This window comes from Streptomyces sp. NPDC107654, from assembly GCF_055639035.1.
On sequence record NZ_JBVKBI010000005.1, the window covers coordinates 228,481 to 284,633 of the forward strand.

The following is a 56,153-nucleotide window of genomic DNA, read 5'->3' on the forward strand; positions in this document are numbered from 1 at the left end:
ACACACCAGCCCGGCTGCTCCAGCTCCTCTCCCTCCTCCAGACGCCTCGCGAGTGGCCCGGCGGTGAGCTGGCCGACCGGCTGGGGGTCTCGCGGCGCACCGTGCGGCGGGACATCGACCGGCTGCGGGAGCTGGGCTATCCGGTGCAGGCGACGAAGGGCGCGGACGGGGGATACCGGCTGGTCGCCGGAAAGGCCATGCCGCCCCTGGTGCTGGACGACGAGGAGGCGGTCGCCATCGCGGTGGGCCTGCGGGCCGGCGCCGGGCACGCCGTCGAGGGGGTGGACGAGGCGTCCGTACGGGCGCTGGCCAAACTGGAGCAGGTGCTGCCGTCCAGGCTGCGCCACCGGGTGTCCACGCTCCAGGCCGCGACCACACCATTGACCAGCGGGGACGGGCCGAGCATCGCTCCGGAGACGCTGACCGTGATGGCGTCGACGGTGGCGGGACACGAGCGGCTGCGGTTCGCCTACCGCGACAAGGACGGCAGCGCCTCCCGCCGGCTGACCGAGCCGCACCGGCTGGTGTCGACGGGCCGGCGCTGGTACCTGGTCGCGTACGACCTCGACCGGGCCGACTGGCGCACCTTCCGCGTCGACCGCGTCAGCGAGCCGTTCGCTACGGGAGTCCGGTTCGCGCCACGGGAGTTGCCGACGGGGAGCGCCGCCGAATACCTGCGCCAGTCGATCCACCGGCGACAGGAGACGTACGCGTTCGAGGTGCGGTTCGCCGCACCGGCGGAAGCCGTCTCCGCGCGGGTCGCGCAGTGGCTCGGGACGCCCGAGGACGACGGCACGGGCGGCTGCGTCCTGCGGGGCACCACCGGCGACCCCACGGAGTGGCTGGCGGTGCGGCTGGCGATGGCGGGATACGAGTTCTCGGTGCGGGCGCCGGAGGAACTGGTGGAGGCGGCACGGGAGTTGGGGGGACGGCTGATCAGAGCGGCAAGGAAGGGGGGTGGGGCGTGAAGGGAGGGGTCACGCCTCCTGCTCCCGCCGTCCGCCCCACGCGAAGTCCCGCAGGGCGCGGAGGTTGCGCAGGGCGAGGGCCGCCGGGCTTTCGGGGCCGGTGGGCCGGGTCGTGGTGGTCGCCCAGGACTCCACGGCCACGCGGACGGCGGCAGCGGCCACGGCGGCGGCGAAGCGCAGGTCCGGGCTGGGCGGTACCGACCGGGCCCCCGCGGCTTCCGGGTCGACCGAAGTCGCCGAGTCCCCGGCCCCCTCCCCCTGCCGTTCCCCCTCCCGCTCCCGCTCCACCAGGATCTCCGCCAGTGCCGCCTCCGACGCCTGGCACACCTCCGCCCAGACCTTGCGCAGGGCCGGGCTGCTGTCGGCGAGGCGGATCAGGGTGCGGAGCCACTCCCAGGAGGCGACCGAGACGCCGATGCCCGGGGTGAGGGTGTGGCGGACGGCGTGTTCCAGCGCCTCGGGGAGGGACAGGTGGGCCGGGGCCGTACGGACCGCCTCGGTCCAGCGTTGGGCGCCGGCGGCGTAGAGCGGGGCGACCGCCTCTTCCTTGGTGGCGAAATAGCGGTAGAACGTGCGTGGTGCGATGCCCGCGGCCTGGGCGATGTCCTCGGCGCGGGTCGCCCGCAGGCCCTGCTGGACGAAAAGGGCCGCCGCCGCCCGGGCGATCTCCATCCGGGTCTCGGCCTTCCGGCGTTCGGTGAGGGACACCGGTGCGGAGGCGGAAAACGGCTGGTGGGCGGCGCTGGGGGTGGTGCTCATCCCGGCAGGCTATGCCCGTGTGGCAGAATCTGCCATCCGGCGGTCCACCCCGGGGTTCAGGTACGGGGTGGGCCGCCATTCCACCATGTCGGCACGCTGAGACGCAGGCCGCGCAAGCCGCGCGGGGCCAGACCAGGCTGGACCGCGACTCCGGAGGCCGGACCGCGACCCCCGCGAGAGAAGGCCGGACTCCGGCGCCCGGGGGGGATGGGCGCCGAAGCCCGGCTCGGGAAGTCCCGGCGCCGGGGGGGGATTGCGTCGGGACGTGGTTCACGTGGGGTCGGCCGAGGGGGATCGGCCGGGGGCGGTGCGAGTGGGGAGTGCGGTACCCAGGGCCCGTTCCCGGGCCCGCAAGGGTTGTTCCCTCGGGCCCCGGGGTTGAAGCGACAGGACAGCGCCATGTTTGCGCCGTCTTTCGCCACCAGGCGTACGCCCCGTACACCCCCTGCGTCACGCCGCCGCGTCGAAGCCGGTCTGGTGGGCCAGCTTCTTCAGCTCCAGCAGGGCGTGCTTCTCGATCTGCCGGATCCGCTCGCGGGTGAGTCCGTGCTCCTTGCCGACCTCGGTGAGGGTGCGCTCGCGGCCGTCCTCGATGCCGTACCGCATCTTGATGATGGAGGCCGTGCGCTGGTCCAGGCGGCCGATCAGGTCGTCCAGTTCCTCGCTGCGCAGCAGGGTCAGGACCGACTGCTCGGGGCTGACCGCCGAGGTGTCCTCCAGCAGGTCGCCGAACTGGGTCTCGCCCTCGTCGTCCACCGACATGTTCAGCGAGACCGGGTCGCGGGCCCAGTCGAGGACGTCGATGACGCGCTCCGGGGTCGCGCCCAGTTCCGCGGCGATCTCCGCGGGCTCCGGGTCGCGGCCGTGCTCGCGGTTGAACTCGCGCTGGACGCGGCGGATACGGCCCAGCTCCTCCACCAGGTGGACGGGGAGGCGGATCGTGCGGGACTGGTCGGCGATGGAGCGGGTGATGGCCTGACGGATCCACCAGGTGGCGTACGTCGAGAACTTGAAGCCCTTGCGGTAGTCGAACTTCTCGACGGCGCGTACCAGGCCGGCGTTGCCCTCCTGGATCAGGTCGAGGAGGGGCAGGCCGCTGCGCGGGTAACGCCGGGCGACCGCGACGACCAGGCGGAGGTTGGAGCGGATGAAGACGTCCTTGGCCCGCTCGCCGGCGGCGACCAGGGCCTCCAGTTCCTCGCGGGTGGCGTCCGACGCGGACTCCTCCTCGCCGTCGAGGACCTGCCGCGCGAACACACCCGCCTCGATGGTCTGGGACAGCTCGACCTCCTTGGCGGCATCGAGCAGCGGCGTACGCGCGATCTCGTCGAGGTACATGCCGACCAGGTCGCGGTCTGCGATCTCGCCGCCATGAGCGCGAACACTGCTTGCCGAGTCGGCCGTCTCGCCGGTGGCGGACTGACGACGGGCGACGGCACGGGTTGCCATGCGTGCTCCCTTGCGATGGTGGGCTGGCGGGTGGTCCTGGCGAACGCCCGGCACGGACGGGGACCGTCTCGGGGACTGGCTCACTCGTTCCGCGGCCTTCGTTCCGAGACTTTCTCCGAGTGCCCGGCATCCGTGGGAAACAACGACTGGAATCCGGACAGAATTCCCAACCCACCCCTCGATTTTTCTGATCATGCAGTACCCTGTTCCGCCACGCGAGGAGGCGAGATGCCGTCGGATCATGCCGAGGTGCAGGTCAGGCCGGGGTTGGAGGGCGATCTCGAAGCCCTTACGGCCATCTACAACCACTATGTGCGTGAGACGGCCATCACATTCGACACCGTCGGTTTCACTCCGGAAGAGCGCCGCCCTTGGCTGCTCTCCCACCCGGAAGACGGCCCGCACCGTCTGATGGTTGCCACGGACCCGGGGTCACGGCGGATTCTGGGGTACGCCACGTCCAGCCCTTACCGTCCGAAGCCGGCGTACGTGACGTCGGTGGAGACCTCGGTGTACGTCGCTCCGGACGCCGGACGGCGCGGGATCGGCACCCTGCTGTACGGAGCCCTGTTCAGGGCGCTGGCCGGAGAGGACGTGCACCGCGCGTACGCCGGGATCGCCCAGCCCAACGAGGCGTCGACCCGGCTCCACGAGCGGTTCGGCTTCCGGCACGTCGGTACGTACGGCGAGGTGGGCCGCAAGTTCGGCCGCTACTGGGACGTGGCCTGGTACGAGAAGCGCCTGTAGCCCCCCGCCCTCACCCGAACTGCACGGACCGCTTCGCCATTCCCATCCAGAACCCGTCGATCACCGACTTCTGCGTGTCCAGCTCGCCGCCGGCCTCCGCCGCGCCCATGGTGACGAAGAGCGGGGCGAAGTGTTCGGTGCGGGGGTGGGCGTAGCGGCCGGCCGGGGCCTTGTCCAGGAAGGCGAGCAGGGCGTCCCAGTCACGGGCCTCCAGGGCCCGCCGGCCCCAGTCGTCGAACTCGGAGGACCAGCTCGGCACGCCGCCGGAGTGGCGCAGGGCGGCGAGGTTGTGGGTGAAGAAGCCGGAACCGACGATCAGCACGCCCTCGTCGCGCAGGGGGGCGAGCCTGCGGCCGATGTCCATCAGGCGGACGGGGTCGAGGGTGGGCATGGAGATCTGCAGGACGGGGATGTCGGCGGCGGGGAACATCTCGACGAGGGGGACGTAGGCGCCGTGGTCGAGGCCCCGGTCGGGGATGTCCTGGACGGGGGTGCCGGGGGCGCGCAGCAGCTTGCGGACGGCCTCGGCGAGCGCCGGTGCGCCGGGGGCCGGGTACCGGACCCGGTAGTAGTGCTCGGGGAAGCCCCAGAAGTCGTAGACCAGCGGGACGGTCTCGACCGCGCCGAGGGCCAGCGGGGCCTCCTCCCAGTGCGCGGAGACCATGAGGATCGCCTTGGGGCGGGGCAGGCCGGCGGACCAGGCGGCGAGCTGGCCGGGCCAGACGGGGTCGTCGGCGAGCGGCGGGGCGCCGTGGCTGAGGTACAGGGCGGGCATGCGCTCCTGGGCGGTGGCGGACATCGCGGCGGCTCCCAGTGGTCCACTTGCTTTAAGTCTCAAGCTCTCACTCGAGACCCTACGCCCGACTTGTTCAAACTTCAAGGAGCTCCCTCGTACAGTGGATGCATGAACACGGCACCGGACTCCGCCGACGCACGGCACCGCTGGCTCAGCGACGAGGAACAACGCGTCTGGCGCGCCTACCGGCACGCCACCACCCTGCTGGAGGACCACCTCGACCGGCAGCTGCAGCGCGACGCGGGCATGCCGCACATCTACTACGGCCTCCTCGTCGGCCTCGCCGAGGCACCCCGCCGCCGGCTGCGGATGACGGAACTGGCGATGCAGGCCAAGATCACCCGCTCCCGGCTCTCCCACGCGATCGCCCGGCTGGAGAGGAACGGCTGGGTCCGCCGCGAGGACTGCCCCTCCGACAAGCGCGGCCAGTTCGCCGTACTCACCGACGAAGGCCACGAGGTCCTGCGGCGCACCGCGCCCGGCCATGTGACCGCCGTACGGCAGGCCCTGTTCGACCGGCTCACCCCGGAACAGCAGAAGGCCCTCGGCGAGATCATGGAGATCGTCGCCGAGGGCCTCCAGCCCAACGAAGCGGGTGCGGACCTTCCCTGGCTCCGTTAGATCACCGTACGGCTGCCCGCGGTCCGGTCGCCGTACGGCCGTTCACCGCCCGCCGGTCAGTGGGCCACCACCGGCACCGGCAGCTCGTCCTCGATGCCGTCGCCGGAGCCGGAGGCCGCCGGGGCGGCGCCGGGCCGGCCGGCGTTGACGAAGGTGAAGGCGATCAGGGAGGCGACGGCGAGGATGCCGACGGCGAACCAGATCGCGCTGCTGTAGCCGTGCACCATGCCCTGGAGCTTCACCAGGTCCTGCTGCGGCTTGCCGGCGGCACCGGCGATGTGGTCCTTGACGTACGACGTGGTCGCCGAGGAGGCGATGGTGTTCAGCAGGGCGGTGCCGATCGCGCCGCCCACCTGCTGCGAGGTGTTCACCATCGCGGAGGCGACACCGGCGTCCCGGGGCTGCACGCCCTGAGTGGCCAGGGACATCGCCGGCATGAACGCCGTACCCATGCCGAGGCCGAGCAGCACCATCGCGGGCAGCAGCAGGGCGCCGTACGAGGAGTCGATCTTCAGCTGGGTCAGCAGCAGCATGCCGACCGCGGCGACCAGGAAGCCCGGGCCCATCAGCAGGCGGGCCGGGACGCGGGTCATCAGCCGGGTGCCGATCTGGGTCGAGCCGGTGATCATGCCGGCCACCATCGGCAGGAAGGCGAAGCCGGTCTTGACCGGCGAGAAGCCCTTCACGACCTGCAGGTAGTAGGTCAGGAAGAGGAACAGGCCGAACATGCCGATGATCGCGAGGCCGAGGGAGAGGTAGATACCGCCGCGGTTGCGGTCGGTCACCACGCGCAGCGGCAGCAGCGGGGCCTTGACCTTGGCCTCGACGACCACGAACGCGAGCAGCAGCACCACGGACGCGACGAACATCGACACGGTCACCGCGTCGCCCCAGCCGTCGGACTCGGCGCGCGTGAAACCGTAGACCAGCGCGACCAGGCCGAGGGTGGACAGCAGGACGCCGGGGATGTCCAGCGGGTTGCGGTTGCGGCCGCCCTCCGGCTCCCGGACCACGAAGTAGGCGCCGGCCGCGGCGACCACGGCGAACGGGACGTTCACGAAGAAGGTCCAGCGCCAGTCCAGGTACTCGGTGAGGAAGCCGCCGAGGATCAGGCCGACGGCACCGCCGCCGCCCGCGATCGCGCCGTAGATGCCGAACGCCTTGGCGCGCTCCTTGGCGTCCGTGAACATGACGGCCAGCAGGGACAGCGCGGCCGGGGCGAGCAGCGCGCCGAAGACGCCCTGGAGGGCGCGCGCACCGAACATCATCGCGCCGCTGGTGGCGGCACCGCCGAGCGCGGAGGCGGCGGCGAAGCCGCCGAGGCCGAGCACGAAGGTGCGCTTGCGGCCCCACAGGTCGGCGATCCGGCCGCCGAACAGCAGCAGACCGCCGAAGGCGAGGGCGTAGGCCGTGATCACCCACTGCTTGTTGCCGTCGGATATGCCCAGGTCCCGCTGGGCGGCGGGCAGGGCGATGTTCACGATGGTGGCGTCCAGGACGACCATCAGCTGGGCGAGCGCGATGAAGACGAGCGCTTTCCAGCGGTTGGCGTCACCGCTCGGAGCGGTGACGCCGGGAGCCTTGAGGGCTGTTTCGGACATGGAGATACCCACTTCGGGACTACGAGGCTTCGTGACAGCGGACGTGACGAAAAATGACGAGAAAACGGAGTAAGGCGGAAAGATGAGGGGGAGCCACGGCGGCCGGAGGAACTGCCGTGCCGTGCCCAAGTGGTGGACTGGATGCGGGACCTGAACTAATCGGTCGACGGATCGGTCAGCAGTCGCGCAGCTCCCTGATCGTGACGGCCTGCCCGGGCAGGGCGGAGCGGGCCGGGGCCCGCAGACCGTCGAGGAAGAGTTGCAGATGACGGTGGACGAAGCGGTCGGCGCGCATGCAGTCCGTGCCGGCCGGGGGCCGGCTCAGCTGGGCCACGACGATCAGCAGGTCGCCGACGCCGACGTCCGGCCGGAGCTGTCCGGCCGCCTTGGCCCGGCCCATGATCTCCTCCACGAGCCGCTCGACGCTCTCGCGGGAGGCCTCCAGGTCGGGGTGGTGCTTGTCGAACGTGCTGGACACCATGGGGCACAGCGCGCTGATCCGCTCGTCGGCGGCGGCGTGCACGAAGCGCTCCAGGGCGGCGAACGCGTCCCCGGTCTCGGCGAGGGCCAGCTCGGCGGCCTCGACCGTGCGGTCCATGACCGAGCAGACGACCTCGCGGACGAGGGCGTCGCGGTCGGGGAAGTTGCGGTACACCGTGGCGTTGCCGACACCCGCCCGGCGGGCGATCTCGTCCAGCGGCACGTCGGGGCCGTGCTCGACGAACATCTCCCGGGCGGCGGTGACGATCCGCTCCCGGTTGCGCAGGGCGTCGGCGCGCGGCCGGGGCGCCTTGCGCGCTGCGGGTGCGGTCATGGCGGGCACGGCGTACTCCTCGGGTCGATGGGAGGCGGCGATGCGGGCGGTTCCCGTATCACCAGGCGTGTCACTGGCTGCGTCAGTGACACGGCCAGTGACTGTGTCAGTCGGCGTCTCACTGAACGTGCCACCGACCGGGCCACTGGCTACGACACTGGCGTCGCGGACGATCCGGGGACCGGTTCCCCGTTTCGCTCGGACACAGGGCTAAACGGGGAACCGGTCCCCGCTTATTTCCCGCCCACGGAAAGAAATCCTGTGACCTGAGACACAATCAGCCGCTGCCGGGATTCACCCCCGTGCGGCCCCGCTTTCCCACGATCGGCTCCTCCAGCGCGCGCCCGCGGCGGCCCCGACACAGGGTGAGCGCAAGGGTGCAGCCGGAGACCGGCGGCTGCCGTGGCGCGAAAGGTCCCTGCATGCAGCCGCCGCAGTCGCCGTCTCGCCGCCGCATACGCCCGCGCCGGTTCGCCGCCCTGTCCGTGGTGACCGCACTGACCCTCGCGGTCAGCACCTCGGCCGGGGCCGGCAACCTGACGGCGCCCACCACCACCGCCGGGCCGGTGAACCTGGCCCGCGCCTCCGCACTCATACCCTGCATGATCCGTGGCGGCCTGGACGTGCAGATGACCGAGGGCCTGCCCACTCCGCCGGGCTACTCCCGGGCCACGGGCACCGTACGCGCCCTGACCGTGATGGTCGACTTCCCCGACGCCCCCGGCCAGGGCAACGCGATGGACCGCTTCCACGAGTTCTTCCCGCAGACCCAGGAGTGGTTCCGCACGGCGTCGTACGGCCGGCTCGACTACCACCCCGAGACCCCGGTCACCGGCTGGCTGCGCATGCCGAAGTCCTTCCGGTCCTACGGCATAGAGCGCGGCGCCCCCTTCGACCCCGGCTACCGGAACCTGGTCCAGGACCTGGTGGCCGCCGCCGACCCGATGGTGGACTTCCGCGACTACGACCTGCTGAACGTGCTCGTCACCCCGAACGCCGGCCCCTCCGCCCTGGACACCGTGCTGTCCGTGACCTTCGCCGGCAACGACGACGCCCCGGTCGCCGACGGCGTCCGCATATCCAACGCCTCCTTCGTCTACTCCCGCCAGGACGACGGCTCCGGCACCTACTCCCGTACCGGCTACCGCGTACTGCCGCACGAGAACGGCCACATCTTCGGCCTGCCCGACCTGTACACGCAGGAGGGCGGGGGCGCGGTCGGGCACTGGGACATCATGAGCGAGGACTGGGGGGCCAACAACGACCTGCTCGGCTGGCACAAGTGGAAGCTGGGCTGGCTGGACGGCAGCCAGGTCGGCTGCGCGGCGGGGCGGGGCGCCGTCGACTACACCCTGTCCCCGCTGTACAGGCCGGGCGGCGGCAAGCTGATCCTCGTCCCGGTCACCACCCGCACCACCTACGCGCTGGAGGTCCGCGCGCAAGGCGGCAACGACGAGGCGGTGTGCCGCCCCGGCGTCCTCATCTACAAGGTCGACGCCGCCGTCGACACCGGCCGCGGCCCCGTCACCGTCTTCGACAGCCACCGCCACAGCGGAGGCTGCACGCGCAGCCCCAACGTCCACACCGAACTCTCCGACGCCCCGTTCACCCCCGGCGAGAGCTTCCGCGACCCGCGCCACGCCATCACCGTCCAGGTCGTGAGCACGGACGAGGACGGGAACTACCGGGTGCGGATCACACGGGGGACATGAGCCGGAACGGCCACGGGCCGGATCCTGACGACGCCCATCCCGGTGGGCACCCGGCCCGCCGGCAACCGCCACCTCCTGGGCCGACTCCTCCTGGCCACCACGGCCGCGCCCCTCCCCCGACCTCGCCGACGTCCGCGCCCAGGGCTACACCCCTGGTGGACGAGGCCCTGGCATCAGGCCCGCGTTGCCCAGCCATACCCGAACGGGCCGCCCGATCGCCCCCTGAGCATGGCCACACACCCAACCCGCCGCACCCCGGAGGACTGCCTCCCCACCCTCCACTAAACGGCCGACCCCCTCCGCACCGACCTCCACGCCCCCCTCCCGCTCCACCCCCGTCCCCTCGACCTGCCCCCCATTCCCACCACCCCGCCCCACCGTGATCCGGTACCCTGTCCACCAAGCGCCCACCAGGACGCCCACCCATGCCTTCGTAGCTCAGGGGATAGAGCACCGCTCTCCTAAAGCGGGTGTCGCAGGTTCGAATCCTGCCGGGGGCACAGAGAAACACCTGGTCAGAGGCCCTTCCGTCCGACGGACGGGAGGGCCTTCGTCCTCGCAGCACATATTTGGCACACATGGGCTGCGGGCAGAGGTGGGGAGCTGTGCGAGATGACCGCCAAGGACGAGCTGTCCCGGCGCCGGCACGAGAAGCTGGTCGACCGACTTGAGTCGCTGATGCGGACCGCCCTGAAGCCGCAGTACAAGGGTTACTACGGGCAGCTGATCCTCAGCGGCGATGATCTCGCAGAGATGGGTGAGGTCAGGGAGGTCCGGCGCGCCGCTCGGGAGGCGGGTCGCCGTCTCGGATGGAAGACGACCACGCACCTGACGGGTGGCCGACTGTTCGTCCGCGACGAGCGAGAGCCGCCGCAGGAGATCAGGCAGCTGGCCGCGGACTCTGCCGCCCAGGCCATCGACCAGGCCCGCCGAACCGCCCACCAGACAAAGTGAAGGGGCCCTTCCATCGTGCATTCACGATGGAAGGGCCCTCTCGTCTACGGCTCCCCGGCACGGATCAAGCACACATCAGGCAGCTGCATCCACCTCCAGGGCGGCCACAGCCTCGGCGGCCTTGCGGGCCTTCCTCGCCGCCTTCTCCAGCTTGGCCTTCGCCTTGGCCAGCTGCTTGGCACGACGCCTGTGCATCTTCTTCGACACCTCGTCGAGGCGGTCCGGGAAGAGGTGCCCGTACGTGTCCAGCGTCAGCGTGGCGGACTTGTGGCCGAGCATCGTCTGCACGACGTTGACGTCGGCCCCGCTGGCGATGGCGAGCGAGGCCGCCGTGTGCCGCAACTTGTGCGGAGTGACCTTCAGGTGCCCCAGCCCGGCTTTGACAACCGCCGGCGCGAAGAAGCGCTGGCGGAAGTTGCGGGCGCGTAGCGGCCCACCCTGCGGAGCGGTGAAGAGAAGCTCGTCGTCCTTCCGCCCCTCGACGTGGGGCTTCAACTCCTCTGCCAGGAACCTTGGGATCGGTACGGACCGGCGTTCGTGGTTCTTGGGCGTGTCGAGGTAGAGCTTGCCGTTGTCCTCGGCGTACGCCTCGACGATGTGAGCCCGACAGGCATCGAGATCCACCCGCCCCACCTGCAACGCGGACGCCTCACCCCAGCGCAGACCCGTGTAGGCCAGCAGCAGGATGAACACCCTGTAGGCGCCCGCCGCGTGGGCCAGTGCCTCGACCTGTACGTCATCCAGGTAGACGTGGTCGGCGGGTGCCGCCTTGGGCAACGGCGCACCGGCGGCTGGGTTGACCGCCAGGCGGCGCGCCTTGACCGCGTAACCGAGGACACGGCTGAGCACGACGTACGCCTTGCGGACCGAACGAGGGCTGAGCTTCCTACCGCCCGTGGCCTCACCCGAGAGCATGTCGGCCAGCCACTCGGCGATGTCCTCGAAGCGGATGCGGTCCAGCGGAGTGGTGCCCCACCGAGGGATCACGTGCACGTCGAGAACGCCCCGGTAGCGACTCCGGGTTGAGCGCTTGAGGTGGATCTGCGCTGCCAGCCAGGACTCGGCCACCTCCGCGAACTTCACGCGGGCTGCGGCCGGGTCCCGGTAGGAGCCGTCGTTGAGGCGGGACTCCATCCTCGTCCGCTCCGCCTCGGCATCGACCTTGCGGGCCAGCGTCTTCATCCTCGGCTTGCCGTCGGGGTCGTACCAGCGCACTCGGTAGCGCCCGGGAGGGGTACGGCCGTTCCGCTTGGCCTCTGCCACCGCCCGTGCGTACGCCGTGTGCCCGATGCGGTCCTCGATCCAGACTCGCGCCATCAGCACCCCCTCCCGTGGAGACGCACCTCAAGCGAGAGCGGCAGGAGCAGGGCTGTGGGCGGGGCGCCGAGCGCCGCCGCGATGGCGACAAGATCGTCGACGTCGCAGCGGCGTCGGGCGCGTTCTGTGCGACTGACGGCGATATTCGTGAGGGGACGCCCCAGCGCGGTGCACAGAGCGGCGAGGTCGTGCTGCGTCATTCCGCGCACGACTCGAAGGTGCTCGATGGCGCGGGCGGTGTGGAGGCCGGCGGGGCCAATTTCGACAGGTCGGGTAGCCATGACAGTTAGCTGTAACTTGCAGCCGGACTTTATGGCAAGAGTTGGTTCTTAAACTCTACAGAAGTCGCTGCGGGCGCCGGATGGGCGACGTGGCGTTTATCTCTTCCATTCACGGCACACAGGCAGGCTTTTCACCCCAGGGGTCGTGCTAACTTGCCTTCGCGCGTAGCCTTTGGGTGTTTTGAGCAGGTATCTGATGATGCACTCACCGCGTACGCCAGCGACTTGGACGCCCACCCAGTCAGGCTCTGGCCTGCACCAACCGATGACTCGGGCTCTGGTGGCCCCCCCTCGGGCGATCGAGGGTGAGGACATAGCCGCCAACTTTTTGGTCAACGGCCGATCCGCCTCTACGGTTATTCCCCCTCCGCCGCACCGAGGGAATTAGTGGAGAGTTTCAGAACCAACGCTGGACTTCTGCGCCCACGGTGTGGCTGTGTTGTCCAGGCACGCTGTCCATGACCGAAAAGGAGTCCTGTGCCGAATACCTCTTTCCGCAGCGCCAACGCCCCTGCCTCCGCCGACGCCGCTCGGCGCGGCCCGCTGGCCACCCCGGCCGAAGTCGCCGCCTATCTCGGGGTGCCGGTGAAGACCCTCTACCAGTGGAAGTACCGGGGCATCGGCCCCAACGTGCACAAGGTCGGCCGCCACCTGCGCTACCGCTGGTCCGAGGTGGACGCCTGGGTGAACGCCCAGTCCGCGTACGACCTCACGGCCTGAGCCGCCCTACCGGGACAGCGAGACGGCTCTCGGCGAGCCACCGCCGAGAGCCGCAGAGTCCCTGCCCCATCACCCTTGAACGATCGAATCGGTGGGCCGGGCCTTGCCCGCCTGGCCCACCGGGAAGGAACGTCTGTGGACGAATCTACGTCTCCCACCTCCCCCGCCGCACCCTCGATACCCGCTTGGCCGCCCGTCGCCGCCCCTGGCCAGGCCCCGACCACGAGAGACGCCACCGCCGAGGACGACGAGCCCACGCAGGTCGGCGAGGGCGCGCAGTTGCTGGAGGAGCTGCGGCAAGCGATCGCGCGGTACGTGATCCTGCCCAGCAGCGACGCGCTGACCGCCGTCACGCTGTGGGTGGCGGCCACGCACATCCAGCCCGCCCTGCAGCACGCACCGCGTCTGGCGGTGGTCGGCCCGGCGAAGCGGTGCGGCAAGTCCCGCCTGCTGGATGTGATCACGGAAACCGTGCGCGAGCCGCTGATCACGGTCAACACCAGCCCAGCGGTCGTCTTCCGCGCCATCGGTGACGACCCGCCCACCCTGCTGGTGGACGAGGCCGACACCATCTTCGGCAGCATCAAGGCCGCCGAGAAGAACGAGGAGCTGCGCGGCCTGCTCAACGCCGGCCACCAGCGCAACCGGCCCGCCCTGCGCATCTCCGGCCCGGAGCACAAACCGCAGGCGTTCCCCACCTTCGCAATGGCCGCGCTGGCCGGCATCGGAGATCTGCCGGACACGGTCATGGACCGCGCCGTGGTGATCCGTATGCAGCGGCGCAAGCCAGGTGAGCGGGTGGAGCAGTTCCGCTCCCGCCGCGACATCCCCGCCCTGCATGCCCTGCGTGACCGTCTGGCCGCCTGGCTGCGCCCGCTGATGGACACCGCAGCCGACCTGGTGCCGCCGATGCCGGTGCAGGACCGGGCGGCGGACACGTGGGAGCCGCTGGTGGTCGTCGCCGAACTGGCAGGCGGCACCTGGCCGGAGAAGGCTCGGGAGGCTTGCGTGGCTATGTGCGCGGCCGAGGTCGGTCAGGACGACGAGTCCAATGTGAAGACGCGCCTGCTGAAGGACATCCGCCGCGTCTTCGGGTGCTACGGCGATCCCGACGCCGTGCGCACGCGGGACCTGCTGGAGGAACTACTCAAGGACCAGGAAGCGCCGTGGGCGGAGTACCGCAACACCGGCCTGACCCCGCGCTACCTCGGGATCCTGCTGAAGGACTTCGGCATCCAGGCAGCCGTCCTCCGCTTCGAGGGCGGACGGCAGGCCCGGGGATTCACCCGAACGCAGTTCACCGACGCCTGGGCCCGCTACTGCCCCGAGGAGCAGCCACCCGGCGGCAGCAGTGAGACCACACGTCACGGGTCGGCCGTGAACCCGTAAACACCCGTCGCACGCGTCGCGCCGCAGGTCAGCCCCGTGACGGGTCCGGTGACTGTGACGGGTCCTCCCGTATCACGGCCGACTCCCGTACCTGCCCTGACCAGCCATGCGACGGGTGCGACGAGTCCACCGCCCTCAGCGGAAGCTCCACGCCCTGCCTATGGCACCCGCCTTCCTTGGAGTACCACGCTTGCCCTCACGCACCGCCCAAGCCTCCGTGCCAGCACTGACTGCCGCGATCCGCCTCGGGGTCGCTCTGGTCGGCACGATCGGCTTCGCCCTCTCCTACGACGCTCTGCATCAGATGGCCGTCGCCATCCACGTCCGCGGAGTCCTCACATACGCCTTCCCGCTCGTGATCGACGGGTTCATCGCCATCGGCGTCGCCGCCCTGCTCATCCTCCGTACCGCACCCTGGCGCTCACGTCTGTACGTCTGGGCACTGGTCGGCCTCGCCACGGTCACCAGCATCTGGGCGAACGCTCTGCACGCCGTCCGTCTGAACCAGCAGACACACACGGCCGGGTTCCACCTGGACGACGTCACCGTCGGCGCCCTGTCCGCCATCGCCCCGCTCGCACTGGCCGGAGCTGTCCACCTCGACCTGGTCATCCGCCGCCATCCCACGAGTGTGCGCCAAGAGGCCGCCGCCACACCGGGCCACAACACCACCGGCCACAGCCACAACGGCGCACACAGCGCCAAGTGGCCTGCCCGTTCGGAAGACGCCGACTTCCTGCCGAAGCAAGCTCAGAGCGCGCTCGACGTGGCCGAGCGCCCAGAAGTGGCGGAGGCAGCCGCCAACGTGCCGCAGGCCCCGAAGTCACCCACCCAAGAGAAGGGCAACGAACAGGACGCCACCTTCGACGAACTTCTCGCCATCGCTCGCACCGCGCCGCTGGGACGCGGGGAGCGCGCCTCACGCCGCAACATCGAGGCGGCCATCCGCGCCGCTGAGTACCGCATCGGCAAGGACCGCCTGACCCAGATCAAGGACCACGTGCAGGCCGAACTCGACCAGGCCGCGCGCCAGAGGCAGACGGAGCCCGGCAAGGAACCCGCCAGCGCCCATTGAGTCCGCCGCCACGCCCCTCACCCTTCGCGCTCGACTCCTCCGCTCGTCCCCGGGGACGAGCGGCCCGCCTCGGAGCCAACGCGTCCTCTTCCCCTACACCGCACGGAGAACTACTCAATGCACGACCCGCACCACCAACTACCCACCCAACCAGAGCAGATGACCACTACCGCCACCAGCGCAGCAAGGTATGACGTTGGACCGTCCAAGGGCCGGTCCAACGCCGACACCTCCGCCCCAGGGGTGGCGGAGGAACTCGGGCACCAGGGGGTGCCCGAGGAGGAAGCACCCGCCGACGCAGCCGAGCAGTCCCCCGCCGCCCCCGCCGACGAAGTCACCCTGCGTCGCATCGCCCGCCGCCGTACCCGCGAGAGCGTCCAGCGCAAGCAGCGTGTCGACGTCCGCTACAGCATCGACGAGAAGTTTCGGATCCTCGCACGCGCCCGCAAGATGGGCATCGCCGCCGCCCATCTCGTCGGCGCCGTGATCATGGCCTACCTCGACGGCGATCTCACCGTGGGCCTGCCCGGGCAGCGCACCCAGCTCGATGACTGCCTCGACAAGCTCGACGCCCTGCGGGCCGGAGTCGCCCGAATCGGCAACAACGTCAACCAGATCGCCCACCGTCTCAACGCTGGAGGCGATCCACACCTTGTGGACACCGCCGTCCTCGCTCAGGCCGAACGCACCCTGGACGCCGTCCGCGCCGCCATCGGCGACATCGCTCAGACCATGAACCACGCTGTCTCCGCGAAGGCGGTCCGGTGATCGCCAAGATCGGCAGCGGCAAGAGCACCGCCGGCCTGATCCGGTACCTGTTCGACACGAAGAAGGCCAAGGACCACACCGACCCGCACCTGGTCGCCTCCTGGGACGGCTTCGCTCCCGACCCTGGCCGCATCGACGACTTCGACGCCACAAAGAAGCGCCTCGTGGCCGACCTCGACCTACGGGTCAAGCAAGCCCGCCGGCTGGGCCGGGCGCCCGAGCAGCACGTGTGGCACTGCTCGGTACGTGCCGCCCCTGGCGACCGGCACCTCACCGATGCCGAGTGGGCCGACATCGCGCGCCGCATTGTGGCGGCCACGGGCATCGCGCCACAAGGCGACCCCGACGGGTGCCGGTGGGTCGCCGTCCGCCACGCCGACGACCACATCCACATCGCCGCCACCAAGGTCCGCAGTGACCTGCGCACCGCCCGCCACTGGAACGACTACCTGAAGGCCGACAAGGAACTCGCGGCCATCGAGAAGGAATACGGCCTGAAGCAGGTCGTGCGCGGGGATCGCACCGCTGCCAAGCGCCCCACCCGCGCCGAGACGGAAAAGGCCCGCCGCGCCGGTAAGACCAAGACCTCCCGCGAGCGCCTGCGCACCAGCGTCCGGCAGCTGGTGTCCATCGCCACCAGCCCGGAGGAATTCCTCCACCTGCTCGACGGCATTGAGGGCGTGCTCGTGGACGTCCAGCACTTTCCCTCCGGCGACGTGCGCGGGTACAAGGTGGCCGTGGAAGGCGACACCAACGCCGCCGGCGAACCCGTCTGGTTCTCCGGCGCCAAACTCGCCCCCGACCTGTCCTACCCCAAGATCCGCGAACGCCTTACCGTCATCCAGGCGCCGCCCGCAGCTGAGCCGGGCAGCCGGTGCAGGCCCAACCCCTGGCACCAGGCCACGGCCGCGGCCGAGCGCATCCCCCACCACCTCGACCACGGCGACGACGCAACCGCCCAGGCCCACATCGCGACCCTCGGCGAAGCCATCGACATCCTGCCGCTGCTCGCCCCCAGCCACCTGCGACCACAACTACAGCAGGCCGCCATCGCCTTCGAGCGCGCCACCCGCTCCCGCATCCGCGCCCAGCAGGACCAGGCCCGCGCCCTCCGCGGCGCCGTCCGCGCCCTGCGCACCGCGCCGGTCACCGGCGACGGGTCCGGGCTGGCGATGTTCCTCGACATCGCCGTCCTCGTCGTCATCGCCACAGCCCACTGGCACCAAACCCGCCAGCACGACCAGCAAGTCGCCGCCGCACACCAAGCCCTGGTCCATCTGCAGGCCGCCTACCAACAGACTGCTGGCGGGCCGCTGGCCGCCCTGGCCCAGCGCAAGCCACCGGCCCGCACCATGGAACAGCACGCCCAGCGCATCCTCGTGATCGTGCCCGACCACGCCCAGCAGGTCCTCAACGACCCCGCCTGGCCGTCACTGGCCGCCGCCCTGACCGAAGCCGAGAACGCCGGCCACGACCCCGAGCTACTCCTCCAGCATGCCGCCCGCCAGCGCACCCTTGACGACGCCCGCTCCACCGCCGGGACCCTCACCTGGCGCATCCAACGCCTCGCCGCCCGGCAGGCCCCCAGCGACCGAGACCGAGCCGCCCAAGCCCGCACGAGTGTGGCACCACGACCGGCACAGCCTGACCACATCCCACCGAGCCCGTCGCAGCCAGGTCGGACGGCGCCTGCTCGGCACCGGTGATTCGAGAACTGCCCCTACGGCAAGTCCGTCCAGGCCGTCCTGCCGCTGTCTCATTGAGCAGGCGCACGCCAGGAAACACGGCTGGCGACCCGACCGGAGTGCCCTGTCAGCAACAGCCAGCTCCCGTGCTACGCCGACAGAGCACGGGAGCAGCGCCCTATGGCTCCGTTCCGAACCACAGGACATCATCGCCCACGGCGTTACGTTTCCCTTCCCGGCTCCACCTTAAGTACCCCACATCGCCGACACGCCACAACAGACCCTTGGCGGGCCCTGGCAGCGCTGCGGTCGGCGGCACATGAGTGTCGGCGCGCCGACGCTCACGAGGAGAGATGAGGGCCCCGGGACATTCGAGGCCGTGACGTCCCGGGGCCGCACCTTCACCGGCCGGTTCAACCGGAGAGGAGGATGCGCCCCTGGCTCGGCCTGCCGGGGGACGTTGCGGTCACCCGGTGCGCATCGCGTTCGTGGCGTTCAACGACACTGCCGGGCTAAGGATGCGGGCGAACCGGCGTCGGGGCGCGGCGCCGCTCAGGCCGACGGCGGGGTGTGTGCGCTGACCAGAGGCTCCAGCAACTCCAGTGCCTCCTCCCAGCGGAAGCGCTCCGCCGCACCGCCGGCCCTCGGCCGGTGCGGTTCGCACGAGCCGATCAGAACACCCATGCCCCGCAGCCGGTCCAGGCTCTGCTGGTAGGCGGGGTGGGCGGCCTGGGCGGAGTTCAGGTAGGGCAGGACCACGGTCGGGATGCCCATGCCGTATGCCTCGCACAGGATGCCCAGGGCGAGGGTGTCGGAGATCCCGGCGGCCCACTTGTTAATCGTGTTGAAGGTGGCGGGAGCCACGGCGATCGCATCCGCCGGGGGCAGGGGGCGCGGGTCTCCCGGTGAACGCCAGGTGGAGCGGATCGGGTAGCCGGTCTGTGCCTCGATCGCCTTGGTGTCGATGAAGCCGAGTCCCTGCGGTGTGGCGATGACGCCGACGTCCCAGTTCGCCTCCTGGGCGGCCGTGATCAGCTTGCCGACGTCACCGGCGACACCGCTCGCGCACACGACGACGTACAGGAAGGGCTTCTTGTCCGGGGCGATCGGTTCGGTCACGCGGGGACTCCCAGTTGGCGGCTGAAGTGGTGCAGTTCCGGCAGCGTACGACGGCGGTCACGGGCGGCCATATCGGCGACCAGGGTGCGGACGTCGGGGCGGCGGATGTCCTGGGCGGCGCAGGTCTCGGCGATCCTAAGGGCCTGGTAGCCGTCGGCGAGGCGACCCTGCTGACTGTAGGCACGGGCCGCCTCGACCCATAGTGCGGCGCGGCGCTCGGGGACCGGGATGTGTCGGCGCATGAGGGGCCGGGCCGCCTGGAGGGCGAGGCCGGCGTCGCCGAAGGCCACCAGTGCGCTCAGCTCGTGCAGGGCAACATTGGTGGGGCTGAAGGTAGCCCAGGCGTCGGGCCGGTCAAGAGTGACGTAACGCGAGACTTCTTTCGCCTCAGTGAGGAATTCCTTCGTGGCCTCGCGGTCCCCGAGGCTACTGGCCGCGGTCACACCGCGCAGGAGCAGCAGTCCGACGGCGGCGAGGTACTTCGGTGAGCGCCGGTCATAGGAGCCAGTGAGTTGGTCGGCTGTGTGCCGGACGAGAGTGACGGCCTCGGTGGCGTGCTTCTCCCGAACCATGACGTGGGCCTGGACGCGGACGCTGGAGGCGAGGACCACCGGATCCCCGGAGCGTTCGGCCTCCGCCATCGCCCGGCCGACGGCGAGCCACGCGGTGCCCTGGTCGTGTTGCTTGAGCAGCAGGCTGGTCGCCGTCTGGTACGCCGTGGCCAGGAGTCGGGACACCGTGTCCCTGTCCGTCGCATCGCCGGCGGCCACCCGTAGGTCGGCGATCAGGCTCGGGAGGGTGCGCTCCAGCTCCGTGTAGTGGCAGGTGTGGAAGAGCCTGAGTGCTGATCCGACGCGTTCGTACAGGACAGCCGGCTCCTGTGGATCACCGGTGCCCGCGTGGCCGGGGCCGGGCAGGAGGGCCTGGACGAGGGCGGTGTGCGAGGCCGTAGGGCCGGCCGGGGCCGCGAGCGCTGCGATGCTCGCGGCGAGGAATGTGCGGCGGTGCATGTCGTCAGCTTCTTGGTCGGTGACGGAGAGGTCCTGAGCGGGGGCAACGCCCAACTCCTCGGGCGAGATGTTGAGTTCCTGCGCGACGGCACGTAGTACGCGGATGTCCTCTGTGCCGCGGCCGCTCTCCAGACGGCTCACCTTGGACTGGTGATACCCGAGCGCTGCGGCCACGTCGTGCTGTGAACGCCGCTGTAACACCCGTGCCCGACGGATCCGTTCTCCGATCCGTCTCGCTTCCCCGTATGCATCGGCCATCTGCCACGGCTCCCTCCGCCGTCGCTGATCCTGCCTGCTCAATCGAGCATAGATCAGCCGTAGTTGGCGGTGATGCAGCTCCTGCATAACTCATGCAGCGCCCGCACCCGGGCTAACCACTCACCGCGACGGAATGGTTGCTTGATGTGGCCGCACCTACTCCGGGAGGCCGCTCATGGAAGTGCACCAGCTCACTCTCTCCGTACCCGCAACGCCCGCTGCAGCGAACGGCGTCCGGCACCAGGCCGTGGACGCCATAGCGGGCTGGGGCTCGGGGCTGGGCCCGGAGGCGGTGCACACGGCCGAACTCGTGATCAGCGAGCTCGTGACCAACGCGGTCCAGTACGCCGACACCGGATCGGCCTCGCTCGCGGTGTGTCTCGACGAGGACGTCTTGCGGATCGAGGTCTGCGACGCGAGCCCGGTGCTGCCCCAGCCGGCTCTGCCCGATGCGGACAGCGAAGGCGGCCGGGGTCTGTTCCTCGTCGCCGCACTCGCCGACCGGTACGGCGCCGAGCCGGCGGAGGGCGGCAAGCGCTGCTGGGCCGAGATCGACCTGATCACCAGACCGAACCAGGAAATCGCCTTCGCCTTTCCCCTGCAGAGGAGTTGATGATGACGACCACCCGCGCCCCTGGCGTGGCCGCCGAGGTGATCGCCGTCCGCCCCGGACCGCCGCTCGCCGGCACCGTACGGGTCGACGGCTCCAAGAACGCCGCTCTACCGCTCCTGGCCGCCGCGTCGGCTCTCGGCCGCCCTGTTCGGCTGAGCAACGTCCCGGACAGCACGGACGTCCGGATCATGCTCGCTCTGCTGCAACAGACGGGCTGGCATGTCGCGCAGCCTCTGGGCGAGCCCACCACCGCGGTGATCCTGCCCACGGAGGTACGCCGTGGACTACCCGACCTGGCACAGGCCGCCCGCATCCGCGCCTCCTACTACCTCGTCCCCGCGCTGCTCGCGCGTTACGGCCAGGCGCGGCTGCCCTGGCCGGGCGGCTGCCGCATCGGCGCCCGCGGGATGGAGCTGCACTTCAAGGTGTACGAGGCGTTCGGCGACCGGAGCGAGCAGGACAGCTCCGGATACCGGGTGGAGGCCGTCGCGCCTCACACCGGCACCGTCTCACTCGTACTGCCCATCCGCTCGCGCGGTGCGACCGTGGCCGCGATGCTGCGCGCTCTCACGACCAGCCGGCCCCTGCGGCTGGGCCTGCCCAATCTTTCGCCGGAAGTCCTGAGCGTGCTCGACGCCCTCAGGTCCGTGGGCTGGGAGACCCGCGCCAGTGAGCATCTGCTCGCCCTTTTACCGCCGTCCTTGCCGCCGACTGACGCCGCTGTCTGGGCGGTGCCGGGCGACAAGATCGAGGCGGCCACGCTGGCCTGCGCGATCGCCGCGACGCGCGGTACTGCCCGCATCGCGGGCGTGCAGGGCAAGGACGTAGGCCCGTTCGTGGCTGCCCTTCACCGGCTCGGTATCCCCGCCTACGCGGAGCCGGACGGTGTTTCCGTGAACGCCCAGGAAGCACACCTCACCGGTCGCCCTCTCAAGGCCATCGCCTCCCTCAGCCCGGCCGGCCTGGACGCCGATTTCGAACCACCGCTCATGGCACTCGCCCTCGGGCTCCCTGGCACCCACCTGTTCGCCGACGCCATCAACCCCGGCCGCCACGGCAACCTGCTGCCCCAGTTGGCCCGCCTGGGTGCCGAGATCGAGGAGATCTCCCCCACCGAATGCCGCCTGACCGGCCCCCAGCAGCTGACTGGCGCAGGTGTGGAGGCCACCGACATCCGCACAGGCTCCGCCCTCATGGTCGCCGGCCTCACCGCCCGAGGCATCACCACCATCGGCGGTCTCGACCAGTTGCGCCGCGGCCACGCCGACCTGTCCGGCAAACTGCGCACCCTGGGCGCCGACATCTGCGAGGTCACCCCATGACCACCGACGGCCGGAACCTGCGCCAGATCGTTGCGACGACCGACGTCCACTCCGCCTTCGACAACGCCGCACCGTTCCTGACCCACCTCCACGCGCTCCGGCCCACCTCGCTCACCGTGGACTGCGGCGATTTCTTCGAAGGCAGCGGCTACTACCGGCTCGCTCACGGCACGATCGAGCGGGAGATCCTGCTCAAGCTCTACGACGTACTGGCCCCCGGCAACCACGGCTGGCCCCACCACTTCGAACCCGACCTCCATCGGCGCACTGTCTGCGCCAACGCCGTCGATGCCGACACCGGCGACGCGCTCTTCCGCCGCCTCTACATCGCCGACGTCAGTGACCGGCGCGTCGGTGTGACCGCCGTAATCGGCCGACAAGCCTTCCACGCGATCCCCGTCGCCCAGCGAGCCGGCCACTGCATCACCGATCCTGACCAGGCCCTGCGCGAGCTGAGGCTCGCCCACCTCCACGAGGTCGACAGCTGGGTCCTCCTCAGCCACTCCGGCTTCGACAAGGACTGCAAACTCGCGGCGGCCTGCCCATTCCTCGACGTGATCTTCGCCGGGCACTGCCACAGCGACCAGTACGGACCGGTCCGCATCGGCGACACCCTCGTCGTCAAGGGCCGCGAACTCGCCGACGGCTACGCGATCGCCACGCCCGTGAGCACGGGATGGGGCGCGGGCACCACGTGCTTCCCGGATCAGACCCCGAGCGCCGTTCCCACGGAACTTGTGCGCCTGCACTCACACATCGAGGACATCAAGCAGCAGCTGTCCAGCGTCCTCGGCACGATCAGACCGGGCTACCGCCACCAGACCCTCGACCGGCGCGGCTTGCTCCTGTACCTCACCGCTCGCCTGCACACAGCACTCGGCGCGGACGCGGTCATCCTCAACGAGACCGCGCTGCGCTCCGCCCCACTGGGCGAGACCCTCACCCAGGGCGACCTGCTCTCCATCGAGCCGTTCGCCAACCAGCTGGTACACGCCCACGTGCCGGCGCCGGACCGCAGCGACCTCCGTGGCCTGCTGTCGCGTCTGACCGCCCAGACCGGCCCGCTCGTCACGGCCCCCGATCCCCTGCCGGACGCCATCACCACCGTGCTGACCACCGACTACCTCGCCGACACCTACCTCGGCGAGCGCACGCACGAGGCCGGTCTGCGTCTGGACCAGGCCGTCCAGCACGTCCTCACCGCTCGGTTCCCTGACACTGCGGATGGAGGCAAGCAATGATCCTCACCGGTCCCGAGATCACCGCTGCCGCTCACGACGGCCGCCTCCGCATCACCCCGTTCGCCGCCGACCAGGTCAACCCCAACAGCTACAACGTGCGTCTGGGACCGACCCTGATCACCTACACCGGCAAGGTCCTGGATGCCCACCGTCCCAACCCGACCCGCGAGACCATCCTCGGGCCGGATGGGTACGTTCTCCAGCCCGACGAGCTCTACCTCGGCCACACCCTCGAAGAGGTCGGCTCCGACACGTTCGTCCCGCTGCTGTTCGGCCGCTCCTCCGTCGGCCGGCTCGGGCTGTTCGTCGAGATCACCGCGCCCATCGGCGACATCGGATTCCACGGTCAGTGGACGCTCATGCTCAACCCGATCCGACCAGTGCGGGTGTACCCGGGCATGAAGATCGGGCAGATCATGTTCTTCGTCGCCACCGGCGCCATCGACCTCTACCGGGGCAAGTACCAGGCCGCAACGGGCCCGCAGCCCTCCGCCTACTGGCGTGACGTCGCCCGACTTCGGGCGGTGGCATCGTGATCCTCACCGGGACCGCCATCGCCGCCGCGGTCCAGGCTGGCGAGATCACCATCGACCCGTACGAGCCCAACCGCCTCTCTCCCAACGCCTACGACTGGCGGCTCGGCGACACGATTCGCACCTGCGACGGCGACGTCCTCGACGCCGCAGCGCCCACCGTGTTCACCGAGCAGCCCGTCCCCGACGCTGGTCTGGTGCTGCGCCCCGGCCTGCTGTACCTGGGCATCACGCTGGAACGGACCGGCTCGGAGACGTACGCGCAGATGCTGAACGGCGACCGCACCACCGGCTCCCTGGGCGTTTGGGTCCACGTCTCTGCCCCGCTCGGTCATCAAGGTCACGCGATCCGCTGGACGCTGGAGATCCGCGTCGCCCGGCCGGTGCGCGTGTATCCGGGAATGACCTTCGGCAAGCTCGTCTTCCTCACCCCATTCGGCGCCCCGGCCAGCTACCAGCAGCAGTCCGCCAAGTACGCGGCCACGGACGGCATCGACATCTCCCGCCTTTACGAAGAGATCCGTGGAGGAGTCCGGTGAACTCCCCCTCGACCGGCGGCCCTCTGGCTGTCACCTTTCTGGATCTTCCCGCGGGAAGCCCTGGCGGCAGCGTCGAACTCTTCCTCGACCTCTACACCGGCGACCAACCCCTTATCCCGGCCCGCGCCTTCATGCTGACACCACCGGGTAACAGGCCCCGGCTCCCGGCCGGACTGGATCTGCTGCCCGTCGCCGGCAAGTGCCTGGAAGGCATCGCATTCGCTCGCTACGTCCAAGCGCTGCGCAAGGCCCTCGCCGCCGCGATCAACCCGGCACAAGTCGGCGTCCTGCATCTACAGCACCTCACCTTCGGCGCCAGCCCAGCCCTGATCCGAGCCCTGCCCCTGCCTCCCCGCATCGCCTTGGTCCACGGCACCGACCTGCTCTTCGCCGAAGCCCACCGGGAGCAGCTCCAGGTGCTGCGCGAAACCGCCAGGGCCGCCGACGCCATCGTGGTACCCACCAGCGCGATGGCCGACCGCCTCATCAAACTCGCCCCACGGATCGAACGCCGCAAGATCACACACATCCCCTGGGGCATCCCGGACCACCTGCTCACCGCGCCACCACGGCGCCCGAGCCGCACTGCGCACAGTCACCTGCGCCTGCTCTACGCAGGACGCCTGACCGCCGAGAAAGGCGCCGAAGCACTGATCAAGAGCCTCGCCCCCGCGCAAGGCGTTGAGCTGAGCATCGCCGCGCCCCGCTCCCAGTTCCTGTCGCTGGCCCCACTGCTACAACGGGCCGGCGTGCGCGTCCGATACCTTGGCTGGCTCCGCCGCCCACAGCTGTGGAAAGCCTTCACCGAGCACGACGCGCTGGTGGTGCCGTCCACCACCTTGGAGGCAATGGGCCTGGTGGCCCTGGAGGCCCAAGCCTGCGGACTTCCGGTCCTCTACCAGCCCGTACCCGGCCTCAGCGAAGCCCTCGCCGCCTCGGGTATGGCCACCGACTTCACTCGCTCCGCCGCTCTGGCCCGCGACCTCGACCGTCTGCGCACCTCCCCCGGCCTCCTGGCCGCCCTGCGGCAGGCGGGGTACGCCAACGCGGCACGCTACCCCCTCTCGGCGACCGCACGAGCCCTCACCGATCTCGGCCGCCAGCTCGCCAACCGTATTCCGGCCAGTCCGACACGTCACTACCCGGCCCGCCCGGCGAATCTCACTACGCTGACCGGCGGGATGCCCCGGCGAAGAGGGAGACCATGACGTACGACAGCGACCGCATCGAAGCACTGCTGGACGAAGGCGTCCGCGACAAGATGTACCCCGGCGCCGTGTGGGCCGTCGGCGACGCCACCGGCATCCACACCCAAGGCACCACCGGCGTCCTCGACCCAGACGAGCCGGACGTGCCGATGCGCTCCGACACCGTCTTCGACGCCGCCAGCCTCACCAAGATCCTCGCCGTATGGTCATCCATCGGCGCGCTATGGGAGGACGGCACCCTCGACCTCGACCAACCGCTCGGCACCTTCTGGCCCGAAGTCACCGGCCATCCGCTCGGCGCCGTGACCGCCCGACAGTTGCTGACCCACACGGCCGGCGTCCCACTGCGAGCCCAGCTGAAGAAGCTCTACGGCACCAACCCGGACGACATCCGCCGCGGCGTACTGCACGAGCAGCTCCACCGGCCACCCGGCGAAGCAGTCGAGTACACCGATCGGGCCGCCCTGATCCTCGGCTACCTCGCCGAACATCTCTCCAGCCAGCCCTTGGACCAACTGGCCACCGTCCGCACCTGGCACCCACTGGGCATGCCCTCCACTCGGTTCGGCTCCCTGCCCGACGACCTCGCCGCCCGCTGCGCGCCGACCGAACTCGACCAGGACACAGACACCCACCTCAAGGGAGTCGCCCACGACTTCTCGGCACGCCTCCTGGGCGGCGTCTGTGGCATCGCCGGCGCCTTCACCGTCCTCGACGACCTCGCCGCCTTCCTCCGGTACATGCTCGCCCCTGCCGCGTCCCAATTCCGGGCCGGTTTCGGGAGCAAGTGGATCACTCGCTCCCTGACCATCCAGACGGGGCAGCTTCAGCCCGCTCGCGGCCTGTTCTGGCACCCCGCCCCCGGCACCACCGCCGAGGAGGACGTCTGGGTCCACTACGGCTTCACCGGCACAGGCATGTGGATCTCCCCCACCAAGGACCGTTGGGCGGTGCTCCTGACCAACAAGCTCTACTACACACGCGACCGCGCGCCGCTGGCCGACGTCCGTACCGCCTTCCGAGCACTCGCCTTCGGGTAAGGAAACCTGGGGCACTGCATCCTCACACCCAAGGGAGTTCAGGTGACTGACGAACGGCCCAGCCAGCGCATGCGACACCTTGGCCTCGTCCGACAGGGCGCCGACATCCTCACCGAACCGACCCGTGCCTTCGGTCTGCCAGCCGAGCGCGACGAGGCCGAACGCATCGTGGAGGAGCCGTTCCTGGCCATCGAGCGCATCGGCCAAGTACATCGCTCCGCCAAGGGCATGGGCATCGCCGCCCCGCAGATCGGCATCGCCCGCGCCGCAGCCGATGTCCTGCCGACCGACGACGCCCCCGCCGTCGTCTTACTCAACCCCACATCACCGACCACTCCGAGGAGACGGACGAGCAGTACGAGAGTTGCCTCAGTTTCTTTGACGTCCGCGGACTCGTTCCCCGGCCACTGAAGATCACCGTGGAAGTCAGGCCGTCGAGTCCACCGACCGGGCCGCCCTCATCCCCGGCTCTGGCCACCATCGGCACCTGGCACCCATTGGGCTTGCATTCCACCGGCTTCGGCCCACTGCCCCGGACGTGAGACGTCTCGTGCCGCGTAGCGGGCAGAAGTCCCGGCTTCCAGCGACGATGAAAAAGGGTCTGATGAAGGGTCCGGGTACGCGACAAGAGGAGACCTGTGGTGTCGAACGATCCCATGGCGGCGGTGGTCCAATACGTCGACGCCTTCAACCGCGGTGACGCGAAAGCGATGGCAGCAGCATGCGCTGACCCAATGCAGATACTCGACGGGATGGCTCCGCACGTGTGGCAGGGGCCGACAGCCAGCGAGGACTGGTGGAGGGACGTGCTTACCGAGGGTGAGCGCATAGGGGCTTCGGGGTACCACATCACCCTCAGTGAGCCACGGCATGCCGATGTCACAGGCGCCCATGCCTATGTGGTTGTTTCTACGATCATGACATTCGACCTGCGGGGCGAGCAGCTCACCCAAACCGGCTCGGTGTTCACGGTGGCGCTTCGCAAGGTGGACACAGAGTGGCGGCTCACGGCCTGGGCGTGGGCAAAGGGCGCGTGACCGGCCCGACGTCGGCGACGGCGCGGCAGCAGCCGAGGCGCGGTCGGGCGGAACCAGTCAGCTACCGGTAGGGCGTGCCTCAGGACCTTCGTCGTCGAAGCACTGATCAGCCGTCTCCGCCGGTGGGTCCGCACCGCGCGAGCCGCCCGGCTGAAGTGGCCGGCAGCGTACCCGTCAGCCCGCTCCCGCTCAGCGGGCGCGCCCAGCCGTCCGGTGCCACGCTGGACATGTTCCGACCTGTGGAACGCGGAGGAGCGGACATGGAGATCAAGCCGCAGGCGGTCACCATTCCCAAGGAGACCGACCATCTGGAACAGGGGAAGTACGGCCCCGTCTTCCCGAAGACTCCGGCCTGCTACGGATTCACCGTCATCGCGAAGGTCAAACCGGGCAGGGCCGACGCCGTGCGGGAGTACGGCCACACCCTGGCGAAGGCGCTGGAGGAGGACCCGTACCTTCTCGCGCCGTTGAAGCTGCACTATCTGCGCTGGGTTCTCTTCGACGACGACACGCGCTTCATGTACCAGGGGATCTTCGACACCGACTTCGACAAGTACACCGAAGACGCCGTCGCCCTGTTCACCAAGGCGGGCGTGAGCACCGTGTTCGAGAATCTCGAAGGGTTTCCCGAGGACTGGCGGGCGAACCCCGAGGCGTTCGTGCGCTTCGTACGGGAACACCAGTGCCCGAGCTTCATCGAGTACGGAGAGTATCCGTACGTGACGGCGGACGAGATCAAGAAGGCTCTGCGGATCAAGAGCGCTCTTTCGGAGATGCTCGATCAGATGCAGTGAGGCTGGACGAAAATGAGCGAGGTCAGGACCGCGCGGACGTACAACCAGCGGCACATTCCGCGGAAGTACACCCCTGACGGTCGGCGGGTGAGCGTCTACGTCTCGTGGAGCTATCCGGCAGAAGCCGGTCGCAACGCGGCCGAGCTGGACAACCGGTTCTCCACGATGACCGAGGTCAGGCGGGTGGCCTGGCCCGCGTACGAGGAGCCGAAGTGGTCAGACCCGTACCGGTTCCAGCAGGGCATCGCCGGCTCACTGGAGCTGTTCTTCTGGGCCTGGGTGCCGTTCCAGGACTACGTCGAGGAGGTCACGGGGCATCCCGTCCCGGTGTATCAGCGCATCGACCAGGCGGGCTTCTTCACACCGCTCGACGAGCGGGTGCTCGACGACACGGACGTGCTGTTCGTGTTCGGGCTGGACCACGCGGTGACCGAGCAGGAGGCCCAGCCCGGGGAGATCGACGCCTTGCGGGCGTTCCTCGCCCGGGAGGACGCCTGCCTGGTCCTGGGCCCGCACCACGATGTCGGCGCCTCGGACGACCTGAAGGTCCGGGAGATGGAATACCGCCACCACGGTGATCCCCTGGTGCCCCGGCAGCAGCGGTTCGCCACCTATGTGCGGGACTTGATGAAGGGCCTCGGGGTGCCGGTCATGAACCGGTACGGGCTGCGTCCCGCGACGCGCGAGGGCAACCAGATCGCTCCTCTGTCCACGGTCCGGGACCTGGATGAGAAGGGCTGGCTGGAAGGGGTGACGAACTTCAACTTCCACATGCACCTGCCCCACTACGACGTGACGACGGACGACCCCGACGCCATCCGTGTACTGGCCAGGCAGCCGATCGACATGTCGAGGCCGCATCCGTTCACCGAGGCCGGCAACACGGAGTTCAACATGTTCCTGTGGATGCCGCCCAGCGGTGACCGTGCCGCCGATCTGCTGCTGGCGGACTCGACGATCTTCAGTTCCTTGTTCGGCGGGGACGACAGCCTGCGGAACTTCTGGCGGAACCTCGTCTCCAAGTAGGGCCGGTCCGGCCGGGAGGTCAAACCGTGAGCGTGCACACGGACGTCTCGTTGGAGCTCGACGACATCCAGCGTGGGGTGCTCAGTCCTCGGCCGACGCCTTACGCGGCGACCTACCTGGCCTTCCGTATCGACGACCAGGGTGACGGGCGGGAGTTGATGCGGCGCGCGAGTACGGCGGTGACCTCCGCGGCGGACTCGGTCAGTCCCCTGGGGGAGACCTGGGTGAGTGTGGCCGTCACCTGTCGCGGCCTGGAGGTGCTGGGGGTGCCGCGTGCCTCGCTGGACACCTTCGCGTGGGAGTTCCGGCAGGGGATGGCGGCCCGCGCGAAGGCGCTGGGTGATGTGGGCGCGAGCAGCCCGGAGCACTGGGAAGCGCCGCTGGGCAGCCCCGACGTCCATGTGGTGATCACAGCGGTCGCGCCCGACCCGGCGCACTTGGAAGCGGCCGTCGACCGGGCCCGCCCCGCCTACGACCGGCTCTCCGGCGTGACGGCGATATGGCGGCAGGACTGCTACGCCCTGCCCACCGAGACCGAGCACTTCGGCTATCGCGACGGGGTCAGCCATCCGGCCGTCGAAGGCAGCGGCACACCGGGATCCAACCAGTGGGAAGTGCCTCTGAAGGCCGGTGAGTTCGTCCTGGGCTACCGGGACGAGATCGGCGGCGTCCAGAGCCCGCACCCGAACGTGCTGGGGCGCAACGGCAGTTACGCGGTCTTCCGCAAGCTCCACCAGAACGTCGCCGAGTTCCGCCGCTATCTGAAGGACAACTCCACCGGGCCCCAGGACGAGGAAATGATCGCCGCGAAGATCATGGGACGCTGGCGCAGCGGCGCTCCCCTGGCGCTGGCCCCGGACCACGACGATCCCGCGCTCGGCGCCGACCCGTACCGCCGTAACACCTTCCTGTACGAGAGCGACGATCCCGCGGGGTTCAAGACACCCGGCGGCTGCCACATCCGCCGGGCCAACCCCCGCGACGCCGCGGTGGCCGGAGAGGTGCGACTGCACCGCATGATCCGGCGCGGCACCGTCTACGGCCCGCCGCTGCCCGAGGGGGTACTGGAGGACGACGGAGCCGACCGCGGCCTGATGTTCGCGTTCATCGGCGCGCACCTGGGACGGCAGTTCGAGTTCGTCCAGTCGCAGTGGATGAACGACGGCGTCTTCTTCGGCGCGAACAACGCCCAGGACCCTGTGACCGGATCCCGCGACGGCTCCGCCGACTTCACCATTCCCCGGCGTCCGCTGCGTCGGCGCCTTGCCCCCCTGCCGCGGTTCGTCGTCACCCGGGGAGGCGAGTACTGCTTCCTGCCGAGCCTGACCGCCCTGCGCCGGCTCGGCGACCCGCACGACTGACAGCAGCGCGGCGAGGGGCGCTTCGGCGCCGTCCCCACGCGCTTCGCCGCCCGAGGGGAAGCCGATGGAGACCCTGCACCTGGTACTCAACGCAGTCACCGTCATCTTCATCGCTGCCACCATGTTCGCCGCCGGCCTGGGCGCCACGGTCTCGGCACTGCGCGGGGTCTTCGCCAACATCCCGCTGCTGCTGCTGGCCCTGATCACCAACATGGTGGTCGTCCCGCTGCTCGGCTGGGGCATCGGCGCGATGTGCAGCCTCCCCTCCGCCTCCTTCATCGCGCTCATCCTGGTCGCCTCGTCCCCAGGGGGCCCCTTCGGGGCGAAACTCGCCATGGTGCAGAGCGGTGACGTCGTCGGCGGCGCGGCGATGCAGGTGCTGCTCGCCTCCGTCGGCAGCATCACCTTCGCCCCCACCGTCAACGGCCTCCTGACCGCCGCCGACGTCGGCACCAACGTCTCCCTCGACGTCGGAGCACTGGTGCGGACCGTGGCCCTGCTGCAACTCGTACCGTTCGCCATCGGCCTGCTGATACGCCGCTACGCCGAGCCCACCGCAAGATCGTGGCACCCTCCGGCAGCCGCGGTCTCCAACGTGACGTTTCTGATCGTGCTGGCGGGCATGCTGCTCGGCAACTGGCAAGGCGTCGTCGCGCTCCTCGGCTCCCTCGCCCTCCTCGCCGGGTTCCTGCTCTCGGCCATCGCCTTCGCCGCAGGAACGCTGCTGGCCACGGGCCCGCTCGTGCGACGCACCACCATGGGCGGTGTCACATCGGTGCGCAACGCGGGTCCCGCGCTGGCCGCAATCGGTATCGCCTTCAACGACCAGCCCGCCATCCTCGGAGCGCTCGCCGCCATCCTGCTCAGCGGCCTGGCAGCAGCCCTGCCGATCGCCACGTTTCTCAGCAGCCGACGAAGGGTCCCCACGGCAGCGGAGACGGAGGTGCGGACAGATGGCCGACGATGACGCGCTCACTGAGCCACCGGCCGCCTCTCGGGCAGACCTCTCGCCGGAACGCATCCAGCACACATGAGGCCGGGAAACCGCGTGAACACGCGAGAATTACGGAGGGGTGTTGTCCCAGGCCAGACACCCGCAGTCGACGTTTCCGCAGGTCACAGCCCCGCCCAGAGAAAACTCCTAAAGCGGGTGTCGCAGGTTCGAATCCTGCCGGGGGCACAGACCTAAGTAGCAGGTCAGAGGGGTTAAAGGCCCTCCGTTCTATTCGAACGGAGGGCCTTCCTCATGCGGCAAACCCTCTCCAGCGCTGTTTCAGGCAGTGGCTCGCACGATGAGTGTGCCGATGTGACCCGGCTTCGGAGCGTCGATCACCCGGGCTTCCGCGCTGGTGAAGCCGGCCCGGAGCAGGTGCCGCTCCCACACCGCGGGCTTGTAGCTGTAGCGGTAGGTGAACATCGCCTTCCCGGCAAAGCCGCCCTTGTACATGCCCTGCGGGCCGTAGGCGCCCGGGATAGCCGGCGGCTGGGAGAACGCGAAGGTCCCGCCCGGGGTCAGGCGCTCACGCACGAGGGGGAAGAGACGCGACGGGTCGGTGAACCAGGCCGCGCCGAAGATGGAATACACCGCGTCGTACTGGGCTGGGTCGGCGGCGAGCCAGTCGAGGACCTCCGCCTGCTCGATCCGGACGCCGAGCGGCGCCCACCGCTCTCCGGCCAGCTGCACCATTCGGGGCGACAGGTCCACGCCGGTGGCTTTCACGCCCCGTTGAGAGAGGTAGGCCAGGGCGCGGCCGGTGCCGCAGCCGATCTCCAGGACGGACTCCGGCGAGCCGAGGAGTTCCGGGCCCGGCCCGTGGCCGGCGTACTGCGTCCAGCAGAACGAGGGCTCTGCCTCCGCATCGAACGCGCTCTTGGCGAAGGCGTCCCAGAGTTCAGTCTCGGCGGGGATGTCGTGCGGTACGGGCACTGCTGATCCTCCGGTCGTAGGTACGAGGGAGCCCCCGCCCTCCGGGGTGCGTGAGGGCAGGGGCGACTGTAGTGCGCTCAGTGGCTGTCGGGGACCTTGTCGTCGCACGGCGAGCAGTCCGCGCCGTCGATGGCCCACAGCTCAGCGTCGATCGGCCAGCCCTGGCTCTTGAGGAACTCGCCTGTGCGCAGGCACAGGCCGTCGCGGCGGCGCTCGGTGAACGGGGCGTGGTGCTTGAACCGGCCGCCGTTGCAGAGGCGGCAGATGCCCCACCAGACGGGTGTGTCGAGGATGAGCTGGTGGACGCCGATGTCGACTGGCTTGCCGACGCCGAGGTGCACATCCGGGTTTTCGATGGAGCCCATGACGTCGCCCCCGAGAGGTGCGCGGTGCGCCGCTTCGTCGGCCGCAGCTGACCTCAGCGGACTCCCCAGCCCCTCGTTTCCAGGGTTCGTGGAAGCCCTATGGGAACCGGGGGCACCAGGGAGAAGGCCCCGGACCGATCTTGGTCCGGGGCCTCCCCGTGCCGCTCTCAGGCCCGGCCCTCCCGCACACCCAGGGCTACGCGGAGCGTGGCGAGCAGCTCCTGTTGTCTCGAGACCAGGTAGAAGTGGTCTCCGGGGAACCTCTCCACCCGGAATCCGGCCTGCGTGGCCCTCGACCAGCCGGACATCTCCGTGGCGGTCGCGTACGGGTCGGACGCTGCGCTGAGTGCCAGGACCGGCGTTACCGCGAGTGGTTCCGCCGATGGCGCGTACGCCTCGAACAGGGCGAAATCCGCGCGGATGTAGGGCAGGACCAGATCGCGCAGTTCCAGGTCCTCCAGGGCCAGGGCATCGGTGCCGCCCATCTTCATCACTTCTGCGGCGAGGGCCGCGTCGTCCAGCCCTGCGATGGGTGGTCTGCTGTCGGCGACGTGCGGGGAACGGCACGCCGAGGCGAACAGATGAACGGGGGCCTGACCGATCTCCTCGAGGTGACGAGCCGCCTCATAGGCGACCAGGGCGCCCAGGCTGTGGCCGAACAGGGCCGTCGGGCGCTCGTCCAGCGTGGCGATCGCTTCGCCGACCTCGCGGCCGAGCTGCTCCAGATTCTCGGGGAACGGGTCTCCGAAACGATCGGCCCGACCCGGGTACTGGACACCGACCACCTCGACATCGGGTCCCATGGTCCAGGAGCGGAAGGCCGCGGCGGAGCCGCCCGCGTGCGGGAAGCAGACGAGCCGCATCCGGGCGCCGGGCGTGGGCCGGGGGCAGCGGAACCAGATCTCGGACGAGGTCCGCGGAGCGCGGCGCGTCCTCGGGCCCCCGCCACCTCTTCCCTCTCCGAGTGCAGCACCGCCGATCATCCGTGATCCGACGATCGCGACCTCGGCGCGTTTGCTGTCAGGCATGCATGGCCCTTTCGGTAGAGGGGGTCACGAGGTCGCCGCGTGGGCTGAATTCGTGATCGTCAAGCAGGTGAAGGAATTCCGGCGCGGCCGGCCCCGCCGTTTCCGGTGATCCTGGCGAGTCCTTCCCGGGGAGGTTGTCGGGGTCATTCGTCACCAACCTCCGGTCACCAGTGAGGTTTTACGAGCCGAGGCTCCACTGGACGGTGCACCAGTCCGGGTGGTAGGCCGCGGGCATGAGTCCTTCGAGGCGCCATCCGCCCCCTTGCATGAGGGCAGTGATCGCGGGTGACGCCGGGAGATGCGTGTAGAGCTTCCGGCCCAGGGTTCCGAAGAGCCGGGGGATCTCGTCGAGCATGAAGCCGAACGCCTCGGGGGACTTCGCGCACAGCGGCATGAGCTTCACCGGATCGCCCTTCTTGGGGCCGGCGGCGACGGTTCCCTGGATCGTCCCGGACGAGTCGACCGCCACGTGGATGATTTTGTATTTCTGGTTGAGGTTTCTGCCGGAGCGGCGGTTGTGGCCGTCGAACAGCGCCCGGACCCAGTCGTCGTCCACGCCCTGGAAGGCACTGGGCATCGCATCCAGGATGAGATCGCGCACCGCGGCCGCGTCGCCGTCCTCGAACAGGCGCATGCGCAGGTCGCGCGGTGACTCGCCGCCTGCCGCGACGAGCCCGCGGTAGAGGATCAGCTCGGTCATGCCGGGCTTGTACTGGCTCGGCGACTCCCCGGCGATCCTGAACCCATGGCGCGTGAAGAACGTGATGGCCGGTGTGTTCTCCGCGGCGACCGTGCAGTAGAGCTGCCGAGCGCCCTGCTCCCAGGCGAAAGCCAGGGCGGTGCGGAGGAGCACGCTCCCGTATCCGTCGCGCCGGCGATGGCTCGGTATCAGGATCAGCGGGCTGATCTTGACCGTTCCCTGCCGTTTGACCGCGAGGTGCAGGACGCCCAGTCGCTGCGCCTGCGGCGAGCCGTCCGACCAGAGGATGAAGGTTCGCTGCGCCACCGAGAAATGGCCGTAGCCGTCGGTCCCCGCGGCGAGATGAGCGTCGAGGACCCTGTCCGCGTGGGCCTCGTGGTCTCCGTCGTAGAAGGGGTCGAGGCTTGACGTGAAGATGCTTCTCAGGAATGCGCGGTCGTCTTCGGTCGCGAACGCCACGACCGGACCCGATGGGCGTTGTGCCGCTTCATCGCTGGATTTGTCGTTCGTGAGAATCGTCATCAAACATCAGCCTTGTCTGGTGGGTAATGCAAGACGCATTCGAGTGATCTCCGTGACGCGTGACCAGTGCGTCAGGCGGGTTGTTCGCCGGGCCGGGTCACGAGGTGACGGCGCTCGCCGAAGCAGGCCAGGAGTGCGGCCGGGGACCCGGCCACCGCGGCCGGCGTGGGCACCCCGCCGACCCCGGTGCCGTACAGAGAGATCTCGGGTCTCGCCAAGAGACGGCCGTGGTGGGAGGCCTTCATGGCGCGTCCTCCGTCACCAGTTCGAAGGCGTCCAAGACCTCGTGCATCCGGTCTTCCACGATCTGACGGGACGGCCCGATGATCTGCACGTACCCGGCGGAGGCGTGGGAGGCCCGCTGATCCGGCAGGTCGTCGCCGCACGCGACGTTCATCCGGCCGCGCACCACCCCGGGCATGGCGAGCAGCGTCTCCAGGGGCGTGACCTTGACGACGCGACCGGGCTTGTAGGGGAGCAACAGGTCTCCGGCACAGCGCGGCGCCGAGTACTCCAGCGAGGGGACGCGGCCCAGGTAGGTGTCGAGCGTCGCGGCCATCATGTCGAAGTTCCGGGCGAACCCGTGGTTGGAGGGGAGCTCGCAGCCGGCGAGCCTGGCTCCCACCTCGCTCATGTGGATGCCGCCGTCGTCCGACCGGAAGAACTCCATGTGCAGGTAGCCGTGGTCGATGCGCATACCGTCGACGATGCGCTGCACCAGTTTCCGGAGCAGTTCCCGCTCGTCGACGCCCAGTTCGTCGTCGACGCCGAGGCTGATGGAGCCGTTGATGCCGCCGTGGACGGTCTCCAGCAGTGCGCACGGCGTCCACGAGACGTAGGTGTCGAGGACCCGGCCTTGAGCGACGAGGGCGCACAACTGGTACTCGCGTCCGGTGAGGAACTCCTCCACCATCCACCGCCGTGCGGGAGACAGCGGAAGGAGCTCCGCGAGATCGTGCTCGTCGTCGAGTTTGTAGGTGTCGATGGATGACCAGCCGTCGACCGGCTTGAGGATGAGCGGCCATCCGTGCGCGGCGGCGAAGCGGAGGACGTCGTCGCCGTCCGCGACCTCGGCGAACTCCACGCAGGGGATGCCGATTTCCCGGAACCGCCGCTTCATCGCCGTTTTGTCCCGGACCCAGGCGACCTGCTCGGCGTCGAGGTGCGGCAGGCCGACGAGGCCGGCGAACCGCTGGGAGATCTCCTGAAGGGGCTCCTGCGGGTTGCAGAAGTGGGCCGGTCGTGCCGGGAGACCCTCCACCCAGGCGAGGAAGCGTTCGGCCTCCCGCCGGATGTCGGTGTCGGCGGCGATGGTGAAGGCGGGGATGTCCGCCGTGCGCAGGAGGTGGTCGGCGGGCAGTGAGGAGAGGTGCTCCTCGAATCTCAAGAGCACGAGGTCGAGATCGTCCCGGCTCAGGACGTGATCGGTGAAGGTGCCGGGCCGGCCGTCGACGAGCAGGAGACAGGGACGCATGACTTCTCTCCGGAGAGGACGGAGCGGACGAGGTCGCTGAGGCGGATCTGTTCTTCGGACGAGTACGCGGGCGAGACCGGGATGCTGGACGTTCGGGCCGGCAGGTCCCTGGTCCGGGCGCATCCGTCATGGGAGTTCGCGCATGAGTCGCCCCTCGGCGAGGTCCCGGGGACGCCGTGGGAGCGGAGCGGCTCGCGGTCTTCGAGGACTGGGTGGACGGGAGGACGTACCGATCGAGCGTGGGTGTCGGAGTGGGTCTTCTTGCAGGTGGTGGAGGCGGCGGAGTCGTCTGGCCTTTCGCGGTGCGAGCTCCCTGCCCGGCGGATCGCCCAGGGCGTCCTGCGGGATCGCGTGGTCGCGTTCGAAGCCGGCGCTGATCTCTTCCGGTCGTCGCGGCTGCCGTGGCCGGATGACGCGGAGCGCCTCACCGGCCCCGGGCTTCTCGCCGCAGGAGGAGTTCCGCTGCCGCGTCGGGTACGTCCCCGGTCACCGCTGCGGGCCGTGGTCGTGGTGGCCGTGCATGGTCTTCACGTCCGCGTTCTCACGGACGTGCACCGGCCCGCCCTGTCCGGAAGTGAGCGGGTCGGCGTGGTGAAGCCGTAGGGAGGCGTGGACTCTTTGGTGCCGGCCGTGGCTCCGTCCGGGTGGGCTGCGCCCATGGCCTGGGCGCAGTCCTCGACGACGAAGCGGACATGGGGAACGCGGACGGCCCTGCCGTCGCGAGGGACGACGAGACCACGGGAGGACACCGCCCTTGCGGTCGCGACGAGGGCCGTCGCCGGGAGGTGGGGCCGGTCTGCCCCCGCCGGCCTCGTCGCGGGCGGCACCGGACGCCGAGCCCGCGCCGCGTCGCCCACGACGAGCACGTGCCGTGCGCCCGGCAGCCGACGGAACCCCTCCCCGGCCTTGGCCGCGAGGCTCTCCGTGACAGGGCCGTACCGGGAGAGCGCGTCGTCGTCGATGGCCGCACGCCCTTCAGGCAGCTCCCGTCGAGACGGACAGCCGGCCCCATGGCGGACACACCGCATGTCCGTCCCCGCTCGCCGCACGGATCCCCTACGTCAGCCGATCACTCGGCAGGAGGCTGAACGGCGCAGGCCGCGCGAGGCGCGAAGGTTCCTTGTCACCGTGAGCTTCTTGAGCCAGCGGTCACGGCCGTCGTACCTCGCGCGGAACGGACGCCGGCCGTGCACCGCGGTGAAGTTGTCGACGTAGACGATGTCGCCCGGCTCCAGAACGACGTCGTACTCGGAGAGCATGAGCTTCTCGCAGATCTCCTTGAGCGCCTCCTCGGCCTCGGGGTCGGTCCCGAAGGTCGACATGTAGAAAGGGTCGAGCCGCAGGTAGGGCTCATCGGGGTGACCGAAGAGGACGGCCACGGGCTCCGGGTTGTCCCGCAGTTTCTGGATCTCGGAGAGTCCGAAATGGGTCCCGTCGTCGACGACCTGCCCCAGATGCTCGGTGTCGGGATAGATCACGTAACGGGGCTCGGAGAGGACCTTCCTGGCGTCTTCGCTGAGCTCGATGTCCCGGACCGAGGCGACCGTCGTGGGCACCCGGTCGAGGTTGCGGATGCAGAGCAGACCGACGTAGTCGCACCGGTGGGGGTGGAACGCGTCCTCGGTGTGCCACCCGAGCAGGACGTCGCTGCTGTGGCCGCTCTGCTCCTGCTCGACACCCGGCAGGGGCAGGACGTTCTGGATCAGACTGCCGTTCTGGAGGGTCGACCAACCGTAGACCTCGCCGAGGCACATACCGGTGAGCGCGAGGAAGAGTTCCTCCCTTCGCAGCGAGTCGGCATCGGCCCAGCTCGCCGGGGTCGGCTCGATCGCGTCCGGGTCCAGGCGGAAGCCCCGGATCGTGAACGCGCTACCGGTCTCCGCGTTGCGGAAGGCGCTCAGCGCCTCGCGCAGACCCGCGGGGACGCCGGCCAGATACCGCCACGCGAGGTCGTACAGCTCACCGGACCTCGGGTCGTGCCCCGCTCGCACGATGTCGTGGATGACGGCGTCGAGCGCGTCGTTGTCCTCTTCGCTCAGCACATAGGTCACGGGCGTCTTGGGGGGCATGCGTGTATCCGCCTCTCTCATTTAACGGCTTTGACGGCGACCATCGAGTCGGCCCACCAGTAGGTGCAGTCGCTCGGCGGCGCGAGATCGCGCACCACCTCCACCGAGAACGAGGAGAAGTGCCTGAGCAGGCTGCGCTGGTGGGAGCGTCCGACGGTGTCGATCTCGTTGGTGTAGTAGGAGAAGACGCCTCCGGGCCGAAGGTGGGCGGCGGCCGCCTCGAAGAAGTTCTCCGCGTAGTTGGTGCTGTGCACGACCGTGTCGCGGTACTCGCGCTCGTTGGTCGGATAGGTGTCGAAGAAGATGGCGTCGAACTGTCCGAGCTGGTCGATCACGTCGTCCCAGAAACCGCGCACCAGCCGGATGTCGCGGTCCGGGTAGCCGTCGCGCCACCGTTCGAACGCGGCGATGACGTCTTCGTTCGGCTCGATGACCGTGTGGGAGGCTGCTCCGAACTCCTGGATGTAGGTGGCCGAGATTCCCATGCCGAAGCCGACCTCCAGCACGTGCCCTCGGCTCTCGGTGACGTGTGCCGCCATCGCCCGCATGAGCGGGCGCTCCCAGTCCTGCATGACCTCCTGGCCCTCGATGACCAGCTGCGAGGGCGTGTACTGCGCCCCGCTCCGGTCCCAGGACCCGTTGATGGCAGGTCGGTCGACGCCGCGTATCTGCGACGCGACGAGCCGGTCCAGGTGCTCCAGATCCGCCTGGAACTCACTGAGGGAACGTTCCAGCATCCAGGTGCGACGGTGACCGATCGGTGTTCCGAGGAAGGTGGGATCGCTGACCGAGACCGTCACGTCGAACGCTTGGGAACGCGTCTTGAAGACCTCCTTGTCGTCGGGACGGGCAGAGTCGCGCCGTACGAGGTCCTCGACGAGCCCGGCGAGGTCCGACAGACGGCTGTGTTCCATGAGTTGGCGCAGCGGAACCCGGACTCCGAACACCGCGCCGATGCGCGCGCTGAGACGTGAGATCTTCAGCGAGTCGCCACCGAGGTCGAAGAAGTCGTCTCCCCCGGTGGCCGGGGCGGTGCCCAGCAGCGACTCCCAGATTCCCGCGAGCTCGGCCTCGGTGCGGGAGAGGGACCGGGCCCCCTCCGGGTCGGCGATGATGCGCCCGGCAGCGGGCAGTGCCGCCCGGTCGACCTTGCCCCCCGGCGTGAACGGCAGCGCGTCGAGCGTGGCCCACTTCACCGGGACCATGTGGTCGGGGAGCCGCTTCCTGAGGTCCTCGGCGAGCGCCCGCGCATCCACGTCTCCCACGACGTAGGCCGCGATCGCGACCTCGTCGCGGTCCTCCTCGGCCTGGGCGTGGGCCGCGCGGACGCCCGGATGAGTGCGCAGGGCGTGCTCCACCTCGCCGAGCTCGACCCGGAAACCACGGATCTTGACCTGGCCGTCCCGCCTGCCGTGGAACTCGAGGACGCCGTCTGCCCGCCTGCGGACCATGTCGCCGGTCCGGTACATGCGTGTACCGGGCTCACCCGCGAACGGGTCGTGCAGGAAGCGGGCGGCGGTCTCCTCGGCGCGGTTCAGATAGCCGGCGGCGACTCGCGGCCCGGAGATGAACAGTTCCCCGACCACACCGTCCCCGACGGGGTGCAGCTCTTCGTCAAGCACATGGACACGGGTTCCGGGGAGCGGTGACCCGATCGGGACCGGCGCTGACGGGTTCCTCCCCTCGGCCATCGCCGGAGTGACCGGGTACACCGTGGCGGTGATCGTGCCCTCGGTGGGCCCGTAGCAGCAGATGACATCCGCCGGGACGTCCTTGGAGAACCACTCCTGGAGGTCCCCGTAGCGGATGACGTCATTGCCGATGTTCAGCAGCCGCAGGGTACGCAGCCGCGGATCGCGGCGTTCGACATGGGGGAGCGTCTCGCGGAGGTAGGCCGGGGAGATGTCAGCCACCGTGACGCCCAGCTCCGCGATCTTGCCGGGGATCTCCTGCGGCATCCAGAAAGCGGCGTCGGGCAGGACGAGCGTGGCTCCGCTGAGGACCGCGAGGCCGATCTGCTCCAGTGACACGTCGAAGACCGGGCCTGCCAGCATCAGGATGCGGTCGACCGAGCTGCAGCCGTAGACGTCCTGGACCCTCGTCAGGTGGTGGAGGAACGCCTCGTGGCTCACCATCACGCCTTTCGGCGTACCGGTCGAGCCCGACGTGTGGATGATGTAGGCGAGACCGCGTGTGTCGGGTGCCGCCGCGAACGCCGACAGCCGTTCGATGCTCAGGCCCCCGCCGATGAGAACGTGGGCCTGTGCGGCTTCGACGATCGACTGCCTGCGCGCGGCCGGCTGGTCCGGATCGATCGGGACGTGGATCCCGCCGGCCCGGAAGACCGCCAGGAGCGCCACGAAGTGGTCGATCGAGCGCGGGATCTCCACCGCGACCCGCGCTCCCTGCGCGACGCCCAGGTCTCGCAGACGGATCGCGAGCTGCGTCGCCCGTTCGTTGAGCTCGGCGTAGGTCAGCACGGCGTCGCCGTGCTGGATGGCCGGCGCGTCGGGGGTGAGCAGGGCGTGGTTCGCCAGGTGGTCGGCGAGGGTCCTGGGGACCGGCTGCCCCGGGCCGTCCAGGGTTGGTGCGCCACGTCGATCAGCGTCTGCCGTCGTCGGGCGCTCTACGTGTGCATGAAGGGCTGACAATCGAGACCCTCCTCCGTATCTCCTGAGGTCCAGCGGCAGCGGTCGAGTCCTGCCACGGTTCCGCTTCAGCCGAAAGGAGTCCCGGCCCGCATGGCTGGAAGATCCTCGGCGCTGAGACGATGTTGCTTCAGTTGCCAAAACGATGTCAACACTTGACAACCTCTCTTGCCGTCGATGTGCCCGGGTGGCAACTTGTCGTCGATGCCGACGAAGGCCCCGCGCCGGCGCCGTCCGGCCCAGGCCACGGGTGGCGCCGGCGCGGCCGGTTCACCTGCTCCTGGCCGAACGGGGCGCACGACCGGCGCACCACCGGCGGTCGTGTCGTACGAGACCTCCGCGCGGCGTGCGGGCAGCGGCTCCTCGGCCCGCGGCCGGAGGGACGGGAAGCGGATGTCACCGCCGCACGCAGTGGGAGGCGGTCTCCGCCGGGCAGCGGCGGCCTGGTGCGACTCGGCCGGCCGCATGGCCATGCCCTCCGCGTCGATCGGCATCGGGATCGTCTCGCGGGGCCGGCCCGACGTGACAGCACCTCGGCCGGATCCCGGCGCGGGTGGCAAGGTCAGATCACCCCGGCAAGGGGCCCCCGGCCGGGGGGCGCGCTGCGGGCGTGAAGACGAGGCTTCCTCACGGCGCGTGGCCTACAGTAGGGGGGCACAGGCCCCAGCACGACTGCCGTGCCAGTAGTTTCCAGCAATTTGCCAAAACTGGCAATGATGTAGCGAGTTCTGAGTGATCTGACACAGTCGCCCTGCACGTACGTGCATCGATCTGACGAGTGGAACGTGGAATCTCTGAAGCAGCCCGACTTCGGCCGTCGCCTCAAGCGGCTGAGAACCGAGCGACACCTGTCGCAGGCGGCCCTCGCCGGTGAAGGCATCTCGCCGGGTTACCTCTCCCGCCTGGAATCAGGCGCCAGGCCGCCCACCGCGCAGGTGGTCGCCTACATCGCCCAGCGGCTGAACATCACCGTGGAGGAGCTCTCCGGAGAGCCGCACGACGTCAGTTCGCTGGCCCGGGCTCTTCTCTCCGCGACCTCCGCGGGGTCGGATGCGGCAGTGGAGGCACTGGCGGAACAGGGGGCCCTCGATCCCGAGGAGGATCCGCTGCTGCGCGCCCAGGCGCTGTGGCTGCTGGCCGATGTGTCAGGGCGGACCGGACGCCGAGAAGAGGAACAGGACTATCTGGAACGCCTCGTCTCGCTCAGTGACGATCTGGGGCTCCATGACCTGAGGTCCCGGGTCCGGTCCCGGCTGGGCCGCTCCCTCCGGGCGACGGGAGCGATGCGTCGGGCGAGGGAGATCGCGACAGGGGCCTTGGAGATCGCTCGCGGAACGCCGCTGGACGCGCCCGAGATCGCCGGCGCCCTGATCACGATGATCTCCATCGAGGCCGAGGACGGGCAGCTCACCGCTGCCCTGTCCTACGCCGACGAATTGCGCGACCTCGTCCCGGACGACAGGCCCGACCTGCGGGTCGAAGCCCTGTGGGCGTCGGCGACCGTCCGGGTCCGGCTGGGCGACTACACGACCGCGGAGCGGCACCTGGAGGAAGTGCTGCAGCTGCTCACCACGCACCACGACGCCAACCTCTGGCTCCGCGCCAGGCTCGCGACCGCCTCCCTGTTCCTGCAGCTGTCCCCGCCCAACACGGAGATGGCCCGCCGTCGGCTCACCGAGGTGTCCCACGCGGTCGAGATCACCGGAAGCCCCCTGCACCGCCAGGAGATGGAGCTGCTCTTCGCCTACCTGGCCTACCACGAAGGCCGGCTGGCCGAGGCCAGGGCGGGCTACCAGGCCCTGCAGGACTCCACACTGCTGCTCACGTACCGTGACAAAGCACGCCTGGCGGCGCTCGACGGTCTGCTCCTCATCGGTGAGGGGAAGACCGCCGAAGGGACGGAGACTCTCGAGCGAGTGGCGTCGAGCGCCCGTGACGAGGGCAGCCTGGATCTCGCCGCCGACATCTGGCGCCTCTTGGCGAAGGCGCTGGCAGGACTCCGATAGGTCGGGATGGAGCCTGCCGGGAGGTGCCGGCTCCGGGGGCGGTGCGGGGCGGGTGCCATGTTGTGCACAGGCCGGTCCAGCATCGCCGTCACCTGCCCGTGGGGAGGCACGGACCAGCTCTACGCCGCCGATCCCCCGAAAGCGCCCCACTCGGCGGTGCCGTCGATCGCGCCGGCCCGCTGTGGGCCGCCCCGCCGGCTGCCGCCCGGCGCGCCGAACACGCAGATCCAGGCCCGTCCGCCGGGCCGGCATCCGGGCGGCTCTCCGCCACACCCGTGGGCCGGGGCCCGTCCGTGGTGGTGCCTTCGCCAGGGCCTCGTCCGCCGCCCGGCGTCGCGCGCCGGGTTCTTCGAAGAGCGCGGCTGCGAGGTCCTTCTCGTCGAGCCACTCCTCGCCCGGCGGTGCGACCAGTGCGGCGAGCCCGTCGGGCAGGGTGCCGGGGTTCAGCAGGATGCCGCGCGCGTGGGGGCCGGGCGGCGCACACCCGCGTACACCGTGGCCGCGCGTCCCGCAGAGGCGACGAGGTCCGGGCGGCCCCCCGGTCCACACCGGGACGGTCGCGGGCGAGGGGTCGGTGAGGAACCGCTCGACGGCCGCCGTGCAGGTGGCCGGGCCGTCCACCGTCAGGAACGGGGAGGAGGCGGGGACCGCCGTCCCGTCGGCGTCGGCGTGGAGCGCGGACCGCGTCAGCGGGTGACCTTCTCGGGGATCATCAGGGGCTCCCGGAGGCCGGGGGCGGCCTGCTTCTCCGAGGCCCAGGCCAGGGTCTCGGCCAGTGTGCGCCAGATCTCGGAGGCCAGGTGGACGTTGGAGGCGTTCTGCGCCTCCTGGGCGAGTTCCTCGATACGGCGGACGCCGGCTTCGCGGTCGCCCTCGAGGATGCGGATCTGGTGGGCGAGGACCTCGAGCCGGATCCGGTCCCGGAAGGTCAGTTGCGGCAGGGCGTCCGTGAGCTGTTCGCACAGTCTCTTGGCCTGCGCCACGTCCCGTTGGTGGAAGGCGAGATGAGCCTTGATGACGAGAAGCTCCTGGCGGTGCAGCGGACCTCCGAAGAGCCCCAGGGCACGTTCGGCCTCGGACAACCACTGCTGGGCCTCGGTCACCCGGCGCGGAATCATCTGCAGGTACAGGGACGCGGCGGCCAGCCGCAGCCGCAGCATCAGGTCGTCGTAGGTGGGAAGTTCGGACAGGGCCCGCTGCAACAGCTGGGCGGCGCCCGGGTAGTCGCCCTGGCGGATGCGTACGTTGGCGGCCGACCACAGGGCCTCGGCGCGCAGCACGGGCGGCAGGACGTCGAGCGGTTCCAGCAGTTGGTCGGCCAGCCGGCGCGCCTCCGTGATCAGGCCCGACTCCGCCTCGACCGAGACGAGCACCAGTTGGGCACGGATGGTGTCCGCCACGGGGACGGCCCCGTTGCCGGCGGTACCGAGGGCGGCCTGGGCGACGGCGCGGGCCTCGTCGATGTCACCGACGGCACGCAGGCAACGGGCGAGGAGGGTACGGGAGCGCACCTGGAGGGTGGGCACCTCCAGGCGATCGCTGAGCCCGGTGAGTTCGCGTGCCGCGGCGAGTTCCTCCTGGCGCTTGCCCTGCTTGGCGTGCAGCTGGGCCAGCTTCCACAGGGACAGCCAGCGCAGGGAGAGGTCCTGGCCGCTCTCCGCCTGGACGGCCTCGCCGAGCAGGCGGATGGCGTCGTCGGTGTCGTCCGAGGAACTGGCGGAGGCGAGGGCCTGGCCCAGCAACGAGGTGCGGGTGCCCTGGAAGACGGACGCGGGCACGCCCAGCCGCCGGGTGAGGTGGTCGAGCACCTTGGCGGTCGGGCGCCGGGCCCCGGACTCCAGGCGTGACAGATACGCGGTGGACATGCCTCCCTCGGCAACATCGGCCTGGGACAGGCCCCGCTCCTGCCGGAGGGTCTTCAATAGCTGTCCGAACTCGGGTTGTTCGAGCACTTAGCCATCCCTGCCATCCCTGAGCCTGTCGGTCCCCGTCAACGGAACCATCTTCAGTACGGGACACAGGCTTGTCAACTATTGGCAACCCCGGTCCGTGCGGTGGAGCGGCAACCCGGCAAACCGGGCCGGTCACCGGGGCTGCCGGACTGGGCAAGTCCCGCCCTGACACCGGTACCGCCCGGTGGGGCACGCCGCACGGGGTTGCCGGGTACGGGCGGGGACGCAGAGCGGTCCGGTCACGGCGAGCCGGGGCCGGGACGCCCGGCCGGACGACGGCGGTGGCCGCCGGTCGGCCGGTGCGGCCGCGGGCGTCCGGCGCCCGTCGGGTCGAAGCGGTGACCCCGGCCGCCCGCCACGCAGGCCCCCGGCCCGCCGCAGTGGACGCTCCCGCAGGTCGGCTCGTCACCGCAGAGGCCCCGTGCGGTACCGGTCGCCGCGACCCGTACCGCACGGGGCGCAGCCCCTCCGAGCCGTCGGGCGCCCCGCGGATCACCGCCGGCCGAGCGCCCCGCGGGTCACGGCCAGTCGATGCGGTCCGCCGCGGCGCCCGGAGCGGACTGCGCGCGGGCGCCGTGCCCACCGTGAAGCGGCCAGTCGATCCTCACGTGCGCGGCACGGACCGTACGGCCCCCGGTGCCGGCCTGGACGGTGGCCGCCCCGAGCGCGAGGACGGCGGCCGACAGGACGGCGGTGGTGGCGCGACGGGCGTTCTTCATGAGTCTTCCCCCGGAATGTTGAGTGTGGTGGTGTCTGCAGGCCCACCGGAGGCTGCTGAGTGCGCGGTCGGCCTGGCGCGGAACGGGTAGTTCCAGGGAGCCGGTGGCGACCGCTCGGTCGGTTCGAAGCTAGATCACTTGCCAAAGATTGACAACCCTCAAAGGGTGATTGACAAATCTGTCCGGCCACGCCTAGCGTCCTGTCACGAACGAAGGAGCCGCGGTGATGCCGAGGCCCTGTCCGGGAGTCCCGGCGCCCGCCGCAGCGGGCGCGTGCGGAGACGACAGGGCGTGTGTTCCCGCGGCGGACGGCGACCCACGATGCGGAGCCCCATGGCACCGACCGCTGGCTGACGAAGACCGTGCCCACCCGGGACATGCGTAAGTCCCGTGCCATGCAGGAGTCCTCGGCCGGACGGCACCTGGTGTGAACAGCGACAACAGCCCAGCGACCCAGACCAAGGTGGTCACACGGTGACAGCCCTGACACATACGCCCCTGCCCACGACTGAGCCGCCCCGGGCCGGTTCCCCGCGCACCCGCGCGGCCCGCGAGGACGACCGAGACTTCCTCAGGTCCCTCTTCACCAGCGCGCTCAGCCCGTTCTACGACGGTGACCACGCCGCGCACGCCGATCGCGTCCTCGATGCTCACCTCGCCTCCGGACGCGACCCGTTCGGCCACTTCTCCCACTCCCAGCACACCTTCGTGCTGTGTTCGGACGACACACCCGACGCCGAGCGGCTGGGTGTGCTGCATCTGGTGGTCAAGCGCCAGGGGACGGTGAAGATCAGTCCGCTGATCCTCGTGCCGGAGCACCGCAGCCGCTCCAGGCTCGGCACCAGGCTGTTGCGCGCGGCGGAGGACTTCGCCCGCGAGGCCGGCGCCCGGCAGCTCTACTGCACGGTCGCCGCCGCCAACACCCCCGCGATCGACTTCTTCCTCCGGCACGGCTTCGTGCTGGCGGGTGGCGCGCCCGGGCAGTACAAGTCGGACAGCACCGAGCACATGCTCTACAAGAACCTGGCCCTGGGCACGGAGCCCGCCGGGGACGACCGCACCGGCGCTGTGAGCGGCATCCGCGTCCGCCTCTTCCGGCCACAGGACGCCCCCGGGCTGCGTGACCTCGTGCTGCGTGCGATGCATCCCGCGTACCGGGGTGTGAACGCGGACTGGGTGGACGCGCTGATCGCCGGGCACGACCGGCGCTACCAGGGTGATCTGAACCAGAAGTTCAAGATCATCCACGTGGCGGTGGACGACACGGACACCGTACGCGGAGTGGCCGCCGCCGGCCCGAAGAAGGGCCTGTCCGTCAAGCTGATGCCGCTGTGCGCGGACCACCCGGCCGTCCTGGCCCAGCTCCTGGACCAACTGCCCGACCTGTACCGCGGGCTCGGCCGCAAGCTGTACACCCACCAGCCGCCTGATCCAGCCGTCACCGCGCTCATGCAGAGCCGCGGCTGGTCCCTGGAGGGCCTGATGCCGGCCGCGTACCACCCCGACACCTGCACCGTGCAATGGGGCCTGATCCTGCCCGAAGCGCCACACCGCACCGGAGACGCACATGAGTGACCTCGACCAGTACGCCGACGAACTGCACTCCTTCGTGGCCGCACGCGGCTGGGACGCCTTCCAGAACCCCAAGAACCTGGCGATGGCCCTCGGCGGCGAGAGCGGGGAACTGCTGGCGCTTCTGCAGTGGCTCACCCCGGAGGAGGCCGCGGCACGCCCCTTCGAGGACCCCGAGTTCCGCCGCGAACTCGCCCACGAGCTGGCCGACATCCTCAACTACCTTCTGCGGTTGTCCCGTTCGGCCGGTATCGACCTGCTCGCCGCCGCCCGCGAGAAGCTCGCCCTCAACGAGCAGCGCTACCCGGTGGAGCTGGCACGCGGCAACGCCCTGAAGTACGACCGGCTGGCCGAGGCGGGTGACCAGGCATGAGCGGCACCGCTCCCCTGCCCCCCGCGTCCCCTGCCGCGGCGCACACCGCGGCCGGCCGGCGGGTCGGCGACGGCCCCACCGGTGGCCTGCGTGTCTTTCTCGCGGCGCCGTTCGTGCAGTTCATCGACCCGGCCGACGGCGTGGTCCGTCCGCAGTGGCGGCAGCGGCTGTCGGCCTTGCGTGCGGCTCTTCTCGACGCCGGGCACGCGGTCTTCAACGCCCACCACAACGAGGGGTGGGGCGAGTGGGGTCTGCCCCCGCAGGAGTGCGTCCCCTCCGACTTCCGCGCGATGCAGTGCGCCGACCTGGTGCTCGCCTACCCGGGGACCCCGCCCTCCACGGGCGTCGCGCTCGAACTGGGCTGGGCCTCCGCGCTGCGCAAGCCCGTCGCCCTGCTGCTCGACCCCGGCACCGCCTACAGCCCGATGATCGCGGCGCTCGGCGAGGTCTCCCCGGTGCTGCAGGTGCCGTTCGACGGCAGCTGGTCCGCTCAGTGCCTCGACGGCGCGGTCCGCACCGCCCTGGACTGGGCGGCCGATCTCGGCGTCCGGCCGGGGCCGTGGAGCGCACCGGAGCTGGACCCGGCCCTGGCCTACCACCGGCACGTGACGGACCGCCCTGGCACGCCCGCGGCGGAGCCGGTGGCTGCGGAAACGGTGGTGCCGGCATGACGACCGCACTGCGGACACCCCCCGCGCCCGCCGGTCCCGCCCAGCCGCCCACCACCGTGACCGTCGCCCTGTGCGGTGTCGAGTTCGGCTGGGGCAGCGCCGGAAAGCTCGGTGCGATCGTGCACGCGCTGCGGGCGAAGCTCGGCGACCGCGTGCGTTTCGTCGGGCTCGGCTCGCGGCTCGGCCGCGAGCTCGTACGCGGCCACGGTGTCGAAGAGTGGCACGACGTCGACCTCACGGATGCGCGGGCGCTGCGCGCCCTGGTGGACGAGCGGGCCCTGGACGCCGCCGTGTGCGTCCTGGACCGGGCCGCCGCGGTGGCGCTGGAGGACGCCGGCTGCCCCGTCGTGTTCGTCGACAGCCTGCCGTTCCTGTGGACGAAGGACGATCTGGACAGCCTGCCGCTGCGAGCCAGCGTCTACTGCGCGCAGCTGGTTCCCGGGCTGCCGGGTCCGGCCTGGCCCGTGCTGGCCCGGGTGGAGAACCTGCGCTGGGTCGAGTCGGTGGTCGTCCCCGGGCCGGTGCGGACCGGACGCGAGATGCGGCGGGCCGGCGAACGCCGGGCGGTGGTCAGCCTGGGCGGTCTGCTGTCACCACTGCTGGACGACGCCTCCGCCTACCTGTCCCTGACGGTGCCGGCCGCGCTCGACGCTCTCGCCGCGTGGGGCACCCGGCAGGTCACGCTGTGCGGCAACGTGCCCGAGGGCGTGTTCGACGGCATCACCGTCCCGGCGGGCCTGGACGTACGGAGCGGCGCCCTCGGCCACCAGGGCTTCCTGGCCGAGATCGCCGAGGCCGACGTCCTGCTCACCTCCCCCGGACTGACCACGCTGCTGGAGACGAGCACGCGCGGGGTGCCCGCGGTGTGCCTGCCCCCGCAGAACATCAGCCAGATCCTCAACGCCTCCTTCTACGCGCAGGCCACCGAGGCACCGGTCGCCGAGTGGCCGGAGGAGGTCTTCCGCGCCCAGGAGGTGCTCGACGCGCGCCTGGCGACGGCACCCGGTGACGTCGCGGACGGCGGTGGATCGCCCGGCGAGGACGCCGCCCTGGAACTGATCTACGGCGGGATCGCACGCGCCGCCCGCACCCCCGCGCCGGTCCGCGCGGCCCTGACCGAGCGCATCGGCGCCTGCCTCGCCGCGGTCGAGCGGCAGGAGGGCCGATGGACCGCCCTGGCCCGGCTGGTCGGCACCGGCGGCGCCGCCCAGGTCGCCGACGTCGTGCTGGCCACCACCGCCCGCCGCGGCACCGGTCACCGCCCCGCCGACCTCTCTTCCTGAAAGGCTGACGATCATGCAGGAACGACACCGGTACCTGTTCATCCGCGTGCTGGAGGCATGCAACGCCGACTGCTTCATGTGCGAGTTCGCGCTGTCCCGGGACACCTACCGGTTCAGCCTGGAGGACTTCGCCGAACTGCTGCCGGAGGCGGTGGCGAAGGGGGTGGGCTACGTCCGCTTCACCGGCGGCGAGCCGCTGATGCACCGGGACGTCGTCGATCTGGTGCGCATGGGCACGGAGCACGGCATGCGCATGTCGTTGATCACGAACGGCATGTTCCTGCCCCGCTTCGTCGACCGGCTCGCCGACGCCGGGCTGGCCCAGGTCATCGTCAGCCTGGACGGCTCCTCCGCCGCCACCCACGACGTCTACCGCCGCTCCCCCGGCATGTTCGACAACGGCCTGGAAGGGCTGCGCCGGGCGAAGGAGCTGGGGATCATCCCGCGCGTCAACTCCGTCGTGGGACCCCACAACTTCGCGCAGATGCCCGAGCTGCAGCGGGTGCTGACCGACCTCGGCGTGCAGCAGTGGGAGCTGTCCGCGATCAAGCTGGACCGTGAGATCCGCTATCCGTCGGCGGAGGAGGTCGTCGCCGCCTGCGAGCCCATCTACACCGCCGACCCGGCCACCACGCTCGTACCGCTCGGCAAACGCTTCTACGGCGACACACCCGAGGAGCGGAAGGCCTTCTTCGAGGAGTCCCTGCCGCCGCGCGCCTCGGAGCCGCTGTGCCTGGTCACCGACGACGTGATCTACCTGGACGGCAAGAACGGCCGGATGTTCTCGTGCAGTTGCCTCCCGCACAAGGAGGGCGACGAGGGCCCCGGCGGTGCGCCGCTGCGCACCGACGACGGCAAGGTCATGCTCGACAACCCGGTCTTCCGCACCCACGCGGACCTCTTCAGGCAGCAGGGCCCGACGATGTGCGGCGGCTGCTCCGCGACCGCCGCCGGCTACAGCGACGACCTCGCCCGCATGGGTGCCGTACCGGCCTGGAGCTACTGACGGCCCCGCCTTCCCCTCACGCCCGCGTCTGGAACCGACCGCGCCCGGAGCCACCATGTCCTCACCCACCACCGCCCCGCATCCCGCCCCGCCGCGGCTGCGCGTGCTCGCCGCCGCCGGACCCGCGCTGGAGTCCCAGGCCGCGCTGCGCCATGTCAGCGCCCACCTCACCGAAGTCGAGCTGACCGGTGAGCCGGACTCGGGCCCCGCCCCCGGCGCCGCCGTGGTGTGCGACGACGATGTGCTCGCCACGCGCCTGAGCTCCTCCGGCGTGCCCGTCGTGTTCGTCGCCTCCGGTGGCCCCCCGCCCGGTGACACCTGGCCGCCGTCGGCCGTCCGCTGTCTGCACCGGCCCGGCTGGCTGGGCGGGCGGCGCGCCGAGGGCGTGCACGCCGTCGGCACGATCGCCCCGCCCCGGTCCGCCCGGGCGCGTGCGGCGCGCGGCGCGGTCGTCCAGCTGTCCACACCGGATCTGCACCCCGCCGACCACGCGGCCGTCGCCCGGGCGGGCGCGGCCCTGCGCGCCGCCGTGGAAGCGGCGCGGTACGACGGGAAGCCGCTGCTCGGTGTGGTCCTGGACGCGCCGGTGCCCGCGCGGTCCGCCCTGCTGTCCGCGGTCGGAGAGGACACCGGCGCGCTGCCCGTCGTGGGGGCCGAGGAGGCCGTCACGGAGCGGCTGCTGGCCGAGGCGTCGCTGCTGGTCTCCTCGCCCCTGCTGACCGCCGTCAACCAGGCGCACGCCGCTCGGGTCCCGCTGCTGCTGCTCCCGGCGCTGGACGCGGACCAGGCCGGCCGGCTCGCCGGGATCACGGAGGCGACCGGCGTCGAGGTGCTCGACGCGGCCGCACCGGACACCTCGGCCGACCGCGCCGTCCGAGGCGCCGACCCGCTCTGGAACCGCGTGTCCCGGGCACTGGAACACGCCGGCGACGACCGGCGCGGCGCCCAGCGCGTCGCCCGTCAGGTCCGGCAGCTCCTGCTCGCCCCGTTCTGACGCGCCCTGTCCCCCGCAGCCCCTGTCCGCCCACCTCGAACGGAAGCCCGCTGATGCTGCGTCCCTTCCCCTACGGCGCCAACTACCTCTCCCTGGAGGACACCCCCGAACTGCGCCGGTCCCTCGACAACAAGGTCCTCTTCCGCTACAGCGCCCCCGCGCCGAGCAACGCCGACCTGCTGGAGGCGCACGCGGCCGAACGGCTCGGCGCGGGACGGGCGCTGACCGTGCCGAACGGCACACAGGCCCTGCGTGTGGCGCTGATGGGCACCCGGCCGCGGGCCGGCGACCCCGTGTACATACCGGCGGTCACGTTCGTCGCGGTGGCCGGTGCCGTACTGTCCTGCGGACTGGTTCCGGTCCTCGTCGACGTCGACGAACGGTTCGGCCTGGACGCCTCGCTGCTCCCCGCGGACGCGGAGCGAGTGGTGGTGGCGCACATGGAGGGCACCGTCGTCGACGTGCCCGAGCGGGTGCCGTACCTGATCGAGGACACCGCGCAGGCCATGGGCGGACGCCACGCGGACGGGCGGCACGCCGGCACCGTCGGCTATGCGGGCACGTTCAGCTTCCACCACGCCAAGATCCTCACCTCCGGCGAGGGCGGCCTGGTCGTCGTCCGCGACCCCGCCCACTGGGACGTCCTGCGCTCCTACACCGACCACGGCTCGGCCCGCGAGCAGGGCAAGTACCCGGGCTGGAACCCCGGCGCTTTCTACGGCGAGAACCTGTGCGCCAACGAGGCCGTGGCCGCCGTACAGCTCCAGCAGTTCCGGCGGCTGGACGAGATCCTCTCCTCCCTGGAGCGGCACTACGCCCTGGCGCTGGAGGCGCTCGGCGACCGCCCGGACGTCACCGTGGTCGCCAAGCGCCCCGGTGACGTCAAGACCAGCGTGCGGCTGCTGCTGGAGTCGCGAGATCTGCGGGACCGGGCCATGGAGCGGCTGGAGGAACGGGGCCTGCCCTGCTGGACCCTGGACAAGTACCTCCTGCCCGAGCACCCGGTGGTGGCGGGCCGCGCCTCGCTGTACGCGGACGGGTTCCCGTGGAACCTGGCCGACGGCGACGACCGTTACGCGCCGTTGACCCGGGACGGTTTCGCCGCGACGCGCGACAGGCTGGGCCGCACCCTGTGCGTACCGCTCACCCCGGAGCTCGACGAGGCGGAACAGATCCTGCTGGCCAAGGAGATCGCCGCCGTCGTCGCCGCGCTCTGAACGGCACCTGACCGCCCGGCGGACCGTCCCTCCTCGTGGACCGTCCCCACGAGAACCGAGAGAAAGCCATGACCCACGCCGCATCCGACAGCCGGCCCGAAGAGCCGTCCACCGCAACCGACTCCGAGTCTCCGCCCGCCGGGAACCGGTTCCTCACCGTGCTGAGCGACAAGACCATGCGCGCTCCACTGCTGTGGAGCGTCATCGGCCGGTTCCCGCTGTTCCTGGTCACGCTCGCCCTCGTCGTGTTCGCCACCTCGCGCGGCACGGGCTACGGCTCCGCGGGCCTGCTGCTGGCCTGCTACTCGCTGGGCGGTGCGGTGCTCGCGCCGATCGTCGCCCGCCGCGTCGACGTGCACGGCCAGACCCCCCTGCTCCTCCTGACCGGTGTCGTCCACCCGCTGGCACTGATCGCCCTGGTGTGCATGGCGCCCGACGCCCGCCTCGCGCAGCTGGTCTGCGCGAGCGTCGCGGGCGCCACGATCCCGCCGATCAGCGGCTCCGTCCGGTCGCTGTGGAGCGCGCTGCCCACCGGCGGCCGGGAGGCGGGTTTCTCCCTGGAGGCGGTGCTCAGCGAGATCTTCTTCATCGGCGGACCGCTGCTGCTCAGCGGCATACTGTTCTGGACGACCCCCGCCACGGCCCTGGTCGTCGGCGGGGTCCTGGCGGGCGTGGGTGCCATCGGTTTCGCCACCACGCGAGCCTCGCGCGACTGGCGCGCCGAGGAGACCGAGAGCGACCTGCTGGGCGCTCTGCGCTCGCCGGGCCTGGTCCGTCTGCTGGCCATCCTGGTCTGCGCGGCCGTGTCCACGGGCGTGTTCAACCTGGCCCTGCCCGCCTTCGCCGAGGAACACGGCTCCACGGACAGCGTCGGGCTGATCTTCGGTGCCTGGGGCGTCGGCGGGGTCGTCGGCGGGCTCTGGTACGGCAGCCGTACCCGGGACTGGCCCGCCGAACGCACCCTCGCCATCGGCCTGCTCCTCCTGTCCGCGCTGACCGCACTGCCCCTGCTCGCCTGGGACAACTGGTCGATAGGCCTGGCCCTCGCCCTCGGTGGCCTGGTCTATGCCCCGGTGACGGCCGTGCAGTACGAACTCGTCGCGCGCACGGCCCCGTCCGGCGCCATCACCGAGGCCTTCACCTGGGTCATCACCGTGAACGTCGTCGGCACCGCCGTCGGCGCTCAGCTCGGCGGTCTCCTCGTCGGCGCCTACGGCACCTGGGCGGCCTTCGTCGCCGCGGTCGCCGCCCTGCTCGCGAGCACCGCCGTCGCCTTCGCCGTACGCCACCGGTTCGCGGCCCCGGCCTGCACCCCCGGCTCCGCCCACCCCGATCCGGTGGAGTCGGAGCTGTACGACCGCACCGCCCTCCGTTCGACCGGGGATCACGCATGACCGGTCCGGAGATCGGCGTGGACGGCGGTGAGGTGGCCGAAACCATCTGCCGGACGCAGGCCGTACCGGACCATTTCCGGAGGGAGGTCCCCGACCAGGCGGCCTGAACGGACGCCCCGGCGGCCCGGCGGCCCGGAAAAATGAGCAGCCGTCGACCGGGCCCGACTGGCACCGTGGTCCGGGAACCGCCCGCCCACACCGCGCGCCGGCGCACCCACGGCGTACCCGTACAGCAGACAAGGACACAGGAAAGATGGGACATCTGGAGGCCTCTCACCTCGAGTACTACCTGCCCGACGGGCGGCCCCTGTTCGGCGACGTGTCGTTCCGGGTGGGCGAGGGAGCGGTGGCGGCCCTGGTCGGCGCCAACGGTGCCGGCAAGACGACCCTGCTGCGGCTGCTGTCCGGCGAGCTGAAGCCGCACGGCGGCACGGTCACGTCGAGTGGCGGTGTCGGGGTGATGCGGCAGTTCGTCGGTTCGGTGCGGGACGAGAGCACGGTCCGCGACCTGCTGGTGTCGGTGGCGCCGCCGCGCATCCGGCAGGCCGCGCAGGCCGTGGACGCGGCCGAACACCTGATGATGACGGTGGACGACGAGGCCGCTCAGATGAAGTACGCCCAAGCCCTGGCCGACTGGGCGGAGGCACGCGGCTACGAGGCGGAAACACTGTGGGACATGTGCACCATGGCCGCGCTCGGCGTGCCGTACGAGAAGGCGCAGTGGCGTCAGATCCGTACGCTCTCGGGCGGTGAGCAGAAGCGGCTCGTCCTGGAGGCACTGCTCCGCGGTCCCGACGAGGTGCTCCTGCTGGACGAGCCCGACAACTACCTGGACGTACCGGGCAAGCGGTGGCTGGAGGCCCGGCTCGGTGAGACGGACAAGACCGTGCTGTTCGTCTCGCACGACCGGGAGCTGCTGGCCCGGGCCGCCGAGCGGATCATCGCGGTGGAGCCGAGCCCGGCCGGTTCCGACGTCTGGGTGCACGGCGGCGGTTTCGGCACCTTCCACGAGGCGCGGCAGGAGCGGTTCGCCCGGTTCGAGGAGCTGCGCCGCCGCTGGGACGAGAAGCACGCCCAGCTCAAGAAGTTGGTGCAGGACCTGCAGCAGTACGCCGCGCGCAGCGACGACATGGCTTCTCGCTACCAGGCGGCGCGGACCCGGCTGCGCAAGTTCGAGGAGGCCGGTCCGCCGCCGGAGCCGCCGCGCAAGCAGGAGATCCGGATGCGGCTGCACGGCGGGCGCACCGGGGTGCGGGCCGTCACCTGCGCGCAGTTGGAGCTGACCGGGCTGATGAAGCCGTTCTCCCTGGAGGTCTTCTACGGCGAGCGGGTGGCGGTGCTCGGCTCGAACGGGTCGGGCAAGTCGCACTTCCTGCGGCTGCTGGCCGGGGAGGACGTGGCGCACACGGGCACGGTGAAACTGGGCGCACGGGTGGTACCGGGCCATTTCGCCCAGACGCATGCGCATCCCGAACT

At 70.5% G+C, this 56,153-nt stretch carries 51 protein-coding genes, 1 tRNA gene and 2 pseudogenes (2 of these 54 only partly in view); 36 read left to right on the plus strand and 18 right to left on the minus strand.

The window, feature by feature from the left end:
* Positions 1 to 968, plus strand: partial view of a helix-turn-helix transcriptional regulator gene (locus ACZ7N4_RS11645; RefSeq protein ID WP_471356657.1) — the 3' portion only. It extends 10 nt beyond the left edge of the window; only the last 968 of its 978 coding nucleotides appear in the window; its start codon lies beyond the left edge, outside the window; it ends in the stop codon at positions 966 to 968.
* Positions 969 to 977: 9 nt separating this feature from the next.
* Here the strand turns inward: ACZ7N4_RS11645 and ACZ7N4_RS11650 are convergent, their stop codons facing one another.
* Together ACZ7N4_RS11650 and ACZ7N4_RS11655 are read right to left on the minus strand one after the other, a co-directional pair.
* Positions 978 to 1,640: a TetR/AcrR family transcriptional regulator gene (locus tag ACZ7N4_RS11650; RefSeq protein WP_471357140.1), complete on the minus strand. Its 663-nt coding sequence runs from the start codon at positions 1,638 to 1,640 to the stop codon at positions 978 to 980.
* Positions 1,641 to 2,177: 537 nt separating this feature from the next.
* On the minus strand, positions 2,178 to 3,176 hold the full coding sequence (locus ACZ7N4_RS11655) for a sigma-70 family RNA polymerase sigma factor (RefSeq protein WP_471356659.1): 999 nt from the start codon (positions 3,174 to 3,176) through the stop codon (positions 2,178 to 2,180).
* 228 nt (positions 3,177 to 3,404) lie between these two features.
* Here ACZ7N4_RS11655 and ACZ7N4_RS11660 point away from each other — a divergent pair, with 228 nt between their 5' ends.
* Positions 3,405 to 3,923, plus strand: a complete 519-nt coding sequence (locus ACZ7N4_RS11660) for a GNAT family N-acetyltransferase (RefSeq protein ID WP_471356661.1) — start codon at positions 3,405 to 3,407, stop codon at positions 3,921 to 3,923.
* Between the two features lie 10 nt (positions 3,924 to 3,933).
* On the opposite strand, the gene ACZ7N4_RS11665 is transcribed toward ACZ7N4_RS11660, so the two are convergent.
* Positions 3,934 to 4,722: a dioxygenase family protein gene (locus ACZ7N4_RS11665; RefSeq protein WP_471356664.1), complete on the minus strand. Its 789-nt coding sequence runs from the start codon at positions 4,720 to 4,722 to the stop codon at positions 3,934 to 3,936.
* A gap of 105 nt (positions 4,723 to 4,827) precedes the next feature.
* Between ACZ7N4_RS11665 and ACZ7N4_RS11670 the strand changes: the two genes are divergently transcribed.
* Entirely contained in the window at positions 4,828 to 5,340 is a 513-nt protein-coding gene (locus ACZ7N4_RS11670) for a MarR family winged helix-turn-helix transcriptional regulator (protein ID WP_471356667.1), read from the plus strand.
* Positions 5,341 to 5,396: 56 nt separating this feature from the next.
* Here the strand turns inward: ACZ7N4_RS11670 and ACZ7N4_RS11675 are convergent, their stop codons facing one another.
* Positions 5,397 to 6,941 carry an MFS transporter gene (locus ACZ7N4_RS11675; protein ID WP_471356670.1) on the minus strand — a complete coding sequence of 515 codons (1,545 nt, stop codon included), beginning with the start codon at positions 6,939 to 6,941 and terminating at the stop codon, positions 5,397 to 5,399.
* A 175-nt stretch (positions 6,942 to 7,116) separates the two neighbouring features.
* Entirely contained in the window at positions 7,117 to 7,755 is a 639-nt protein-coding gene (locus ACZ7N4_RS11680; protein ID WP_471357142.1) for a TetR/AcrR family transcriptional regulator, read from the minus strand.
* 422 nt (positions 7,756 to 8,177) lie between these two features.
* Here ACZ7N4_RS11680 and ACZ7N4_RS11685 point away from each other — a divergent pair, with 422 nt between their 5' ends.
* The 3 genes from ACZ7N4_RS11685 to ACZ7N4_RS11695 all read left to right on the plus strand — a co-directional run bounded on the left by ACZ7N4_RS11685 (position 8,178) and on the right by ACZ7N4_RS11695 (position 10,421).
* Positions 8,178 to 9,467 (plus strand): M6 family metalloprotease domain-containing protein, encoded by a 1,290-nt coding sequence (locus tag ACZ7N4_RS11685; RefSeq protein WP_471356673.1) that lies wholly within the window; start codon positions 8,178 to 8,180, stop codon positions 9,465 to 9,467.
* A gap of 427 nt (positions 9,468 to 9,894) precedes the next feature.
* Positions 9,895 to 9,967: transfer RNA gene (locus tag ACZ7N4_RS11690), tRNA-Arg, on the plus strand.
* Positions 9,968 to 10,079: 112 nt separating this feature from the next.
* The gene (locus ACZ7N4_RS11695) at positions 10,080 to 10,421 is read left to right on the plus strand and encodes a hypothetical protein (RefSeq protein WP_471356675.1); all 342 of its coding nucleotides are present in this window, start codon (positions 10,080 to 10,082) and stop codon (positions 10,419 to 10,421) included.
* A 75-nt stretch (positions 10,422 to 10,496) separates the two neighbouring features.
* On the opposite strand, the gene ACZ7N4_RS11700 is transcribed toward ACZ7N4_RS11695, so the two are convergent.
* Entirely contained in the window at positions 10,497 to 11,738 is a 1,242-nt protein-coding gene (locus ACZ7N4_RS11700) for a tyrosine-type recombinase/integrase (RefSeq protein ID WP_471356678.1), read from the minus strand.
* Between the two features lie 14 nt (positions 11,739 to 11,752).
* Between ACZ7N4_RS11700 and ACZ7N4_RS11705 the strand changes: the two genes are divergently transcribed.
* The 6 genes from ACZ7N4_RS11705 to ACZ7N4_RS11730 all read left to right on the plus strand — a co-directional run bounded on the left by ACZ7N4_RS11705 (position 11,753) and on the right by ACZ7N4_RS11730 (position 17,677).
* The gene (locus ACZ7N4_RS11705) at positions 11,753 to 12,028 is read left to right on the plus strand and encodes a hypothetical protein (protein WP_471356681.1); all 276 of its coding nucleotides are present in this window, start codon (positions 11,753 to 11,755) and stop codon (positions 12,026 to 12,028) included.
* Between the two features lie 468 nt (positions 12,029 to 12,496).
* Positions 12,497 to 12,739 carry a helix-turn-helix transcriptional regulator gene (locus tag ACZ7N4_RS11710; protein WP_471356683.1) on the plus strand — a complete coding sequence of 81 codons (243 nt, stop codon included), beginning with the start codon at positions 12,497 to 12,499 and terminating at the stop codon, positions 12,737 to 12,739.
* Between the two features lie 135 nt (positions 12,740 to 12,874).
* A complete protein-coding gene (locus tag ACZ7N4_RS11715) occupies positions 12,875 to 14,128 on the plus strand; it encodes a DUF3631 domain-containing protein (protein WP_471356686.1) in 1,254 nt (417 codons plus the stop codon).
* Between the two features lie 217 nt (positions 14,129 to 14,345).
* On the plus strand, positions 14,346 to 15,203 hold the full coding sequence (locus ACZ7N4_RS11720) for a DUF2637 domain-containing protein (RefSeq protein WP_471356689.1): 858 nt from the start codon (positions 14,346 to 14,348) through the stop codon (positions 15,201 to 15,203).
* Between the two features lie 117 nt (positions 15,204 to 15,320).
* Positions 15,321 to 15,971, plus strand: a complete 651-nt coding sequence (locus ACZ7N4_RS11725; protein ID WP_471356693.1) for a MobC family plasmid mobilization relaxosome protein — start codon at positions 15,321 to 15,323, stop codon at positions 15,969 to 15,971.
* On the plus strand, positions 15,968 to 17,677 hold the full coding sequence (locus ACZ7N4_RS11730; protein WP_471356696.1) for a relaxase/mobilization nuclease domain-containing protein: 1,710 nt from the start codon (positions 15,968 to 15,970) through the stop codon (positions 17,675 to 17,677). Before ACZ7N4_RS11725 ends, ACZ7N4_RS11730 begins: the two co-directional genes overlap by 4 nt.
* 531 nt (positions 17,678 to 18,208) lie before the next feature.
* On the opposite strand, the gene ACZ7N4_RS11735 is transcribed toward ACZ7N4_RS11730, so the two are convergent.
* Both ACZ7N4_RS11735 and ACZ7N4_RS11740 read right to left on the minus strand, forming a co-directional pair.
* Positions 18,209 to 18,775, minus strand: a complete 567-nt coding sequence (locus ACZ7N4_RS11735; RefSeq protein ID WP_471356699.1) for a flavoprotein — start codon at positions 18,773 to 18,775, stop codon at positions 18,209 to 18,211.
* Entirely contained in the window at positions 18,772 to 20,043 is a 1,272-nt protein-coding gene (locus tag ACZ7N4_RS11740; RefSeq protein ID WP_471356702.1) for a helix-turn-helix domain-containing protein, read from the minus strand. Before ACZ7N4_RS11740 ends, ACZ7N4_RS11735 begins: the two co-directional genes overlap by 4 nt.
* A gap of 175 nt (positions 20,044 to 20,218) precedes the next feature.
* Between ACZ7N4_RS11740 and ACZ7N4_RS11745 the strand changes: the two genes are divergently transcribed.
* The 14 genes and pseudogenes from ACZ7N4_RS11745 to ACZ7N4_RS11810 form a co-directional block, all read left to right on the plus strand.
* Positions 20,219 to 20,656 carry an ATP-binding protein gene (locus ACZ7N4_RS11745; RefSeq protein WP_471356705.1) on the plus strand — a complete coding sequence of 146 codons (438 nt, stop codon included), beginning with the start codon at positions 20,219 to 20,221 and terminating at the stop codon, positions 20,654 to 20,656.
* A gap of 2 nt (positions 20,657 to 20,658) precedes the next feature.
* Positions 20,659 to 21,978 carry a UDP-N-acetylglucosamine 1-carboxyvinyltransferase gene (locus ACZ7N4_RS11750; protein ID WP_471356709.1) on the plus strand — a complete coding sequence of 440 codons (1,320 nt, stop codon included), beginning with the start codon at positions 20,659 to 20,661 and terminating at the stop codon, positions 21,976 to 21,978.
* Positions 21,975 to 23,219 (plus strand): bifunctional UDP-sugar hydrolase/5'-nucleotidase, encoded by a 1,245-nt coding sequence (locus ACZ7N4_RS11755; RefSeq protein WP_471356712.1) that lies wholly within the window; start codon positions 21,975 to 21,977, stop codon positions 23,217 to 23,219. The genes ACZ7N4_RS11750 and ACZ7N4_RS11755 overlap by 4 nt, the downstream gene beginning before the upstream one ends.
* Complete coding sequence (gene dcd, locus ACZ7N4_RS11760) at positions 23,216 to 23,755, plus strand: dCTP deaminase (protein WP_471356715.1); 540 nt, start codon at positions 23,216 to 23,218, stop codon at positions 23,753 to 23,755. Before ACZ7N4_RS11755 ends, dcd begins: the two co-directional genes overlap by 4 nt.
* Complete coding sequence (locus tag ACZ7N4_RS11765; protein WP_471356717.1) at positions 23,752 to 24,291, plus strand: dCTP deaminase; 540 nt, start codon at positions 23,752 to 23,754, stop codon at positions 24,289 to 24,291. Before dcd ends, ACZ7N4_RS11765 begins: the two co-directional genes overlap by 4 nt.
* Positions 24,288 to 25,499 (plus strand): glycosyltransferase family 4 protein, encoded by a 1,212-nt coding sequence (locus ACZ7N4_RS11770; protein ID WP_471356719.1) that lies wholly within the window; start codon positions 24,288 to 24,290, stop codon positions 25,497 to 25,499. The genes ACZ7N4_RS11765 and ACZ7N4_RS11770 overlap by 4 nt, the downstream gene beginning before the upstream one ends.
* Positions 25,496 to 26,539: a serine hydrolase domain-containing protein gene (locus ACZ7N4_RS11775; RefSeq protein WP_471356722.1), complete on the plus strand. Its 1,044-nt coding sequence runs from the start codon at positions 25,496 to 25,498 to the stop codon at positions 26,537 to 26,539. The genes ACZ7N4_RS11770 and ACZ7N4_RS11775 overlap by 4 nt, the downstream gene beginning before the upstream one ends.
* A 42-nt stretch (positions 26,540 to 26,581) precedes the next feature.
* The gene (locus tag ACZ7N4_RS11780) at positions 26,582 to 26,950 is read left to right on the plus strand and encodes a hypothetical protein (RefSeq protein ID WP_471356724.1); all 369 of its coding nucleotides are present in this window, start codon (positions 26,582 to 26,584) and stop codon (positions 26,948 to 26,950) included.
* Positions 26,863 to 27,081 carry a peptide deformylase gene (locus ACZ7N4_RS11785; protein WP_471357145.1) on the plus strand — a complete coding sequence of 73 codons (219 nt, stop codon included), beginning with the start codon at positions 26,863 to 26,865 and terminating at the stop codon, positions 27,079 to 27,081. The genes ACZ7N4_RS11780 and ACZ7N4_RS11785 overlap by 88 nt, the downstream gene beginning before the upstream one ends.
* Positions 27,082 to 27,180: 99 nt before the next feature.
* Positions 27,181 to 27,576, plus strand: a complete 396-nt coding sequence (locus tag ACZ7N4_RS11790; protein WP_471356727.1) for a nuclear transport factor 2 family protein — start codon at positions 27,181 to 27,183, stop codon at positions 27,574 to 27,576.
* Positions 27,577 to 27,836: 260 nt separating this feature from the next.
* Entirely contained in the window at positions 27,837 to 28,370 is a 534-nt protein-coding gene (locus tag ACZ7N4_RS11795) for a hypothetical protein (RefSeq protein WP_471356730.1), read from the plus strand.
* A 12-nt stretch (positions 28,371 to 28,382) separates the two neighbouring features.
* Positions 28,383 to 29,396: a hypothetical protein gene (locus ACZ7N4_RS11800; RefSeq protein WP_471356732.1), complete on the plus strand. Its 1,014-nt coding sequence runs from the start codon at positions 28,383 to 28,385 to the stop codon at positions 29,394 to 29,396.
* A gap of 26 nt (positions 29,397 to 29,422) precedes the next feature.
* On the plus strand, positions 29,423 to 30,757 hold the full coding sequence (locus ACZ7N4_RS11805) for a Dyp-type peroxidase (RefSeq protein ID WP_471356735.1): 1,335 nt from the start codon (positions 29,423 to 29,425) through the stop codon (positions 30,755 to 30,757).
* A gap of 58 nt (positions 30,758 to 30,815) precedes the next feature.
* Positions 30,816 to 31,724 (plus strand): annotated as a pseudogene (locus ACZ7N4_RS11810) (bile acid:sodium symporter family protein); the annotation flags it as partial.
* 306 nt (positions 31,725 to 32,030) lie between these two features.
* On the opposite strand, the gene ACZ7N4_RS11815 reads toward ACZ7N4_RS11810, so the two are convergent.
* The 8 genes and pseudogenes from ACZ7N4_RS11815 to ACZ7N4_RS11850 form a co-directional block, all read right to left on the minus strand.
* Positions 32,031 to 32,684, minus strand: a complete 654-nt coding sequence (locus ACZ7N4_RS11815; RefSeq protein WP_471356738.1) for a class I SAM-dependent methyltransferase — start codon at positions 32,682 to 32,684, stop codon at positions 32,031 to 32,033.
* Between the two features lie 77 nt (positions 32,685 to 32,761).
* Positions 32,762 to 33,064: pseudogene (locus tag ACZ7N4_RS11820) on the minus strand (glycine-rich domain-containing protein); the annotation flags it as partial.
* Positions 33,065 to 33,216: 152 nt separating this feature from the next.
* Positions 33,217 to 34,077, minus strand: coding sequence for a thioesterase II family protein (locus ACZ7N4_RS11825; protein ID WP_471356740.1), 861 nt, complete (start codon positions 34,075 to 34,077; stop codon positions 33,217 to 33,219).
* 178 nt (positions 34,078 to 34,255) lie between these two features.
* Entirely contained in the window at positions 34,256 to 35,299 is a 1,044-nt protein-coding gene (locus ACZ7N4_RS11830; RefSeq protein ID WP_471356743.1) for a GNAT family N-acetyltransferase, read from the minus strand.
* Between the two features lie 71 nt (positions 35,300 to 35,370).
* The gene (locus ACZ7N4_RS11835; RefSeq protein ID WP_471356746.1) at positions 35,371 to 35,544 is read right to left on the minus strand and encodes a hypothetical protein; all 174 of its coding nucleotides are present in this window, start codon (positions 35,542 to 35,544) and stop codon (positions 35,371 to 35,373) included.
* Complete coding sequence (locus tag ACZ7N4_RS11840) at positions 35,541 to 36,773, minus strand: ATP-grasp domain-containing protein (protein WP_471356748.1); 1,233 nt, start codon at positions 36,771 to 36,773, stop codon at positions 35,541 to 35,543. Before ACZ7N4_RS11840 ends, ACZ7N4_RS11835 begins: the two co-directional genes overlap by 4 nt.
* A 1,061-nt stretch (positions 36,774 to 37,834) precedes the next feature.
* Entirely contained in the window at positions 37,835 to 38,842 is a 1,008-nt protein-coding gene (gene gntD / locus ACZ7N4_RS11845) for a guanitoxin biosynthesis L-enduracididine beta-hydroxylase GntD (protein WP_471356751.1), read from the minus strand.
* A 17-nt stretch (positions 38,843 to 38,859) separates the two neighbouring features.
* On the minus strand, positions 38,860 to 41,493 hold the full coding sequence (locus tag ACZ7N4_RS11850) for an amino acid adenylation domain-containing protein (RefSeq protein ID WP_471356753.1): 2,634 nt from the start codon (positions 41,491 to 41,493) through the stop codon (positions 38,860 to 38,862).
* A 782-nt stretch (positions 41,494 to 42,275) separates the two neighbouring features.
* Here ACZ7N4_RS11850 and ACZ7N4_RS11855 point away from each other — a divergent pair.
* Positions 42,276 to 43,496 (plus strand): helix-turn-helix domain-containing protein, encoded by a 1,221-nt coding sequence (locus tag ACZ7N4_RS11855; protein ID WP_471356755.1) that lies wholly within the window; start codon positions 42,276 to 42,278, stop codon positions 43,494 to 43,496.
* A gap of 686 nt (positions 43,497 to 44,182) precedes the next feature.
* On the opposite strand, the gene ACZ7N4_RS11860 is transcribed toward ACZ7N4_RS11855, so the two are convergent.
* Positions 44,183 to 45,448 carry a helix-turn-helix domain-containing protein gene (locus ACZ7N4_RS11860; RefSeq protein ID WP_471356758.1) on the minus strand — a complete coding sequence of 422 codons (1,266 nt, stop codon included), beginning with the start codon at positions 45,446 to 45,448 and terminating at the stop codon, positions 44,183 to 44,185.
* 518 nt (positions 45,449 to 45,966) lie between these two features.
* On the minus strand, positions 45,967 to 46,167 hold the full coding sequence (locus tag ACZ7N4_RS11865) for a hypothetical protein (protein ID WP_471356761.1): 201 nt from the start codon (positions 46,165 to 46,167) through the stop codon (positions 45,967 to 45,969).
* Positions 46,168 to 46,641: 474 nt separating this feature from the next.
* On the opposite strand from ACZ7N4_RS11865, the gene ACZ7N4_RS11870 reads away from it, so the two are divergent.
* From ACZ7N4_RS11870 to ACZ7N4_RS11910, 9 genes are all read left to right on the plus strand, one after another.
* Positions 46,642 to 47,742, plus strand: coding sequence for a GNAT family N-acetyltransferase (locus ACZ7N4_RS11870; protein WP_471356764.1), 1,101 nt, complete (start codon positions 46,642 to 46,644; stop codon positions 47,740 to 47,742).
* Positions 47,735 to 48,112, plus strand: a complete 378-nt coding sequence (locus tag ACZ7N4_RS11875; RefSeq protein WP_471356765.1) for a nucleotide pyrophosphohydrolase — start codon at positions 47,735 to 47,737, stop codon at positions 48,110 to 48,112. The genes ACZ7N4_RS11870 and ACZ7N4_RS11875 overlap by 8 nt, the downstream gene beginning before the upstream one ends.
* Positions 48,109 to 48,783 carry a nucleoside 2-deoxyribosyltransferase gene (locus tag ACZ7N4_RS11880; RefSeq protein WP_471356767.1) on the plus strand — a complete coding sequence of 225 codons (675 nt, stop codon included), beginning with the start codon at positions 48,109 to 48,111 and terminating at the stop codon, positions 48,781 to 48,783. The genes ACZ7N4_RS11875 and ACZ7N4_RS11880 overlap by 4 nt, the downstream gene beginning before the upstream one ends.
* Positions 48,780 to 50,066, plus strand: a complete 1,287-nt coding sequence (locus tag ACZ7N4_RS11885) for a hydroxymethylcytosylglucuronate/cytosylglucuronate synthase (protein WP_471356769.1) — start codon at positions 48,780 to 48,782, stop codon at positions 50,064 to 50,066. The genes ACZ7N4_RS11880 and ACZ7N4_RS11885 overlap by 4 nt, the downstream gene beginning before the upstream one ends.
* A gap of 13 nt (positions 50,067 to 50,079) precedes the next feature.
* On the plus strand, positions 50,080 to 51,072 hold the full coding sequence (gene blsE / locus ACZ7N4_RS11890) for a cytosylglucuronate decarboxylase (protein WP_471356770.1): 993 nt from the start codon (positions 50,080 to 50,082) through the stop codon (positions 51,070 to 51,072).
* Positions 51,073 to 51,127: 55 nt separating this feature from the next.
* On the plus strand, positions 51,128 to 52,066 hold the full coding sequence (blsF, locus tag ACZ7N4_RS11895; protein ID WP_471356772.1) for a CGA synthase-related protein: 939 nt from the start codon (positions 51,128 to 51,130) through the stop codon (positions 52,064 to 52,066).
* Positions 52,067 to 52,119: 53 nt separating this feature from the next.
* On the plus strand, positions 52,120 to 53,283 hold the full coding sequence (locus ACZ7N4_RS11900; protein WP_471356774.1) for a DegT/DnrJ/EryC1/StrS family aminotransferase: 1,164 nt from the start codon (positions 52,120 to 52,122) through the stop codon (positions 53,281 to 53,283).
* A gap of 68 nt (positions 53,284 to 53,351) precedes the next feature.
* Positions 53,352 to 54,677 carry an MFS transporter gene (locus ACZ7N4_RS11905; RefSeq protein WP_471356777.1) on the plus strand — a complete coding sequence of 442 codons (1,326 nt, stop codon included), beginning with the start codon at positions 53,352 to 53,354 and terminating at the stop codon, positions 54,675 to 54,677.
* Between the two features lie 253 nt (positions 54,678 to 54,930).
* Positions 54,931 to 56,153: the 5' portion of an ABC-F family ATP-binding cassette domain-containing protein gene (locus tag ACZ7N4_RS11910; RefSeq protein ID WP_471356779.1), read on the plus strand. It continues 397 nt past the right edge of the window; the window shows 1,223 of its 1,620 coding nt (coding positions 1-1,223); its start codon is at positions 54,931 to 54,933; its stop codon lies off the right edge, out of view.

What these genes read in the sequence shown, in the direction of transcription:
- ACZ7N4_RS11650 (WP_471357140.1), bottom strand. Translation starts at nt 1,640, where the DNA reads ATGGAGATCGCCCGGGCGGCGGCGGCCCTTTTCGTCCAGCAGGGCCTG.
- ACZ7N4_RS11655 (WP_471356659.1), bottom strand. Translation starts at nt 3,176, where the DNA reads ATGGCAACCCGTGCCGTCGCCCGTCGTCAGTCCGCCACCGGCGAGACG.
- ACZ7N4_RS11660 (WP_471356661.1), top strand. Translation starts at nt 3,405, where the DNA reads ATGCCGTCGGATCATGCCGAGGTGCAGGTCAGGCCGGGGTTGGAGGGC.
- ACZ7N4_RS11665 (WP_471356664.1), bottom strand. Translation starts at nt 4,722, where the DNA reads ATGTCCGCCACCGCCCAGGAGCGCATGCCCGCCCTGTACCTCAGCCAC.
- ACZ7N4_RS11670 (WP_471356667.1), top strand. Translation starts at nt 4,828, where the DNA reads ATGAACACGGCACCGGACTCCGCCGACGCACGGCACCGCTGGCTCAGC.
- ACZ7N4_RS11675 (WP_471356670.1), bottom strand. Translation starts at nt 6,941, where the DNA reads ATGTCCGAAACAGCCCTCAAGGCTCCCGGCGTCACCGCTCCGAGCGGT.
- ACZ7N4_RS11680 (WP_471357142.1), bottom strand. Translation starts at nt 7,755, where the DNA reads ATGACCGCACCCGCAGCGCGCAAGGCGCCCCGGCCGCGCGCCGACGCC.
- ACZ7N4_RS11685 (WP_471356673.1), top strand. Translation starts at nt 8,178, where the DNA reads ATGCAGCCGCCGCAGTCGCCGTCTCGCCGCCGCATACGCCCGCGCCGG.
- ACZ7N4_RS11695 (WP_471356675.1), top strand. Translation starts at nt 10,080, where the DNA reads ATGACCGCCAAGGACGAGCTGTCCCGGCGCCGGCACGAGAAGCTGGTC.
- ACZ7N4_RS11700 (WP_471356678.1), bottom strand. Translation starts at nt 11,738, where the DNA reads ATGGCGCGAGTCTGGATCGAGGACCGCATCGGGCACACGGCGTACGCA.
- ACZ7N4_RS11725 (WP_471356693.1), top strand. Translation starts at nt 15,321, where the DNA reads ATGCACGACCCGCACCACCAACTACCCACCCAACCAGAGCAGATGACC.
- ACZ7N4_RS11740 (WP_471356702.1), bottom strand. Translation starts at nt 20,043, where the DNA reads ATGGCCGATGCATACGGGGAAGCGAGACGGATCGGAGAACGGATCCGT.
- ACZ7N4_RS11745 (WP_471356705.1), top strand. Translation starts at nt 20,219, where the DNA reads ATGGAAGTGCACCAGCTCACTCTCTCCGTACCCGCAACGCCCGCTGCA.
- ACZ7N4_RS11750 (WP_471356709.1), top strand. Translation starts at nt 20,659, where the DNA reads ATGACGACCACCCGCGCCCCTGGCGTGGCCGCCGAGGTGATCGCCGTC.
- ACZ7N4_RS11755 (WP_471356712.1), top strand. Translation starts at nt 21,975, where the DNA reads ATGACCACCGACGGCCGGAACCTGCGCCAGATCGTTGCGACGACCGAC.
- dcd (WP_471356715.1), top strand. Translation starts at nt 23,216, where the DNA reads ATGATCCTCACCGGTCCCGAGATCACCGCTGCCGCTCACGACGGCCGC.
- ACZ7N4_RS11775 (WP_471356722.1), top strand. Translation starts at nt 25,496, where the DNA reads ATGACGTACGACAGCGACCGCATCGAAGCACTGCTGGACGAAGGCGTC.
- ACZ7N4_RS11795 (WP_471356730.1), top strand. Translation starts at nt 27,837, where the DNA reads ATGGAGATCAAGCCGCAGGCGGTCACCATTCCCAAGGAGACCGACCAT.
- ACZ7N4_RS11800 (WP_471356732.1), top strand. Translation starts at nt 28,383, where the DNA reads ATGAGCGAGGTCAGGACCGCGCGGACGTACAACCAGCGGCACATTCCG.
- ACZ7N4_RS11825 (WP_471356740.1), bottom strand. Translation starts at nt 34,077, where the DNA reads ATGCCTGACAGCAAACGCGCCGAGGTCGCGATCGTCGGATCACGGATG.
- ACZ7N4_RS11830 (WP_471356743.1), bottom strand. Translation starts at nt 35,299, where the DNA reads ATGACGATTCTCACGAACGACAAATCCAGCGATGAAGCGGCACAACGC.
- ACZ7N4_RS11835 (WP_471356746.1), bottom strand. Translation starts at nt 35,544, where the DNA reads ATGAAGGCCTCCCACCACGGCCGTCTCTTGGCGAGACCCGAGATCTCT.
- ACZ7N4_RS11840 (WP_471356748.1), bottom strand. Translation starts at nt 36,773, where the DNA reads ATGCGTCCCTGTCTCCTGCTCGTCGACGGCCGGCCCGGCACCTTCACC.
- gntD (WP_471356751.1), bottom strand. Translation starts at nt 38,842, where the DNA reads ATGCCCCCCAAGACGCCCGTGACCTATGTGCTGAGCGAAGAGGACAAC.
- ACZ7N4_RS11865 (WP_471356761.1), bottom strand. Translation starts at nt 46,167, where the DNA reads ATGAAGAACGCCCGTCGCGCCACCACCGCCGTCCTGTCGGCCGCCGTC.
- ACZ7N4_RS11875 (WP_471356765.1), top strand. Translation starts at nt 47,735, where the DNA reads ATGAGTGACCTCGACCAGTACGCCGACGAACTGCACTCCTTCGTGGCC.
- ACZ7N4_RS11880 (WP_471356767.1), top strand. Translation starts at nt 48,109, where the DNA reads ATGAGCGGCACCGCTCCCCTGCCCCCCGCGTCCCCTGCCGCGGCGCAC.
- ACZ7N4_RS11885 (WP_471356769.1), top strand. Translation starts at nt 48,780, where the DNA reads ATGACGACCGCACTGCGGACACCCCCCGCGCCCGCCGGTCCCGCCCAG.
- blsE (WP_471356770.1), top strand. Translation starts at nt 50,080, where the DNA reads ATGCAGGAACGACACCGGTACCTGTTCATCCGCGTGCTGGAGGCATGC.
- blsF (WP_471356772.1), top strand. Translation starts at nt 51,128, where the DNA reads ATGTCCTCACCCACCACCGCCCCGCATCCCGCCCCGCCGCGGCTGCGC.
- ACZ7N4_RS11900 (WP_471356774.1), top strand. Translation starts at nt 52,120, where the DNA reads ATGCTGCGTCCCTTCCCCTACGGCGCCAACTACCTCTCCCTGGAGGAC.
- ACZ7N4_RS11905 (WP_471356777.1), top strand. Translation starts at nt 53,352, where the DNA reads ATGACCCACGCCGCATCCGACAGCCGGCCCGAAGAGCCGTCCACCGCA.